39 protein-coding genes and 2 pseudogenes (1 of these 41 running past the window's edge) are annotated in these 57,671 nt (G+C 44.5%); 10 read left to right on the top strand and 31 right to left on the bottom strand.

The features are described from left to right. From rfbA to MUB35_RS27125, 15 genes and pseudogenes are all read right to left on the bottom strand, one after another. Window positions 1-733: pseudogene (gene rfbA, locus MUB35_RS27200) on the bottom strand (glucose-1-phosphate thymidylyltransferase RfbA); it reaches 97 nt to the left of the window's first position. 18 nt (window positions 734-751) lie between these two features. Beyond that, on the bottom strand, window positions 752-3,175 hold the full coding sequence (locus tag MUB35_RS27195) for an oligosaccharide flippase family protein (protein ID WP_244807154.1): 2,424 nt from the start codon (window positions 3,173-3,175) through the stop codon (window positions 752-754). Between the two features lie 3 nt (window positions 3,176-3,178). Next, window positions 3,179-4,294 (bottom strand): polysaccharide pyruvyl transferase family protein, encoded by a 1,116-nt coding sequence (locus tag MUB35_RS27190; protein ID WP_244807153.1) that lies wholly within the window; start codon window positions 4,292-4,294, stop codon window positions 3,179-3,181. Window positions 4,295-4,310: 16 nt separating this feature from the next. After that, the gene (locus MUB35_RS27185; protein WP_244807152.1) at window positions 4,311-5,528 is read right to left on the bottom strand and encodes a hypothetical protein; all 1,218 of its coding nucleotides are present in this window, start codon (window positions 5,526-5,528) and stop codon (window positions 4,311-4,313) included. Window positions 5,529-5,539: 11 nt separating this feature from the next. Continuing rightward, the gene (locus MUB35_RS27180; RefSeq protein WP_244807151.1) at window positions 5,540-6,847 is read right to left on the bottom strand and encodes a hypothetical protein; all 1,308 of its coding nucleotides are present in this window, start codon (window positions 6,845-6,847) and stop codon (window positions 5,540-5,542) included. A gap of 41 nt (window positions 6,848-6,888) precedes the next feature. Beyond that, on the bottom strand, window positions 6,889-7,806 hold the full coding sequence (locus MUB35_RS27175) for a glycosyltransferase family 2 protein (RefSeq protein WP_244807150.1): 918 nt from the start codon (window positions 7,804-7,806) through the stop codon (window positions 6,889-6,891). Between the two features lie 4 nt (window positions 7,807-7,810). Beyond that, entirely contained in the window at window positions 7,811-8,638 is an 828-nt protein-coding gene (locus tag MUB35_RS27170; RefSeq protein WP_244807149.1) for a glycosyltransferase, read from the bottom strand. A gap of 544 nt (window positions 8,639-9,182) precedes the next feature. After that, window positions 9,183-9,962 (bottom strand): CDP-alcohol phosphatidyltransferase family protein, encoded by a 780-nt coding sequence (locus MUB35_RS27165; RefSeq protein WP_244807148.1) that lies wholly within the window; start codon window positions 9,960-9,962, stop codon window positions 9,183-9,185. After that, a complete protein-coding gene (locus tag MUB35_RS30605; protein ID WP_304657711.1) occupies window positions 9,959-11,971 on the bottom strand; it encodes a sugar transferase in 2,013 nt (670 codons plus the stop codon). Before MUB35_RS30605 ends, MUB35_RS27165 begins: the two co-directional genes overlap by 4 nt. A gap of 3 nt (window positions 11,972-11,974) precedes the next feature. Further along, complete coding sequence (locus MUB35_RS27150; RefSeq protein WP_176833742.1) at window positions 11,975-12,433, bottom strand: VanZ family protein; 459 nt, start codon at window positions 12,431-12,433, stop codon at window positions 11,975-11,977. Beyond that, on the bottom strand, window positions 12,411-12,896 hold the full coding sequence (locus MUB35_RS27145; RefSeq protein ID WP_331477668.1) for a pantoate--beta-alanine ligase: 486 nt from the start codon (window positions 12,894-12,896) through the stop codon (window positions 12,411-12,413). Before MUB35_RS27145 ends, MUB35_RS27150 begins: the two co-directional genes overlap by 23 nt. Further along, window positions 12,868-14,136: a DegT/DnrJ/EryC1/StrS family aminotransferase gene (locus tag MUB35_RS27140; RefSeq protein ID WP_176833740.1), complete on the bottom strand. Its 1,269-nt coding sequence runs from the start codon at window positions 14,134-14,136 to the stop codon at window positions 12,868-12,870. Before MUB35_RS27140 ends, MUB35_RS27145 begins: the two co-directional genes overlap by 29 nt. A gap of 368 nt (window positions 14,137-14,504) precedes the next feature. Next, window positions 14,505-14,756, bottom strand: a pseudogene (locus MUB35_RS27135) (DegT/DnrJ/EryC1/StrS family aminotransferase); the annotation flags it as partial. A gap of 1,147 nt (window positions 14,757-15,903) precedes the next feature. Beyond that, complete coding sequence (locus MUB35_RS27130; protein ID WP_442863166.1) at window positions 15,904-17,907, bottom strand: polysaccharide biosynthesis protein; 2,004 nt, start codon at window positions 17,905-17,907, stop codon at window positions 15,904-15,906. Window positions 17,908-18,362: 455 nt separating this feature from the next. Further along, window positions 18,363-19,565: a transposase gene (locus MUB35_RS27125; RefSeq protein WP_244807146.1), complete on the bottom strand. Its 1,203-nt coding sequence runs from the start codon at window positions 19,563-19,565 to the stop codon at window positions 18,363-18,365. 309 nt (window positions 19,566-19,874) lie between these two features. Here MUB35_RS27125 and MUB35_RS27120 point away from each other — a divergent pair, with 309 nt between their 5' ends. Further along, a complete protein-coding gene (locus tag MUB35_RS27120) occupies window positions 19,875-21,011 on the top strand; it encodes a tyrosine-type recombinase/integrase (RefSeq protein ID WP_244807145.1) in 1,137 nt (378 codons plus the stop codon). A 277-nt stretch (window positions 21,012-21,288) separates the two neighbouring features. Here the strand turns inward: MUB35_RS27120 and MUB35_RS27115 are convergent, their stop codons facing one another. The 3 genes from MUB35_RS27115 to MUB35_RS27105 form a co-directional block, all read right to left on the bottom strand. Then, window positions 21,289-22,659: a UDP-N-acetylmuramoyl-tripeptide--D-alanyl-D-alanine ligase gene (locus MUB35_RS27115; RefSeq protein ID WP_244807144.1), complete on the bottom strand. Its 1,371-nt coding sequence runs from the start codon at window positions 22,657-22,659 to the stop codon at window positions 21,289-21,291. 13 nt (window positions 22,660-22,672) lie between these two features. Further along, a complete protein-coding gene (locus tag MUB35_RS27110; RefSeq protein ID WP_118743709.1) occupies window positions 22,673-23,704 on the bottom strand; it encodes a D-alanine--D-alanine ligase family protein in 1,032 nt (343 codons plus the stop codon). 434 nt (window positions 23,705-24,138) lie between these two features. Further along, a complete protein-coding gene (locus MUB35_RS27105; RefSeq protein ID WP_244807143.1) occupies window positions 24,139-25,047 on the bottom strand; it encodes an AraC family transcriptional regulator in 909 nt (302 codons plus the stop codon). Window positions 25,048-25,163: 116 nt separating this feature from the next. Here MUB35_RS27105 and MUB35_RS27100 point away from each other — a divergent pair, with 116 nt between their 5' ends. Further along, on the top strand, window positions 25,164-29,675 hold the full coding sequence (locus MUB35_RS27100) for a family 16 glycosylhydrolase (RefSeq protein ID WP_304657710.1): 4,512 nt from the start codon (window positions 25,164-25,166) through the stop codon (window positions 29,673-29,675). A 112-nt stretch (window positions 29,676-29,787) separates the two neighbouring features. On the opposite strand, the gene MUB35_RS27085 is transcribed toward MUB35_RS27100, so the two are convergent. From MUB35_RS27085 to MUB35_RS27075, 3 genes are all read right to left on the bottom strand, one after another. Further along, window positions 29,788-31,191, bottom strand: coding sequence for a L,D-transpeptidase family protein (locus MUB35_RS27085; protein ID WP_033139810.1), 1,404 nt, complete (start codon window positions 31,189-31,191; stop codon window positions 29,788-29,790). Between the two features lie 321 nt (window positions 31,192-31,512). Next, entirely contained in the window at window positions 31,513-32,793 is a 1,281-nt protein-coding gene (locus tag MUB35_RS27080) for an aminotransferase class I/II-fold pyridoxal phosphate-dependent enzyme (protein WP_244807142.1), read from the bottom strand. A 212-nt stretch (window positions 32,794-33,005) separates the two neighbouring features. Next, a complete protein-coding gene (locus tag MUB35_RS27075) occupies window positions 33,006-35,591 on the bottom strand; it encodes a cation-translocating P-type ATPase (protein WP_244807141.1) in 2,586 nt (861 codons plus the stop codon). Between the two features lie 198 nt (window positions 35,592-35,789). On the opposite strand from MUB35_RS27075, the gene MUB35_RS27070 reads away from it, so the two are divergent. After that, the gene (locus tag MUB35_RS27070; RefSeq protein WP_033139813.1) at window positions 35,790-36,656 is read left to right on the top strand and encodes a class I SAM-dependent methyltransferase; all 867 of its coding nucleotides are present in this window, start codon (window positions 35,790-35,792) and stop codon (window positions 36,654-36,656) included. A 3-nt stretch (window positions 36,657-36,659) separates the two neighbouring features. Here the strand turns inward: MUB35_RS27070 and MUB35_RS27065 are convergent, their stop codons facing one another. After that, complete coding sequence (locus MUB35_RS27065) at window positions 36,660-38,087, bottom strand: hypothetical protein (protein ID WP_033139814.1); 1,428 nt, start codon at window positions 38,085-38,087, stop codon at window positions 36,660-36,662. Between the two features lie 269 nt (window positions 38,088-38,356). Here MUB35_RS27065 and MUB35_RS27060 point away from each other — a divergent pair, with 269 nt between their 5' ends. From MUB35_RS27060 to MUB35_RS27045, 4 genes are read left to right on the top strand one after another with little or no spacing between them, the layout of a single operon-like run. After that, the gene (locus MUB35_RS27060; RefSeq protein ID WP_033139815.1) at window positions 38,357-39,118 is read left to right on the top strand and encodes an SDR family NAD(P)-dependent oxidoreductase; all 762 of its coding nucleotides are present in this window, start codon (window positions 38,357-38,359) and stop codon (window positions 39,116-39,118) included. A 27-nt stretch (window positions 39,119-39,145) separates the two neighbouring features. Then, window positions 39,146-40,411, top strand: coding sequence for an MFS transporter (locus tag MUB35_RS27055; RefSeq protein ID WP_033139816.1), 1,266 nt, complete (start codon window positions 39,146-39,148; stop codon window positions 40,409-40,411). Window positions 40,412-40,440: 29 nt separating this feature from the next. After that, on the top strand, window positions 40,441-40,944 hold the full coding sequence (locus tag MUB35_RS27050) for a nuclear transport factor 2 family protein (RefSeq protein ID WP_033139817.1): 504 nt from the start codon (window positions 40,441-40,443) through the stop codon (window positions 40,942-40,944). A 13-nt stretch (window positions 40,945-40,957) separates the two neighbouring features. Further along, complete coding sequence (locus MUB35_RS27045) at window positions 40,958-42,871, top strand: NAD(P)/FAD-dependent oxidoreductase (RefSeq protein WP_033139818.1); 1,914 nt, start codon at window positions 40,958-40,960, stop codon at window positions 42,869-42,871. 68 nt (window positions 42,872-42,939) lie between these two features. Here MUB35_RS27045 and MUB35_RS27040 read toward each other — a convergent pair whose 3' ends face one another. From MUB35_RS27040 to MUB35_RS27020, 5 genes are all read right to left on the bottom strand, one after another. Beyond that, window positions 42,940-43,725: a PepSY domain-containing protein gene (locus MUB35_RS27040; RefSeq protein ID WP_052098996.1), complete on the bottom strand. Its 786-nt coding sequence runs from the start codon at window positions 43,723-43,725 to the stop codon at window positions 42,940-42,942. A 101-nt stretch (window positions 43,726-43,826) separates the two neighbouring features. Further along, window positions 43,827-45,230 (bottom strand): sensor histidine kinase, encoded by a 1,404-nt coding sequence (locus MUB35_RS27035; RefSeq protein ID WP_033139819.1) that lies wholly within the window; start codon window positions 45,228-45,230, stop codon window positions 43,827-43,829. Then, on the bottom strand, window positions 45,227-45,901 hold the full coding sequence (locus MUB35_RS27030) for a response regulator transcription factor (RefSeq protein ID WP_033139820.1): 675 nt from the start codon (window positions 45,899-45,901) through the stop codon (window positions 45,227-45,229). The genes MUB35_RS27035 and MUB35_RS27030 overlap by 4 nt, the downstream gene beginning before the upstream one ends. 67 nt (window positions 45,902-45,968) lie before the next feature. Beyond that, window positions 45,969-46,241, bottom strand: coding sequence for a DUF1294 domain-containing protein (locus MUB35_RS27025; protein ID WP_244807140.1), 273 nt, complete (start codon window positions 46,239-46,241; stop codon window positions 45,969-45,971). Further along, a complete protein-coding gene (locus tag MUB35_RS27020; protein ID WP_033139822.1) occupies window positions 46,238-47,251 on the bottom strand; it encodes an asparaginase in 1,014 nt (337 codons plus the stop codon). Before MUB35_RS27020 ends, MUB35_RS27025 begins: the two co-directional genes overlap by 4 nt. Before the next feature lie 299 nt (window positions 47,252-47,550). Between MUB35_RS27020 and aroC the strand changes: the two genes are divergently transcribed. The 3 genes from aroC (at window position 47,551) to MUB35_RS27005 (ending at window position 51,775) form a co-directional block, all read left to right on the top strand. Next, window positions 47,551-48,657, top strand: a complete 1,107-nt coding sequence (aroC, locus tag MUB35_RS27015) for a chorismate synthase (RefSeq protein WP_033139823.1) — start codon at window positions 47,551-47,553, stop codon at window positions 48,655-48,657. Window positions 48,658-48,771: 114 nt separating this feature from the next. Continuing rightward, on the top strand, window positions 48,772-49,485 hold the full coding sequence (locus tag MUB35_RS27010) for a response regulator transcription factor (RefSeq protein ID WP_033139824.1): 714 nt from the start codon (window positions 48,772-48,774) through the stop codon (window positions 49,483-49,485). Continuing rightward, window positions 49,457-51,775 (top strand): sensor histidine kinase, encoded by a 2,319-nt coding sequence (locus MUB35_RS27005; protein ID WP_033139825.1) that lies wholly within the window; start codon window positions 49,457-49,459, stop codon window positions 51,773-51,775. The genes MUB35_RS27010 and MUB35_RS27005 overlap by 29 nt, the downstream gene beginning before the upstream one ends. A gap of 54 nt (window positions 51,776-51,829) precedes the next feature. On the opposite strand, the gene MUB35_RS27000 is transcribed toward MUB35_RS27005, so the two are convergent. The 4 genes from MUB35_RS27000 to MUB35_RS26985 all read right to left on the bottom strand — a co-directional run bounded on the left by MUB35_RS27000 (window position 51,830) and on the right by MUB35_RS26985 (window position 57,152). After that, the gene (locus MUB35_RS27000) at window positions 51,830-53,998 is read right to left on the bottom strand and encodes a glycoside hydrolase family 2 protein (RefSeq protein ID WP_033139826.1); all 2,169 of its coding nucleotides are present in this window, start codon (window positions 53,996-53,998) and stop codon (window positions 51,830-51,832) included. A gap of 20 nt (window positions 53,999-54,018) precedes the next feature. Then, entirely contained in the window at window positions 54,019-54,861 is an 843-nt protein-coding gene (locus MUB35_RS26995) for a carbohydrate ABC transporter permease (RefSeq protein ID WP_033139827.1), read from the bottom strand. Further along, window positions 54,858-55,730, bottom strand: a complete 873-nt coding sequence (locus tag MUB35_RS26990) for a carbohydrate ABC transporter permease (protein WP_244807139.1) — start codon at window positions 55,728-55,730, stop codon at window positions 54,858-54,860. The genes MUB35_RS26995 and MUB35_RS26990 overlap by 4 nt, the downstream gene beginning before the upstream one ends. 66 nt (window positions 55,731-55,796) lie before the next feature. After that, entirely contained in the window at window positions 55,797-57,152 is a 1,356-nt protein-coding gene (locus MUB35_RS26985) for an ABC transporter substrate-binding protein (protein ID WP_033139829.1), read from the bottom strand. Window positions 57,153-57,671: the final 519 nt, after the last annotated feature.

Below are 57,671 nucleotides of genomic sequence, written 5' to 3'. Positions count from 1 at the left end.
TTTTCAATCATATGTACAAATTCTGCGGCTTCAAGAAGACTCTCCATTGTACCAGTATCAAGCCAAGCAAATCCCCGACCTAACAGCTGAACATCTAATCTTCCCTCATTCAGATACATCTCGTTTAATGTTGTGATTTCAAGTTCACCTCTTGCGGACGGCTTTACAGCTTTAGCCATTTCACTTACACCTGCTGGATAGAAGTAGAGACCTGTTACAGCATAGTTCGATTTCGGTTCTGATGGTTTCTCTTCATTGCTTGTAGCCTGTCCATTCTCATCGAATGCCACAACACCAAAACGCTCTGGATCCGGAACGTAATATCCGAAGACAGTGGCTCTATTATTCAGTTCTGCATCTTCCACCGCAGCTTTCAAAGTCTTACCAAATCCATTACCGTAGAAAATGTTATCACCAAGTACCATCGCACCGGATTCTCCATCAAGGAATTCTTCTCCTAACAGAAACGCCTGTACTAATCCATCAGGACTTGGCTGAACCTTGTATGATAAGTTCACACCGAACTAATAGCCATCACCGAGAAGTTCTTCAAACCTTGGTGTATCAGTAGGTGTGGAAATTATCAAGATATCTTTGATTCCTGCCAACATTAAAGTTGACATAGGGTAATAGATCATCGGCTTATCTTAAACGGGTAGCAGCTGCTTACTTGTTACCATTGTGAGAGGATATAGTCTTGTACCGGAACACCGGCTAAAATAATACCTTTCATTTAGTTGTTCCTCCTACATCATAACATTCTAACTAATTTCGAATATATATATTTGACAAATCCCATATGTTTTATCACAGCACAATGCAAAGATCTATTTTTTAAATACATAGAAAACTTTTCATGATCTTCATCTTTTGCACGGCAACGATAAAACATTGGATTATTTGCAACAACATGCCCAATATTCACTTCATCTAACAAAAAGCTTTTGCGATTAATTATGGATAAAAGCGATTGTCCTTGAGCATTATTAATGATTAAAACGGATACTCCATTTTTATCATATATTTCACTATTCGGATCAACCCCCCAATAATCACCTATTGTCATCGAAGATCTATGGCCGTTTCCTTTAAAAAGACACTTTGAGCATCCACTTCGAGAATAGTGTCCAAACGCATAGCAAAAGTCAGTTTCTTCCCAAGGATAAACAATCTCCTTGCCATTTTCAAATTTTATGTACACACATGGCTTTGCCCAACCTCTTGCCTTGTGTTTTATAGAAAAGGTCATAATTTTTGATTTATATTTTCGTTCAAATTCCTCTACAAAACTTTGTTGTACTTCAGGTAATGTTGGTCCATGGCAAATTAAATCAATGGTATATAAATTATGAGTATCCAACTTTTTATTTTCACAAAACTTGATAATAGAAGCCACATCACAGCCTAAACCAATAAACAAGACTTTTTTATTCTGTGATAACAAAGATTCTACATTCTCGTATATACTTTCATTTTTCTCGTTTGTTTTTCTACTAGGTATGTATTTCGAACCACGCAACAGAAATAAATCATCTTTATTGTCTACTGCTGTATAATAAGCTGATTTAAAATCAGTACTATATCTTGAACCTATTACAACTCCGCCATTATCGATAAATGCTTCAGCTAATGCATTTGCAGCACCACCACTTGAACACTGGAGCAATGTTTCATTATCAATATATCGTCCTGCATATGCTTTCAAATTAGAAAACTCATGTGCTAAAGAATCTACTTCTTCTTTTGTCACACTAACCCTATCAGCATCGTTGCTCATTTTACTTTTTTTCCCTCGAAATATAATCATTTGAATAATACCTAATATACTTTTTTTTCTTATTAATATTAAAAATACAACTATTAGTCCTGATGCAATATATTCAAATGAATAATCGTTTATAGCAATTACTACTTGCAAAAACAGAAGCACTGCACATCCTATATCGCTCTTTGTGCGGTATTCTAGCTTTAAGATTGTTCTTGAATGAAGTACTCTAACCATCCAAACAATACCATAACTAATCATAGTTGCAATTGCAGCACCCATAGCTGAAAATTTTGGTATCAATAGAAAGTTTAAACAAATATTTGATATTGCCCCCACTAAGGTTGAGTAAAACAACATTTTAGTTTTCATTGCCGAGGTGTAAATCGTACCAAAGAAGTCGCTATATGAATGCAATGCCGAAGCGATTAACAATATGGGGACAAACCTCCATGCAACATAAAATTCTTTCGAATATAGCAATCCAGACAACGGCTTATTTATCAACATCAAAATAGAAGCTGTTATTACAGTGATAGTAATATACATATCAAATACATCACTATAGAATTTTCTCGATTCTTCTGTTCCAAAGCTATCGACCGCAGATATTCTCCATGCTGTCACAAAAATACTTGTTACCATTGTTATGATGGTTGGTATTTTGTATGAAATTGAATAAATACCATTAACAGCAATTCCCGCATACATTATTAAAATATATCTATCTGAAGAGTTACTTATCCACCAACTTGCAGAATTAGGAATCAACGGTAGAGAATAATGTAACATTTTCTTTAACAATGATATATCAACTCTTTTTAAAGAATATCGATATATTTTTGCTGAAAAAAACATAAAAGAGCTGACGGAGATATTTGAAATAATAAAAGAATACAAATAACCTTTAATTCCCATTTTAAATATAAGAAGAAAAAGCAAATTACATCCAATCGAAATAACCGTATTTAAAATACCTGCGATGGCAAATACTGATACTTTTTCAATACCTCTTAAAAAATAGCCAAAATTAGTATAAAGACTATATCCAATATAATAAAGAAGGATCAGTCCCCAATAAGGTTTAATTGTGGACACCAAACAAAACACCGGAGATAGTATAAGCAATATTACTAAACCTGCTACCCATATAAGCATTCCAATTTCAAAAATCATTTCTTCATCGTTTTCTTTTTCTTGTGCAAAGCGCATGGCTGCTTCAGAAATGATACATGTAAAGAACGGGAATAATAAACTTACCGTTGTAGTAATTAAATCAGCAATTCCGTATTCGGCTGTTGATAATACATATGTATAAAAAGGAACAAAGAAAAAGCTGAGCAGTTTTGACGAAAAGCTTCCAATTGTCAACAGCAGTACATTTTTCCCTAATTTTTTATAATTTGACATTCATTAATTCTCGCTTTCTTGACTTAAAGCCTCTTCTAAAAACCTAATACCTTTGCATTTTTGATCAGAAAATCGACTGCGAATATTATCATAATCTATTTCTTGATCAAACCATTGATTGAAAGATTCTGCATTCTTTACAAGTAAATCTTTAGCTTCTAACAAATCAAGTAAATTCAAAATTCTCGTATTTCTTGACTTATGTGGAATTATCATTACTTTTTTTTCAAACAACATCGAAAAGACAGATCCATGAAATGAATTTGTAATAATAAATTCTGCATTTGCAATATATTTTAAGAATTCAAGAGGACCAGCAGTTCTATCCCAAGTATGCTTTTTATTTATGCGTAATTTTCCAGGCGATATGTTTAGTATTGGTAGGCCAGTTCTATTTGTCAAAAACTCGACGGCTTGATCAAGAATTGGATTATCCTCAAGTTTATATACTATTATATATCTATCATTATCACTTTTAATCAAACTAATATAGTCTTCTTTATCGAGTAAGAAAGTGGGATCTGGAACTACATCTATATTTCTCATAACAATGGCCGATAATCGTTCTGCAGTATTCTTCTCTCTACAAGAAATGCGTGTAAAACCTTTGGTAAGCCTAACTAAAGACTCTTTTCTGTTCTCTAATACTGTCTCACCAGTACTAACTGCATAAGCAATCTTCAATCCTTTGTAACCAGTGAAATCAGCGAAATACATTTCATCAAATGTTCCATTTGTAATCATCTCATTCCATATTTGATCGCTTCCACAGATGACTGCATCATATTTTTTTCTGAGTATTTTTTCTGCTTCATCCTTGCTCTTAATGATATCAGTAACATTCAGGTAATTTAGGATGTGTTCAAATTTTCTCTGTTTAACCATTCTTAATGGGAACTTTATATTCGATAATAAGCTTGAAATACGCTTTGTAGATTCGTATGTGGCATTTAAAAAATCTTTGTTTATTATAGAATATCTTTTCACATGATAATCAGGACAATAATTAATTATCTCTACCTCATATCCCATTTTCTCTAATCTTGTCTGTAAAGCCCAACACTGTAATACTGCGCCATAATTCCAAACAAAATGGAAAGTAATTATTCCAATTCGCATACCATTCCTCCAAAAATCATATCATCATATCATTTTCTACATCTAAAAACGTAACATCCATAAACATTAATGTTAAATAGAATGCAACATTCGCAAAGTCATAAACACCAGCAGACGCTACAATTAGCAAAATCACAATTGCGATCCATTTCGCAAATCTCCCATTCTGAAGTACTCGATGACAGCAAATAATAAAATAAAGTATAACACCTAAAAAACCATTTCTAATCAATAGCATAGCTAGCGATGTATAATACACATCCACCATAGGTTCATTCCCTGTTCCTATTCCAAATAATTTATTATTGAAGGCATCACCAAAGAAAAAATCATAACCTTCCGTTCTACCACTAACTGCATTCATATTGCTGCTGCTATCTACAGATAAACGCATAAATACAAGCTGTACAAATTCTTGCTTTGATAAAAATACAACCGCAATTACTAATGCAAATAATATAAACAAAAAGATACCAAATACTTTCCGATTATTAATCTTTCTGCTAAAAACAAACATAAAAATAGTCCACAAAACAACTACACCAAACAATCCTATTCCTGAAGTGGACATAAGAATTGCTAGAGATAGGACTATTGCCTTAATGATAAATTGTTTTTCACTATTCTTATAATATTTGAACAAAACAAAAGCCAATGCAACTAATACAAATTGCCCAAAATGTGCAGGTTCAATGAAAAAAGAAGATGGTCTAAAATAACCACTTGCCGTACCCGTTGTTATTCTTGTAAACGATGAAAAATTATTTTGTATTGAGTCGGTAAAAAAATGTAAGGGAATTAACTGTAAAAAACGTCCACTCAAATAATAAATAGCGTATTGAATGAAAAGCAGTAGGCTAGCTACTATTGATATATTTTCAATCGTTTTTAAAAGAATATCTCCTCTAAAAGACTTATTTCCACAAGCTAAAATGACTATCAACACCTGAATTAAGACATTATATAAAAGTGTCCCATATGATCCAGCATTGTAAAGAAATATGCTAATAAAATAACCCAATATAATATATGCTGTATAATAAAACAGTTTTCTATTTCTTTTTGGAATTTTTCTAGTCAAACAAGGAGTACAAATAGCAAATAATAGCCAAAGGCTTATTGTTCCAAAGGAATACGATAGCCAAGGAAATCTATAATAACGTGTAATTGGAAGAAAAGCTATTAAGACTGCTATGATATTCCATCGAGAAAACGATTTATATTTAATAATCATTTCTACTTTCCTCACATCAACTTATATCTAATTCTATACAATATATTAGCAATAACTGCAGATAGTCGATTTTCTTTCATATTTATTTCTATTTCTTTTGTTTCCTTGCTCATAAGCAAATTCAAATACTCTGTATTATTTTTCAGTGTTTTCGGAGCATTAAAACTGCTTTTTTTGTATTGGTTCAAATTTGTTTTAAAGTTCTTATAATCACTTAACAATTTCAATAAACTTTCTGACGAATAGTCAATCACGATTCCATTCTCTCGGTGCGTTACTTCCGTTGCAATATTCCCACTTAATGAACTTGTTATTACGAAACAATTTGCAGCTATACTCTCAAAATATGTATAACTATATGTCTCAGGCACACAAGAAAATAATACCACAACATCTATGCTATTTTGCCTAATAGCCTTAATCATTGCATCCGGTCCATTTTCTATTACTGAAACAGTCACGTTTTTTATATAGTCACGAGTTTCTTTAGAAAAACCAAAATGGTAAAAATCATACTTCTTTTTTAGATCATCATTACAATTTATCTTATCAACAACATCAAGCCACTCATAATACCCTTTTCTGACAACACCTTTACCAACAAAAGCAACTTTTATTTTTTCATTTGACTTTATCGGAGTGTTATTCTCTTCATATTTACCACATAGAATCTTATGTCCCATAACAAGGATCTTTTTTTCCATTTTAGGAAATGCTTCTTTCCATAAATCTTTAACATAGTTAGACGGTGACACTACCGTAATATCTTCTATTGAATCCAAGAACTCTATTACATTTTTATGCAAATCTAATGCTTGATTATAAAATTTACAATCATGACACTTTTCTTTATATATCTTTGCATTTCCACAGAAATCTGTTCCGTTTTTTAGCAAATTATATTGTGGACAAGCAGTACAAAAATCATGAAGATACAAAAAAACTTTATTCCCCGAGCTCACAATCAAACTAAGCTCTTCTAATTTCATAAAAATAATGCTATGTATCATTATTCCAACACACTGTTTCCTAACATTTAATCTATTAATAAGTTTTAATAAATCATTGAAAGAAACACCATCATAGAATTTTTTTTCATATATTACTCCCCACGCTCGAATAGATAATTCTATTTTCCCAATCCAAATGCTCTTATATATAGGGAAAATTATTACAGATTTAATTTTTTCTGTACTTAACACCTCTATTTGTGAAACTATATAGTTTTCAGATCCTGCGCTATAAAGATAAGGATTTCGATAATGAATTATTAAACTATACTTATCAAATGTCTCCTCAGCTATTTTAAATATATCCATATTCTATCCTCTCTTTTTTCTTTCTAGAACAAAAGCAATAATCATCCACACAGAATCATACCAATTATTTGAGATATACTGTTCGTAATAAATCCATACTTTATATAGCAATATATCCTCTTAAACTTATTATATTTCTGTATATTCCCATAAATGGTTATTAAATTCGATTCAGGTAATTGAAACACTTTTGAAAACTCCTTTGCTTGTTTTTGAGTATTCTTGTATGATTCACGTATATCTTTTAAACATTTAAATTTAGTAACCCAATACTTTACAGTATGATTATTTGCGGCACCAACCGCATTGCTCTCATGCTGTCTATATAAAATAGTTGATTCTTCAATCCTATGTATTTTCCCAAATTCTGTAGCTATTAATCCTGCCCATTTATCATGCATCGCAATATCCTTTTGATTATTGGATTTTATCATCATATCTCTCAATTTGTGATTTATCACCATTGTGCATCCAGTAATTAGATTTCTTACAATCAGATCTTTCGCTTGCAATTTGTTAAATCTAAATCCATAATAATTCCACATTGAAGATGAAATAACATTCAACGAGGAATCTACTAGTGTTAAATCTGTAAATACCATCTCCGGCAACACTGACTTCTTATCGATTAAGTTTATTGATTTTTCAATTTTATTTTGTAGCCATACATCATCCTGGTCACAAAACATATAGCTTGGTGCCTCAATCTCCCGAAGAAGATAATAAAAGTTATTTTTAGCCCCCCCAGTTGGTCCTCCGGTAATCTTTTTAAACTGTTCAGGATATAACTCACAGTATCTATCTATTATTAATTCTGTCTTGTCCGTAGACCCATCATCGTGAATATAAGTAGTCCATTCTTTGTTGGTTTGAGCCAACAATGAATCTAATTGTTCTTCTAAATATTTTTCTCCGTTATAAGTCGCAAGCAAAATTGCTAACCTATCTGTCTTTATCATATTCTTACCGCCTTATCATATACGATAGTTCTCTGAATTTTACACATAAGAATCTTGTAATACAATTATAGTTTCGATAATTTTTGAGATAATAAGATAAACTTTTGCATAAAATGTTACAAGTTTGTTTTTTCTTTATTGAGGTACTAATAGTTTTTCCGTGATTGTGAATTACCTCAGCATTTCCACAAAGCCAACATTCCTTACCAATTCTGGATAATCGTTCCGATAATATTGGTTCCTCATAATACAAAAAAGTCCCCTCATCTAAAAAACCTATTTTTTTCATATCCGTGGCTCGCAAAAGCATAAAGCTTCCTCTTGGAGCGTAAATTTTAGAATCGACTGCATCATCAAATCGAAATCGTTCTTTATGATTTGTGACAATCCCGAAAGTCATATCCCAAAATGATGGTCTTCTAAAATATAATGGCGGGTCCTTCTTTCCATTCTTTGAAACAATTCTAGGTGAAATCGCACCAATCTTGGTATTGGAATTCATCAATTCAATCATTTTTTTTATTCCGTCATATGTATCTAACTCAATATCATTATTTGACACTAAAATATATTCTGCTCCATTCTCAACCGCATATTTTATACCAACGTTATTACCAGCCGCATAACCGCTATTAATATCATTTTTTAATAAAGCAAATCTATGAGAATCATTTGACTCAGTTCTCAAGATATCAGCACTTTCATTTGGTGATGCGTTATCTACAACTACAATATCAACCTTTTCATTGCCTTTAATACGCTCTATATTTTTAATAAGTTTTAACGTCATCTCATATGTTTTGTAATTTAAAATAACAACAACTATTTTCATATTTTTTCCTTTAATATAATTCTTGATTTTTCAACAACGGTTGCATTTTCTGGCATATCAAATGTTATCACTGCATTTAACTACCTTTGCCTTATTTACAATCCCTACTTTTCCAACGATTTTGGCTCTTTAATATATCTCCACATTATCCCCCATGTAAGGTACATGTGTTGCATCTGTAAAATCATTTTCAATAATGACTTGGTGACATATTCTTACATTTTTCCAACATGAGCACCAGAAGCAACGATTATTCAATATAATCCGTGTGGTTATTTGTGTTTTGTTTCAACAATAACCGAACCCTTTCCAATTGTAATTCCAGAACTTGCATTTGTAAATGCACCCATGCGCTTAATCCGAAAAGTGTACCATAAATATTTTAGGGTTATACCTCAGAAAATTCCGAATACATTTCCTCATCTTCTAATATTTTCTGTCATTATAGTGTTGAATCACCGTTATACCTTTAGTAAAAAAAATTCTTATGATTCATGTAACACTCCTTATTCGAAGCATAAATGGTATACTACACTAAACATTTCTACTTCTTCATCTTCCGCTGTGACTCAACCTCAAACCTAGCTGCATTACGGCAGTACAATACACAAATAGCTACAAATGAGAGAACATAGTACGCCGTATAGCAAACCAACATAATATCAAATGTATTGGTAAACAATGCCACGAATAACCAAGGCATGAACAGACCGGCCACCCCGAAGTTTTTATCAATCTGCTCTCTGATATAAGCAAAACTTCTCTTATCTTCTGTATCAGCAAGGGTGATATCATCAAATTCATTTAATATCTTCTTGGCTGCAAAAACGCAGTTTAAATATTTCTGATGTACTAATCTCATATATGTATTAGCTACAGCACCAATAGCACCAACCAAAATCAAATAAATTCTATACTGTTCTGGAACCAAGAATGATGTATGATAGGCTGCCATACCCAAACCAACTGTGGTAAATGAAAATGGGCCATATCCAGCAACCGCATCAAAGAAATCACCCATAAAGGTTTTAACTTTCTTAACTCGTGCAATATTACCATCCACGCAATCCAGTACCAACCAGAAGTTTGTTAGAATAACTCCTGCCAGCATGCATCCGAAGTTATTAATAGAAAGCAAAACTGATGCTATAAAAATTACAAACCAAGAGAATACAGATACCATATTAGCAGACCATCCTGCGTTGATGAAAAGGTATGTTACAGGGAATGATGCTTTTCGAACCCATAACTGTACCCATAGTGAACTACGACTATTCTTTTTCTTAGTAAGAGAGGATGTTATATCATTCATTGTATATTTCATGAATCTGCTCCTTGTTTTAATATTTCATCATAAATATCCCACATTGTTCTTAATGCATTATGTATTTCAAACGGTTCCACTGCTTTCAGGCACTTTTCACGCATATTCTCACGTAGTTCTTTGTCATCTGAAAGTTTCTTTATAGCCTCTGCAAATCCATCTACGTCATCTGAATCACACGCATATCCTGTTTCCCCATCGATAACATAATCCAAAATTCCATGTACATTTGAAGAAACCAATGGAACACCTGCTGCCATCACTTCGATTCCAGCTAAACCTAATCCCTCAATTTTGGATGGAAACGCACTGATATCTGCTGTATTACACAATTCTGGAATGTCTCTTCTAAATCCAAGGAATATGACATTCTTTTCTACCCCTAGTTTCTTTGCCAATTCCATCAATTGCTCTTTCAGCGGTCCTTTTCCGCAGATAACATAATAAATCTTATCATCCTTGAGTTTTCCTAATGCTCGAATAATGACTTCATGATTCTTTCTCTCGATAAGTTCTCCAACCGAAAGAAGCATAATACTATCTTCTGGTATACCTATACTTTTTTTATAAGAAGCCTTATCAACCTTCGTATCCTTAATTCTGCTAATATCAACTCCGACACCGGGAATATATCGAACATTCTTTGCATGAAATGTTTTTGCTCTGTTGAAATCTTCCTTGTTAATTGTCACGATATAATCGCATAGGTGAGAGCACACCTTTTCTACAGGATAGTAAATCATCCAATTTTTCTTAGGTGCGGCATTGTGAAAATGAAATCCGTGGCATGTGTACATGACCGTACTGCCCTTTTTTCTCGCTGCTCTTGCTGCTATTCTTGTAAGCATAGAAGCCGCTGGCGTATGACAATGAATCAAGTCAAAATCATATTTGTTGATGACCGTATCCAATTCTTTATACGCAGAAATATTATCCTTACTTAATGGTGAGCGAGCAAAATGTATATTGTGAAGGATAATTCCTTTTTCTCTAATCCTATCTAAATACAGCTTTGTGCGTTCTTCATCTGTATCTTCCATATAATCAAAATTACAAGCTATGTGAACATCACAGCCTAAATCATCATGCAAGTAATCCACATTTTCTTTATTAAACCATTCAATAAAAGAAACAACGCTAGCAACTATTAAAACTTTTTTTTGAGTTCTATCTCTATTCAAAATACTTCTTGCCTCCGCCTGCTTCTCTTTATATTCTTCCTCAGCCACTTTTTCGGTTCTCAGTAAATAATCTCCGAAGTCTTCAGCTGTTGCCATATCATCCTGTGTAATACCTTCCTGCTTAATAAACGCTTTTTTTATAGTATCAATCACAATTTTGATATCCCCAGTGAAACTAATATTTTCAATATATTTTTGATCCCATTGAAGTTTATCTTCCCAAGATATAGCATTACGTCCATTCACCTGTGCCAAACCACTAAGACCCGGCTTCGCAGTGTGTCTTCTTCTCTGCTCTGGGCTCATAAACACCATATCTCTTACAAGCTGAGGTCTTGGTCCGATGACAGACATTGTTCCGTTTAGAATGTTGAAGGCTTCTGGAAGCTCATCTAGGCTTGTATTTCTAAGCCATTTACCGAACTTAGTAAGTCTTACTTCGTCCGGAAGTAGCTCACTATTTTCGTCTCTTTCATCTGTCATAGTACGAAATTTATACATTTTAAAAACAGTTTCCTTGCCATCAGGTCCTACAAGTCCTGGTCTATCCTGTGTAAAAAGAACAGGAGAACCAAGTTTCACTTTTACTAAAGCCGCCACACCAAGGTAAAGAGGCGAGAACACAACAATGGCTCCTGTAGCACAGACAACATCAACCAATCTCTTCATGTACTTCTCATAAAATCCTATTTTACGAGCCACAATTGGTTTTATATCATATGCTTTATATGTAGTTTTATCTGCATTTTTCTTCATAACATGAGCTGTCACCGCAGTAGTAGCTGCCGCTAATCCGATTATGCAACCAACCGTTTTCGCCTTGTCCATGAACTATGTCTCCCTCTTTTTTAATCTCATATTCATTTTCTTTCCTGCTTTCCATAACAAGCATCCCATTCCAGTACCTATTGCGTTTGCAGTCACAACGTCTATTTCTGCCAAGCCCGTGGCACTTATATACTGTATTATTTCAATACCACAGGATACTATCACTCCGAATAACACTACTTTCTTCCAGTTATCAACAATTCCTCTTAGTAAAAAGCCAAAGGGAATAAACAGCAGGATGTTCTGAAAATACCACACTACTTCTTCCCAGCCTTTGGGATTACCGCAAATAATTTCTTGTAATGCCCAGAAAGGTCTAAGTTCGATTCGCCTTGTTTTCACAAATCGACTAAGCACGGTTAGCCAAATAATAAAGCCAAAATATCCAATGAACAGCGCACATATAATCAACTTGTGCCAACTATTCTCATCAGGCCTTTTACAGTGCTTTTTCTCCATCATTCAATCTATCTCTCAGTATTGTTGAAGAGATTCCGTCCGTGTGGTCAAGATAAACCACTGTACATCCTTCCTCAGCAAACTCTTTTTCATATTGGTTCCACGCATCTGTGCCTTTCCAATCAGAACCAACAAAAACAGCATCTGCGTGGTATTTTTTCACTGCTTCAAATTTATCCATGTTCTCTTGTGGAACAACCTGGTCAACGCAACGAAGTTCGGCAACAATGGCCATACGATCTGCCTCACAGATGATTGGATATTTATTCTTTCTTTTAAAGCACAATTCATCAGTGGTTACTCCCACAATCAAATAATCACACTGCTCTTTGGCTCTCTTAATAACATTCAGGTGTCCAATATGAAACATGTCATATACACCTGTGGTATAGCCTATTTTGTACCTTTTCATTTTGTTTTCTTTTCTCCCCTGTACATCACTCAAAACAGCCTCTAATAACTTCAATAATCCTATCCTGCTGTTCCTCAGTCATTTTATTATCACTTGGCAAACACAGACCTCTATGGAAGATATCCATTCCGACATCCAATGGCAATTCATTAGCTCCCACTGCTCCACCGGAAATGTAGGCATTTGTTTTTGCTCTGCCATTACCTTCTCGTGTCACAAATCCATTCATTCGATAAATTGGCTGCATATGCATCGGTTTCCAGATTGGTCTGCCCTCAGCATTTATACTGGCAATCGCATTCAGAATTTCTGTCGGACAGCTCTTACCATGTTCTCCAACATAAAGTACTTCCTGTTCTCCTCTTACCTGTTTGCACATAGCTTCTGGTTTGATAATCATGCAAGACAACCAATAATTTGGCTCTGAATTCTCTGCATCAAAAGGATTCATACTCACCGGTAAGTCTATTAACCCTTCTTTATATCTCTCATAAATAGCCTTTTTCTGAGCAATATGCTCATTAAGATATGGCAACTGACCTCTTACAACCCCTGCAATTACATTGCTCATGCGATAGTTGTATCCCAGTTCTTCATGCTGGTACCATGGAGCATTTTCTCTTGCCTGCGTTGACCACTTACGAACCTTGTTGGCATCTTCAAGACTGTCTGTCAAGAACATTCCTCCAGAACTCCCGGTCACTATTTTGTTTCCGTTAAACGAAATTGCATTGAAATCTCCGAATACGCCTGTCTGTTTTCCTTTGTATATTGCACCGAAAGATTCAGCTGCATCTTCAATAATCTTAGCTCCATGTGCATCACAAATCTTTTTGATTTCATCAATCTTACCTGGTGTTCCATATAGATGAGCAACAACCACACCCTTGACATCTGGATATAGTTGAAACGCTTTTTCCAGTGCAACCGGATCCATATTCCAGGTGTCATACTCTGTATCGATAAATATCGGGACTCCACCTTCGTATACAATTGGATTCACCGTGGCATCGAACGTCATGTCGCTCGCAAAAATCCGCATTCCAGGAGTAACCCCTGCAAGTTTTACTGCCATATGTAAAGCAGCTGTTCCAGCTGAAAGAGCAACAGAATATTTGCATCCAACTAGATCACAGACCATTGCTTCAACTTCATTAATATTTTTTCCAACTGTTGACATCCAATTGGTCTCGTAAGCTTCTTTGATATACTCCAACTCCGGTCCATGCATAGTCGGGCTGCTCAAATATAACTTATTCTCGAATTTGCTTAATTGTTGATTGAAATCGAACATTTCTTCTTGCTCCTTTTACTCTCGCTCGTAGTATGTATTTATAATTATTCTTGTTTATTTTCTTGTTTTGTGTTATACTCTATTTAACAAAAGAATGCCCACTCAATACTGCAGAATTTTAAATAAAATAGGCGTAGCAAAACACCCACACCTTTCAGTCTGAGCTTTGCCTACGCCTCCTTATAGATTTTTGATTTTGTACTCATCGATTCATTTGGGTTAAATTTTACGAGTACCCAAGAAGCCATCACCGTACTTCCAGGCTCGAAAATCTAACTTTGACCGACTTTTTTCAAAATCCAGCATAAGCAAATCCTCTTAAAACCCTTTATTTACGGGACATTCTTGATATGTCCCCATTATATTGCTATCACTTCATCACCAGGTCCAATTTCCAGAAGTCTTAATGCCATCTCGCCACAGGCGGTCTGACTATTCAGACAAACGCACCTATTCACACCAACCCACTCAGCAATCTCTTTTTCCAGCTTTTTCGTTCTTAGACCTGTTGTGATCCAACCAGAGCGAAGTGCATCTGCTACTTCTACAATTTCTAATTCCGTAATGTCTGGCGGGGGAAAACTAATTACTCTGCTGTTGAAATTCTTATCATTTGACATTTTTATTTCTCCTTTATGGGTTAATACCCTTTTTAACACACTTTAGTTATCGCTTCTCTATTAACCGTTTGCTATCTTCTGAGGAATGAAATTACAACCATTCTCTTTGAAAGGAATATATATGAACGGTAAAGCAATATTACAAATATCAGAACAATATTTCCCAATTCTATATTGTTCTTTTTATTTACTTGTTCATTTTAAAGAACTGTGCTATACTTTTTATGTAATAAATTGAATTGTTCTTGCTTAACGACAATAAGCCTGTCGGATAATCTCTTATCCAGATGCAGGCTTAGTCGATTTTCTCCTTATTAAATTTTTCTCTCTAAATTGGATTAATAGAAATCTAAGAAAGTCACATTTATTTACAAGGTCATGGCTTCTCCTCCCATTTTGAGAAAAAAATATAAAATCGGGACTCGACTAAGCCATCAAACCCCTGTAAATAACGGGTTTTCTCTGGTTGTCCCTATTATATAATTATTGATAAACTTTGCTGAGAAACTGTTTCATCTCAGTTCCTTTGAACATGGTGTTGTTCTCCTTCTAAATTTCTTGTTTCCCGGTCTTCCCCCCGTCTATTTTTTCACACTTTATGTGGTTTTCAGCTTTTTCTCAGTTCCTCGCCAAGCCTTTTTATTCACACACTATCTATGATTTAACACAGACGAGGGAATTCCCCCTTACATAAAGCTCTTATTTTGAATACCATTGTTCCTTTTATACATTTGCTTATTAAAAACTATGATATACCTACCTGATAATAATATTTTCAAAAAGCATTTCTAAGTTTTACGACAGTAAGCCTTCCCGGATAATTCCTCCTCCAGAAGCAGGCTTAGCCGATTATCTCCTTATTCTATTCTTTACTCTGCAAATTGGGTTAACAGAACGGCACCAAAAGGGGCACGCATGTCTACTGAGATTGGCAATCCGCCCCATTTTAAACAAAAAATTATGAAGATGGGACTCGGCTAAGCTACCAACCCCTTATGGATACAGGTTTTTCTCTGGTTGTTCCTATTATATAATTACTGATAGACTTTTTAATTAAATATTGCAAACGCATTACCGTCAATATCAAACAATATAATACATAATTCTACACTTTAGTTAAATAAAACCACTCTAATTTACCAAAAACTCATTGCGAGATAGCCCTATCCTGTTTGTAAGTTGGCACCACGTTTTGCACCAAATCACAAATATCCTCCCGGTTAGAATAACTGGCCTTCGCCAAATTCTTCAAATCCTCCAAAAACTTCTCCAAATCAAACGGAATCGGACTCCCAATATGTATCAACTTATTCGGCGTAGTCTTCATCCCTTCCTCCGCCATAAGTTTCTCCTCATAAAGCTTTTCTCCAGGCCTCAACCCCGTATACACAACCGAAATATCCACATCCGGCTTATACCCCGACAACTTAATCAAGTTCCTTGCCAATGTATCAATCTTCACCGGTGCTCCCATATCCAGCACAAAAATCTCTCCACCCTTCGCATACGTTCCCGCCTGCAGCACGAGACTTACCGCCTCAGGTATCGTCATAAAGTACCGAATAATATCCGGATGCGTAACCGTAACCGGCCCACCAGCCTCAATCTGTTTCTTAAAAAGCGGAATCACAGACCCATTACTTCCTAAAACATTACCAAATCGAACCGCCACAAAATCTGTAGGCTTCCTCTGACCGTCTTCATGTTCCCCAAATTGTTCTCTGGTAGCAGCAACCATATCATAATCTGCACATTCATCATGCCCATTCAAATCCGGCAAAACAATCGGCTTCCCTTGTTTACTCAGCCTGTCCATAGTCTGAATCACCATTTCACACAGCCTTTTGCTCGCCCCCATAATATTCGTAGGATTAACCGCCTTATCTGTACTTATCAGCACAAACTTCTCGCACCCACTCTGCAGTGCCGCGCTGGCAGTCTTATACGTTCCCAGAACATTATTCTTTATCGCCTCACAAGGACTTGTCTCCATCAAAGGCACATGCTTATGTGCTGCCGCATGATAAACCACATCCGGCCTATACTCCGCGAACACACTGTTAATTCGTCTGCTATCCCTCACCGACCCAATCAAAACAACCAAATCAAGTTTCGGATATTTCCTCCTTAACTCCTGTTCAATGTCATAAGCATTATTCTCATAAATATCAAATATAATCAGCCGTTTCGGACCATGCGCTGCGATCTGCCGACACAACTCACTGCCAATAGAACCACCTCCACCGGTAACCAGAATCGTCTTATTCCTCAGCGCATTGAAGATTTCCTCCATGTTTACCTTAATCGGATCTCTCCCCAGCAAATCTTCCACAGCCACACTCTTCATCTTACTGATTGACACTTCCCCATTCACCAACTGGTAAATCCCCGGAAGTATCTTCATTTCACACCCAGTCTCCTTACAGATATTAAGAATATCCCTCTTCTCCTCAGCCGAAGCACTGGGAATCGCCAGTAAAATCTGATCAATCTTATATTTTTCCGCACTCAGCAGAATATCATCCCTGCCGCCAACAATCGGAATACCTTCTATGTAACGCCCCATCTTATTTGGGTTATCATCAATAATACAGCAAACCTTTGCCTTCACTTCACTGGCCCGGTTCAAATCCCTGATTATAATCTGCCCTGCGGCCCCCGCACCAATCAACATCACCCGATGCAGCACGGCATCTTCTTCACTCTGTTTATTCCTACTGCGTTCCAGTAAAATAAATCGATAAGAAAACCTAACAGCAACTGTAAACACAAACTGCAACATTATGCCAAACAGATAATAAGAAATCGGCATTCTCTTAAAAAACAAAGTAATCCCAACGATCTGCACCAACCCGGTAATCACATTCGCCGCCCCAATCCGGAACAGCTCACTGAAACTCGCAAACCGCCAAACGCTCTTATACAGCCTAAGTGCCCAATACACTCCAATACAAACCACCGTATACCAAGGTGCAAACTTCAAAAACGCCCCCAGATAAACATCCGGAATCATAGAATATCTGCAGTCAAACCGAACCCACAGAGCCAGCATAAACGCCGCGTTCACAGCCACAACATCATACAGCATCAGCCAAAGCGCAATTGCCTGCCAATGTTCCATGAATTTTCTTTTCTTACCGGCCTTCCGCATCAGCTCTTCCTGAATCTTATCTCTCTCATCATTGGCCTCTGCTGCCTTCCATTTTCTCTCCTCGTCACCGGTCATACCAGAGCGGTTTCCCCTGCTCCCATCATCTCCCGCATCCTTACCGCCTCGAATAAACGCTTCCTGCTCTTTATCCTCTCTCTTCCTGTCTCCGGAATTGATCTTCGCCAAAGCAAACACCATCACAAACAGAAACAGTACCAGCAGAAGCAGCAGCACAATGATTATCTGCCACATAATATCTCCCCTCGTATTTTCTATTTCTTTTATTCTTTTTATTATTACTTTGAATATTCTCTGCTCCCAAAGAGCAATTCTTCGCCGACACCAAAAGGAGCCGACCGGCGATATTCAACCGGAAACCATGCGTCACTGGCGCACAGCCTCTTGCCGGTTTCCCGGCATCTATATAAGAGTGAATATTCACACTTATTTCAAAATTATTTTCGCTTTCGCTCGAAATCTTTCTGGCATTTCACCCCAAGATTTCTGGCGCTGTTCAGGAAACGGCTTCCCTGATGTCCATTTTCGCATTCAAACATGGCCCCGTTCTTCCTGATCTTCCCTCCGCAGACAAAACATCTGCTGCTCGTCCCTTCCGCGCTGAGCTCCAGAACCACAATCCCGGCATTCCATGCCTTGTATTTCAGAAACTCTCTTATCCGGCTTCCCAAATACAGCGGTGAATATATCCCGGAACGATACTGCACCATCTTTGAAAATTCCTTGTCATAAGACGGAATCACAATGACCCTTGCCTCTTCCCTCACACAGAAATCCACGATTTCCCTGCTCACCTGGTGCGCATAGTGATCAGAAAGATTTTTTAACCGCAAATAATATTTGTGGTTGGGCTGCATCACATTATCTTTGTCCGTATAAACTCTGGACTTCTCAATCTTCTCCAGAAGGACTTTGCATTTGCTCCTGTAAGCATCCCCGCCTCTGCAGGAATACACTGCCTTCTGTTTCCCATCTGCATCCAATACACAGCACATGGCAAAAATGTCTGTGTTCGTAAACTGAACACTGCATACATTCTCCCGGTCCTTCATCCGCTCTTTCGCGTTCCTGGCATCCTCTGTCTGCTGTTTGACGGGCACGTGAAGCCAGAACTCCTTCTCCTTAAAAACAACCGTCGGAGAGAGCATCAGAGCTTCTTCCGGAATCGACTGCCCTTTTAACCTGCAGTCCATCCAATTCCACCTGTTTCCGTCCCATACCTTCAGGGAAATCCTGTTTTCCTTAAAATCCTTATACATCCCCTTAAAGTAGGTAACAGACGCATCAATGGTATCCGGTATGGTGTAGACCAGGTCATCGCCGGAATTTTTATACTTTTCCGTATAACTCTTCAAACTGGCAGAGGCCTTATTAATCGCCGAGCGCCTGAAATAGACAGGAACCCTGCCAAAAGGCAGCGGCCGCTCAGGTATTCTTCCGTCTCTTCCCGCAATCGTCAGGCGCTCTAATGCGCCCTGCATCTGAAGAACGTTCAGTTCCCAGATTTCCTCATGCTCCAGAAGCAGGCGGAAATAAAAATCCAGGACCTGTCTGTAGTATTTCTCAGTCTCTGTCAGCCACTCCGGATGAGAACAGCGAAGTTTGTATTTTATTGTCTTAATGCTGTATCCTGTTTTCATTCGTTTATTCCAATAAATGGGACATATTTTTTTAGAAATGCGACATCTAAAGACAGGAAAAAGTATTAACAAAAATAATATTCCGGTCTTTAGTCAAAACTAAGTTTAACGCTAAAAGTCTTTAAAGTCAATATGCCAAAAAATAATGGCAATTTTTTGGCTATTTTTAGTATATTCTGGACTTCTGGAAAACTTTACCGGATATAAAATGAAAACCACGGTATTTTTCCATTATTAATAGATAATCATTAGTGGTCAAAAAAATGGTCTGAATTCATTTAAGAAATTCTTAATTTTAAGGAGGTCAATATGCCAAGAAGAGGCGAAAATATCAGAAAACGAAAAGACGGCCGATGGGAAGCTCGATATATAAAAGGGCGTGACATAGACGGCAAGATCCATTACGGATATCTGTACGGCAAATCTTACATGGAAGTAAAAGACAAGAAAGCCAAAATCATATCTGAAACTCCTAATTTGCCTATGTACACCAGCCGGTCCTCCGCCCCACCCCAGGATGACCGGATCCGTACAGTGAGTATACAGTGGAAAGCACATATCCGCTATACCGTAAAGGAGAGCACATATTCCAACTACGAAGAGATCCTGGACAACCATATTCTCCCCATTCTGGGCAATATGCAGGTCAGAAAAATCACAAACCACACCATATCAGGCTTTGTACAGAGGGAACTGGAGCAGGGCATGGCATACGGCAGTATCCATGTTATCATAAGTGTGCTCAAAAATATCCTCCGGTATGCCCAGGAGTTCAGCTTTTTCCCGGCTGAACCTCTTAAGTTCCCCCGTATTCCCTCAAGCAGCAGCGATATACAGATCATGAGCAGTGAGGATTACAAAAAGCTGGATACCTTCCTGCAGAGTGATATGGACTCCTTTTCCTTCGGCATCCTGCTGTGTATGTATACCGGCATCCGGGTCGGAGAACTGAGCGGGCTCAAATGGGAAGACATTGACTTCACCCGGTGCAGGCTCCATATCCGCCGCACAGTGACACGCGTCAAAAACCTGAACATGCTCATGACCGACGGAAAAAAAGAATGTTCCCGCACCCATTTAAATATCGGCACACCAAAAACAGCGACCTCCATCCGCGTAATCCCTCTTCCCGACAGGCTTCTGGAACTGGCAGCTCCTCTGAAAAAAGACGGCAGATTTTTTATCCTGACAGGCACGGAAAAATGCATGGAGCCAAGAACCATACAACGACGATACGCAGCCCTGCTGAAAAAATGTGAGATTCCCCACATTAAGATCCACGCGCTGCGCCACCAGTTCTCATGCCGCTGGATCGAACAGGGTTTTGACACAAAGTCCCTCTCCGAAATCCTGGGCCACACTTCCGTAAAGACAACGCTGGACTTATACGTCCACATCCAGCCCGACACCAAGCGCAGATATATGAACCAGCTCACAAATCTGTGAAACCGACTCATTCATGGTCATCAAAGTGGTCAGAAGCCGCGAAACGCGCCTTCTGACCTGTCTTTTCCCTCTTATGTCGCATTTCTAAAATAATGCGGTTCAAAAAAAGGAGCCCGCCTCCGCGCGAACTCCTGCAAATACCAATTACAACGTTACCAAAGTGAAAGCCCTCGCCGACATCTCTGCCGGCAAGGGCTTCCACTTTTTAAGACTATTCTTATTATCAACTTCAGTATCTCATACACCTGAAGTCCTTGTCAATCATTTTTCCTGTATTTTAAAGCTTCTCCAGGCATTCCACCACTTTTTCAAACTCCATGAAATGTGATGCCTTCACCAAAATGGTATCTCCATCCTGAATGATACCCGGCAGGGCCTCCAGAAGAGTTTCCTTTTTGGCAAAATGTACAATGTCTTTGGCAGGCGCCGCCAGCCTGGCTGCCTCAGCCATATCCCCTGACAGTTCACCTACACAGATGATCTTATCAATGTCTCTCGCCGCCGCATATACCCCGACTTCCCGGTGCATCTCCACCTCGTCTTTTCCAAGTTCACCCATGTCTCCCAGTATGGCCACTTTTCTTCCCAGCGCATCCTGCAGCACATCCAGGGAAGCCTTCATGGATACCGGATTGGCATTATAGCAGTCATCTACAATGGTCTTTTTTCCGGTCTCTATAATATGGAAGCGGCCGCTCAAAGACTGCAGACTCTCAATCCCTTTTTTTATCCCCTCCAGGTTCATTCCATAGATAAGACCTACGGCAGTTCCGGCCAATGCATTGTATACCATATGGCGTCCGGGAATAGGTACCAAAACCTGGAAACTCTCATTTCCTGCGTGAATACGGCAGGAAATTCCTTTTAATCCCATGCTCCTGATCTCATCCGCCCAAATCCCCTGATGGTTCATCACGCCGAAGAATACCGGCGCAATTCCGTTAACTTCTTTGACTGTGATCAGCTTATCGTCATCCCCATTCAGGACAACATGACCATCCGGCTCCAGGTAATCGAAGATCTCTGTCTTGGCTTTCAGGATGCCGTCTCTGGATTTCAGAAACTCCAGATGGCACAGGCCGATATTGGTGATCACACAGGTATCCGGCCGCGCGATTTTAGCCAGGCGGTGCATTTCTCCGAAGTCGCTGATTCCCATTTCCAGGACTGCGATCTCATGCTCCGGGCGCAGGCCGAAAACGGTCAGAGGAACTCCCAGTTCATTGTTGAAATTTCCTCTTGTCTTTAACACCTTGTACTTCTGTTCCAGCACAGCGGCAATCATTTCTTTGGTGCTGGTCTTGCCCACACTCCCTGTGATCCCCACCACCGGAATGTCAAGCTGCTTCAGATAGAACTCCGCAATGTCCTTTACAGCCTGAAGAGAAGAATGCACCTTTATATAAGGAAAGCTTTTTTTTCCGATGTCCTTCTCCGTGAGGGTGCACAGGGCTCCATTCGCCATCACACTGTCAATAAAATCATGGGCATCCACACGTGCACCTTTAATAGGAACAAACAGGAATCCCGGCTCTGCTTTTCTGCTGTCCGTTACGATTCCCTGTACTTCCCGATCCTTCATCTCTTCGCTGCCCACATATATGCCGCCGCAGGCTTTGGCTATATTTTCTAATGTCAGATTTTTCATGGCACACCTCTGGTTATTTATATTTTTTCAGGGAAACCTCGATCAGTTTCTCGCACAGTTCCGGATAATCCATTCCCAGTGCCTTTGCCTCCTGGGGAATCAGGCTTGTGGGGGTCATTCCCGGCAGGGTGTTTGCCTCCAGGCAGTACATGTTTCCGTCTTTGTCCATGATGAAATCCAGTCTGCCGTAGGCCTGCAGTCCCAGTGCCTTGTAGCCCTGCTCCGCGTATCTCTGCATTTCCCTGGTCAGTGACTCGGAAATCTCCGCCGGACAGGTCTCAATGGTGGATCCCGCCTCGTATTTGTTCTTATAATCATAAAATCCCTGCAGCGGAGCGATCTCAATGACCGGATAAGCTTTGCCGTCCACGACAGCCACAGAGAACTCGCGCCCCTCGATAAACTGCTCCACAACCGCCTCATTTTCATAGGAAAAGGACTCCTCAAGGGCAGCCTCATATTCCTCCTGATTCTTGGCAATGCAGACACCCACGCTGGAACCTCCGCAGCACGGCTTCACGATCACCGGGAAGTCTATGTCATAGTCTGCCAGCTCGCTGCTGCATTTTCCCTTCTGCAGAGTTACGCCTTTTGGAGTGGGCACTCCCTTTGCCTCAAATACCATTTTCGTGATTCCCTTGTCCATGGCCATTCCGCTGCTCAGCGGACCGGAGCCGGTGTAGGGAATTCCCATGAGGTCGAATACGGACTGTACCTTGCCGTCCTCCCCGTTGGAGCCGTGCAGAGCCAGGAACACCATGTCTGCCGCTTTGCAGATGTCAAGTACGCCGGGACCGAAGAATTCTTTCCTGCTTTTTACGGTCTCCTCCAGTTCCCTGCTCTTTTCCTGCATGTAAACAACTTCCGCATCTATATCATATGTCTGAGGGAATAATTCCTCCCCCCAGCTTTCTTTTCCAAAATAAGCGTCTACCAGTACCGCTTTGTGATTTCTTCTGCGCAGAGCTGTGCAGATGCCCTGTCCGGACACAATGGAGACTTCCCTCTCTGTACTGCTGCCGCCTGCTAAAACAACTATATTCATACTCTTTCTCCCTTATGCAGCCATTCGGTTTCTTTGCTCTTTTTATACTAATCAATTTAAACTTTTTTGTCAATGATGATGCCGTCTAAGGACATGATCTGCAATAAATATGACACGGCATGTGCGTTACTTTTTTACCTGCAGAAATACTTTTTCACATATTCTCTCCAACATTTCTCCATCATTTTATCTATTATATCTATATTTACACCACCGCTTTTATCCATATTTACCAACTTTATTACATATTTTTTCCGTCAAAAGTATATTTTGACATATAAGCAGGATAAAAAGCCATATATTCTATGCATTTTTTACAGTAAACTATATGGTAGTCCAACAAGTCTGATACTGGTTGGGTCATATTCAGAATGGATACTGAAATGTATCGGGGAATATAAGGACATATGCACAAATGTGCTGTTTCCTTCCTGTCATGCATTTTTGATATGCGACAAAACAAGGGTAGCTGAGGAATCCCGGAATGCTCTGGGGCTGGTTCCTATTTTCTGCTTAAACGCTTTGGAAAATACCAGTGCGTCTTTATATCCCACCATTTCCGCGATCTGCTTGATCGGCAGCGCGGTGGTCTGCAGGAGCAGGGAGGCTTTATTCATCCTGACACCCAGCAGGTAGTCATAGGGGGAAACGTGATGAACCTGTTTGAATATCTTTGTCAGGTAGCTGCGCGTAATGCCGATATAGCTGCACATGTCATTGACGCTGATATCTTTATGGTAATTTTGCTCAATATAGGCAGCTGCATAGTCCGCATATTCCTGCCGGTGGTAATCATTGAACTGCTGTCTGGTATTATGTGAAGTCTGATATTCCCGGATCATGCCTGCCAGAAAAAGGGCAAGCTGGCTCTGGCGCACCAGGTCATTGGCATAGGTAAGCTGATGGGCTGCCAGCATGGCATCCACGCAGGCAGTCAGTGCTTCCTCCTGCTCAAAATGACCGACTCTCTGCTCAGCAGAAAAACCGGCATGTTCCAGGCATTCATACGCCCGGATGCCGTCAAATGCTGCCCAGACATAAGACCAGGGTTCTTTGGCATCCGCCCTGTATACAGTAGTCTCCTCCGGCATGATCAGAAACGCATCATGGGCTCCAAGCTCTGTTGTCTTTCCGTCTGCCGTAAAAGTGCCCTTCCCGCTTATAACATAGTGCAGAAGATATTCCTGACGGACAGCCGGTCCGTACGTATGCCCGGCCTCGCAGATTTCCCTGCCGCAGTAAGCCAGATAGAGCTCCACGGAATTCTTTCTGAGAAATTCCAGGCATTGATATTTTGGAGACTCCGTATATTTTACCTCGGTATCCTTATGTCCGCTGTCCATTCTGAATTTCCTCCTTTGCACCTCTGCATTCATAAAATCAGACTATATTTATTATAGCATTATGCATGTCCGGTGAAAAGGGTAATGTAAAGCAGTATTAAGAAAGGAGCGCAAGTATGAAAAGAAACAAGAAAGCCTCTAAAGCCCTGTCGTTCTTCATGGCACTGGCACTGACCGCCGGAAATCTATCACCTGCCGCAGTCAAAGCCGATACCATAACCGTGGATAAAAATATCCTGCAGGGTCTGATTCCCACCACAAATGCTGAGGGAGGCATCACGAATCCCGAAGCTGCCACAGACGGCATCAACTACGACAGTGATGTGGATGCCAACAACACCCGGATCGATGCCGGGGCTGAAATCGGCGGTGATGACAATGGCTATTCCCAGTGGAATCCGGTATACCTTCAGTATGATTTCGGTGATGTATACAGCGTAAAAGCTGTGGATCTGTACCGAAACACTTATCCGGCTGCAACTTCCACCTTCAAGGATGTAAAGGTAGAAGTATCAACCTCTGAGGATTTCTCAGACAGTACCATCCTCTATGGAGATCCTGACGGGGAAGACTTTTTGGAAACCGTTGATACCAAAGGCGAATCTCAGTATCTGGCGCCTGAAACAGAGATTGAAGCCCGCTATCTCCGTGTATGGGGAAAAGGCCACTACATAGAAAACACAAACAGTGCATGGAAAGGCTACAGTAGCGGCGTCCTCTTCACAGAGATCGAAGTCATCGCTTCTGTGGAACAGGAACAGCCTGCCCCTGATCCGGATCCCGGTGATGATGAGGAAATGGTAGACGCCAACATTATGACCGGCCTGATTCCTACCTCCAATACACCTCACCAGATTGTAACCGGAGGTTCTACGGTTCCCCAGGTACAGATCCTGAACCCGGAAGCAGCCACCGACGGTGTGAAATCAGGCAGTGAGGATGATTCCAACAATACCAAGATCATTGCAGGCCAGGAAATCGGCGGTAATGACAACGGCTATTCCGGATGGGACCACGTCTATCTCCAGTATGATTTCGGTAAAGTCCGGGACGTAAAAGAGATCGACCTGTACCATAACACTTATCCCAATGCGGTTTCTACCTTCAAGGATGTAAAAGTAGAGCTCTCCTCCACAGAAGATTTTGCAGAGAGCACCATCGTATCCGATACGGCTGATTATGAGGAAACCACCTCCAACAAGGGACAGCCTCAGGTTATCACACTCCCGGAAATCGTATCTGCACAGTATATCCGTATCTGGCAGAGAGGACATTATATCCAGAATACCAACAGCTCATGGAAAGGCTACAGCAATGGCATTCTCTTTAATGAAATAGAAGTCATTGCCAGCATTCCGAAATCCGAAGTTCCCGCTCCGCCTCCCGAAGAAGAAGCGCAGAACATCGCCCTGGGCAAACTTCCATACGTCCGCGGTCTGACCCCTACTAATATAGAGGCGATCACAGACGGCGCAGTGGATGACAACTATGCAGTTCACAACAGCACCGGTGAACGCTGGCTGCAGTTTGAATACAAAAACGCATATCAGATGAAAGAGATCTGCTTCAAGCTTGAAGAGGGCACCTACCAGTCCGTTAAGGTCTCCGTATCCTCTTCTCCGACAAGCGCAGGCCAGACTGTATTCCAGGAGTATAACTGGACACAGGGTCCTGACATGCAGACCATCACCCTGGACACACCGGTCACGGGAAAATGCGTGCGCTTCACAGTAAACAAAGACAACAACAGCCCCACCAAATATTCCGAAGTGGAAATCTGGGCTACGGGAAAATCCTACGACGAATCCAAACCGGAATACACCGCACCGGATTCCAAATATGATACCCTTGTATGGGCAGATGAGTTTGACGGCGACAGCGTTGATGAATCCAAATGGAATATTATTGACGGCATGGCAAACCATGCAGCCATCTACAACAAAGGCGCAGTCAGCATCGTAAAGGATGGAGACGAAAGCTGCCTGGCTATCAACTCCAAAAACTATGAATCCACAGACGCGCTGATCGACGCTGTAGGCTGGGATCAGTACGGCTCACAGGAACTGGCAGAGAAAGTCACATGGTCATCCGGCCGTCTGGAGTCCAAGAATAAGTTCTCCTTCCAGTTCGGACGCATGGCAGTCCGCGCGAAACCAAACGATTCCAAGGGTATCTGGCCTGCTATCTGGATGCTGTGCCAGGATGAGACAGGACATGACGAGATCGACGTGCTGGAATACCTGGGACAGGATGCATGGTCAGCCTGGACCACCAACCATTTCGGTATTCTGAGCTACAACAAAGGCTCTCACGGTATTGCCACCAACAATTATGAAGCATGGTGCCAGGATTTCCATGTATTTGAAGTAGAATGGGATCCGGAGGCTATCACCTTCTTTATCGACGGCAACCAGGTACACAAAACTACCCAGGCCAGAGATGACGGCAGAGACGGCATGCACACACGCCCCATGTTCCCGATTCTGGAAACACAGGTAGGCGATGGCTGGGTCGGCGATGTGGACTACAGCAAACAGGATACAAAACAGGACAGTGATTTCCTGGTTGACTGGGTACGCGTATACCAGACCGAAGGTCAGGCAGTTGCACGCTTTGACGATCTGACAGATATTTCGGGCGGAACAAATGACGACTACTTTATCAGTGCATCCTCCGCAACAGACGGTCTTATGGCACTCACAAAAGGAGATGCTCCTTATGAGGACAAAGACAACTTCTATTACGGCGGACAGCCAAGATACGAAGACAGCAGAGTTGCCGTAAAAGAGAACGCAGAAGACCAGTCCCTTGTATATAAAATCCCGGGTGTAAAAGACGCGCATCTGACAGCTTACTATCAGACGCTCAGCGACTATGCCGTATGGGACGGAAGCGCATGGACAGACAAAGGCAAATGCATAAGGGAAACACTGCAGAATGGCGCCTCCCTTGATTTCCGGGTATACACTTCTCCGAACGGAAAAGACTGGACGCAGTTTGAAAACGTAACAACTGTAAACAACTTCCCGGAAGCTTATCCGAGCTATGCCCGCATCACATTTGACGCTTACGGACTTCCGGAAGATACTAATTATGTAAAAGTTACCTTCCCGAATTATAAAGGTGTCACATACACTCTGAATTCAGGCGAAGTGAAAGAAGTACAGAACACAGATATCCAGCTTGCAAAGGTAACCTTCCTTCAGGATCAGCAGGAAGCGGCTGATAAATCTGCTCTGGAAGCAGTCATCGCAGAAGCTGAGGCATTAAATGCTGAAGATTATACCACAGAAAGCTGGAACAGCTTATCAGATGCCCTGACTGCGGGAAAAGCACTTATGGACGATGCTTCGGCTTTCGCTGAAGAAATAGAGGATGCTGCCGCAGCGATCCGCAGTGCCATCGACGGCCTGGAAGTTAAGCCGGAAGCAGACAAAACCGCACTGAAAACACTTCTGGACAAGGCGGCAAAATTAAAGAAAAGCGATTATACCGCTGCATCCTGGAAGACCCTTACAAAAGCTGTCGAAAAAGGCAGACAGGTTCTGGATGATAAGAAAGCTTCTGATAAAGACATTGCAGACGCAGCAGCTTCTATCCAGAAAGCTTTGGACAATCTCAAAAAAGTCACCAAGACAAATACTGCATCCTTAAAAGCCGCACTGGACAAGGCTGCAAAACTGAAACAGAGTGACTACACTGCATCTTCCTGGAAGAATCTGACCAAAGCAGTTGATGCAGGCAAAAAAGTATTAAATAACAAAAAAGCTTCTCAGAAAGATATTGACAAAGCTGCCAACAGCATTCAGAAAGCTATCTCTAATCTGAAAAAAGCCGCAAAAGGTGTTTGGAAACAAAATGCCAAAGGCTGGTGGTATGACTACGGCAACGAAAAATGGCCTGCAGGCAAATGGGAATCCATTGACGGCAAATGGTATGCATTTGACGCAGACGGATACATGCGCACAGGCTGGTTCCGCGAAGGAAATACCTGGTACTATCTGACAAATTCAGGCGCTATGGCTACCGGTTGGGTCAAAGTAGGCTGCTGCTGGTATTATCTCCACAATAACGGCGCTATGGCTACCGGATGGGTCAGCGTAAACGGCACCTGGTATTATCTTACAAATTCAGGCGCTATGGCTACCGGATGGATCAAATCAGGCCAAACCTGGTATTACCTTACATCCTCAGGCGCTATGGCTACCGGATGGATCAAACCGGGAAATGACTGGTATTATCTCACATCATCGGGCGCTATGGCTACCGGATGGGCAAAAGTAGACGGAAGCTGGTATTATCTCACAGGCTCAGGTTCTATGGCCACCGGATGGATCAGACTGGGAAATAACTGGTATTACCTCAACGCATCCGGCCGCATGGCTACCGGATGGGTCAAACTCGGCAGCAGCTGGTACTATCTCACATCCTCAGGCGCTATGGCTACCGGCTGGATCAAAGACAGCGGAAAATGGTACTACCTGACATTCTCAGGTGCTATGGCTACCGGATGGATCAAGGTAAACGGAACCTGGTATTACTTAAACGGCTCAGGCGCTATGGCTGAAAACACATGGATTGGCAATTATTATGTCAACTCAAGCGGTGCCTGGACGAAAACCCGATAAATAAATTTTGGCAGCACCACTCACTTTCCCGGGGGAAACGGAATCCACAAAGTTCCCTTCCTCCGGGGAACATGAAAGCAGGCAGGTGAAAATTCACCTGCCTGCCTTTCTATCAGTATACCACAACCGGCACACCTTTTTCTATGTTGTTATAAATCTTCTCCGCATTGGACGGCGGCGTATTGACGCAGCCGTGGGAGCCGTTGTTGATGTATTCCGAACCTCCGAAGCTGTCTCTCCAGTCCGCGTCATGGATTCCCGTGTTGGCATAGAAGGGCATCCAGTATTGAACCGGTGAGGAATAATTCTCGCCTACCAGTGTGGCATTTCTTTCTTTATACATAATGCCGTAGATTCCCGTATGGGTATCCCATCCCTGGTTGTGGTTTCCTGTGACTACATCGGTGCTCACCAGAAGCTGTCCATCCTTGTAGAACCACATGTGCTGTGCCTGAAGGCTGATCTCCACGTATGTATTTCCAATATCATTGGTATCCCTCACATAGCCTCTGTAGGTATACTCAGGCTCCATGGTCTGGGACTGGCCGCTCTTTATAGCCTCAACCAGTTTGGCAGTGGTGTCATTTCTTGCGATGAGCCAGCCGTAATCACCGCCGCTGACTGTGATGGTCTCCCCTGTGGAGGTCACAAACTGACGGGGATAGCCGAAGGTGTCATATTTCTTTGCCATTTCCACCACATACTCTTTTGCTTTCTCCTCATCCAGAACCACATCACCGTTCTCGTCCGTGGTAAGCCAGTTCTTGATCACATCCTTGTTCACTACTTCCTGCCTGTCAGAGAAATCAAAGGTCACGGTAACGCCCAGATATGCATTGCTCTGGTCCCGCTGTTTGATCAGATTCTCGTCCGTGCTGTATACTGTGGGCTTCAGATAGCAGTCCTCAGCCTCCAGATCCAGCTCCGTCTTTCCTCCGTCAATAGCTTTCAGGATCTGTTCTTTTACCTTGTCCTTATCCAGGGCATTTCCCATCACCTCAGGGACAATCTCATATCCCGTATCCGTATCACCCAGGTAAGCATCTGCGGGCTGCGTGATATTCGCCTCCTGGAATGCCTCCAGGGCATCCACTGCCGCGTACAGCATATCTTTGTCATAGGTCGTGGTGGCTGACATATCATAATCGTTCTGATGCGCAAATGACAGGAACCATAGAAACGGATTCTGCTTGTCCTTCAGCTCCTGGATCTTGCCGTCATCCACATACTGCATGTTCATCTGTGACGCCACTATGGATTCTGTCCTGCCGTCCCGCTCCTTTAAATGCAGGGTATAGGATGCGATCTCATCCACAATGCTGTCCTCTACAGCCTCCACGCTCTTGCCGGAGGCATTCATTCCGTTTATCTGGGAACCCAGATAGAAATGTTTGGTAAAGTATACGACACCGGCTATGTATCCAAGCACCATAAGTGCAATATATCCAATCAGTATGCCCAGTACAATTTTCTTTGCCTTCGTGTACTTACCCTTTTTCCCTTTCTTTTTTTTCATAACCTCTACCCCTTATGTTATAACTTTTTCTATCCGTAACGGTTCAGACGTCTGTTCCGCCACGTGTATCCTCCCATTGTAAATTGCTCTGCAACGGGACAAATACCTGTCCTTCGTTTTCTATTCTATTTCATTTTGATTGTCGAAGTAAAGTGTTTTATGCAAAATTCATTAAAATATCACATTTCTGTAAATTATCCGAAATTTACAGATACTTCTGTAACGAAATAGAAATACTGCTTCACACAATAAGGCAGAACCTCTGCTGTTCTGCAAAAGTTCTGCCCTGTTTTATCATACGCTATGTCTGTTCTGCAGGATTTATTCTGCCAGAAGTTTGTCTATGCTGACCAGTTTTACACTGAGTACAAAAATCTCTGTAGCAAGCTGCAGTTCCTCCGGTGTAGGGAAGCTGGGTGCAATACGAATGTTGCTGTCATGAGGGTCAACGCCGTATGGGAAGGTTGCGCCTGCCTCTGTCATCTTCACGCCTGCCTCTGCTGCCTTGGCTACGATATCCTTTGCACAGCCCTCCATGGAGTCAAAGGAGATGAAGTATCCACCCTTGGGTGTGGTCCATGTTCCGATTTCTGCCCCGCCGATCTCTTTTTCCAGTGTGTTCTCCACTGCCTCGAATTTCGGACGCAGAATCTCCGCGTGTTTTCTCATATGCTCGTGCATGCCCTCAATGTCCTTGAAGAAGCGCACATGTCTTAACTGGTTGATCTTGTCATGGCCGATGGTCTGGATCGCCATATGTTTTCTGAAATCAGCCAGGTTTCTCGGAGAAGACGCAACGGCTGCAATACCGGAGCCAGGGAAGCTGACTTTTGAAGTGGAAATGAATTTGTACGCCAGGTCCGGATTGCCTGCTTTCTCACATTCCTCCAGAATCTCCAGAAGGAAATCCTGCTCCTCATATAAATGATGGATGCAGTAAGCGTTATCCCAGAAAATACGGAAATCTTCCGCTGCCGGTTTCAGTCTGGCAAAGCGTTTTACAGTCTCCTCAGAGTAGGTGATACCCTGCGGATTGGAATATTTCGGCACACACCACACACCCTTGATGGCCGGGTCAGCGCTTACCAGTTCCTCTATCATATCCATGTCCGGGCCTGTGGGAGTCATGGGAACTGTGATCATCTCTATGCCGAAATATTCTGTGATCTTAAAATGACGGTCATATCCCGGTGCAGGGCACAGGAATTTTACTTTATCTAACTTGCACCACGGAGTGCTGCCGCATACACCGTGAGTCATGGAACGGGAAACGGTGTCGAACATAACGTTCAGACTGGAATTGCCGAAGATCACGATCTGGTCTGCGGAAACCTCAGTCATGGCTCCCAGCAGTCTTCTTGCTTCCGGAATACCATCCAGCAGACCGTAGTTACGGCAGTCAATCCCTGTTTCACATTTCAGTTTATCGGTGCTCTTTAACTCCTCCAGCATATCCATTGCCAGCTCAAGCTGCTTCTTGGACGGTTTTCCTCTGGACATATCCAGATTCAGTCCTTTTGCTTTTACTTCCTCAAATTGTTTTTCCAAATCGGCTTTCATAGCCTGCAGCTGCTCTCTGCTCAGTTCTTTATACGGCGTCATGGCTCTCCTCCTGGTAATCTTCATAATTTTAATCACTGCCCCGGTAAAGTGTTCCGTGCAGCTCTCCTGCAATTATGCTTCGTTATGTGGTATTGTATGATAGAATATGACTTAATGTCAAGAACTTCTTGCATTTTTGGTAATTTTTTCCCCTTTTTATCGGGTTTATGGTTTTTTATATGCAATTTAACAAATGAAATCCTGCATTTTCCTCACTGTCGCTTTCTTCTGCCGCTGATAAGCCCGGGCAGGAGCAGTATCTCGTGCATAAGAAGCGGAATAGCGGAAATGCCCAGCAGCCACTGCCACTCCCCAAAGGAGAGCTGCACCGTCTGAAATGCCTGCACAAAATACGGTACCTCCGTGACCATGACCTGAAGGGCAAGCCCCAGGAAAAATGCCAGTATCATGAATGGATTATCCAGATGGTTCATTCTGAGTACGGACTTATCCCTGTCACGCATTCCTATGGCGTGGAAGAGCTGGGATACCCCCAGTACGGTAAAGGCATAGGTCTGCCCGCCCCTGTGGAAGGCATAAAGAGTAATGGCGCTGATCAGCATACCGTAAAATACAGTGAACAGCCAGCCCCCATGGGCAAACAACCCTTCATTGGGGTCTCTGGGCTTCTTCCTCATGAGAGACACCGGATCATTTTTATCAACTCCCAGGGCCAGCGCGGGCAGGGAGTCTGTGATCAGGTTCACCCAAAGGATATGACTTGCCTTCAAGGGCGTCTCCAGGGAAAGCAGGACTGCCACAAACATGGTGATGATCTCGCCAAAGTTGGAGGACAAAAGGAACAGAATGGATTTCTTGATGTTCACGTAAATGCCTCTGCCCTCTTCCATGGCCTTCTCAATGGTGGAAAAGTTGTCATCTGTCAGCACCATATCCGCCGCATTTTTCGCCACATCCGTGCCGTTTCTGCCCATGGCGATCCCGATGTCAGCGGCCTGCAGGGACGGCGCGTCGTTGACACCATCCCCGGTCATGGCTACAATCTGTCCGTTTTTCCGGAAACGGCTGACAATCTTCACCTTATGGGCCGGGGTCACGCGGGCAAATACCCGCAGGTCTTTCATTTTTTTAGCAAAGCGCTCCTCGCTCATATTGTCCAGCTCCGCGCCGGTGACGCACTGGTCCATGGAGTCCGCGATACCGATTTTTTTGGCAACCGCCAGGGCTGTGTCTTTGTAATCCCCAGTGATCATCGCCACCTGTACTCCTGCCTTTTTCAGAGTGCGGATGGACTGGGTGACTTCTTTTCTGGGCGGGTCCATCATGCCGGCCATTCCTGCGAACACCAGGCTGCCGGTTAGGGCTGACTCGCTCTTATCTTTTACATGTTCCTTATAAGCAAGAGCCAGCACGCGCAGTCCGTCCTGGGCCATTCCCTCCATTGCCATGCGGATCTTCATGCGCTGCACTTCTGTCATGGGAACCGCTTTGCCCCGGACTGCCACAAACGCGCAGCGTTCCAAAAGATAATCACAGGCCCCCTTCACATAGACCGTCTCGTTGCTGCCGTCTCTGTGTACGGTTGCCATGTATTTTCGTTCAGAGTCAAAGGGGATTTCATAGGTACGTGGATATTGTTCCTTTAATTTCTCCCGGTTATACCCCATTTCCTCACCCATATGGAGAAGGGCAAGCTCTGTGGAGTCACCGATCTCCTGTTTTCCCAGCATACTGTTGTTGCACAGAAGAAAGCCCTCCATCAGGCGGGGAAATTCCCTGCGGCGGACTTGTGACAGGGGAAGCTTGCGGTCATCGCCGTAGATTTCCACTACCTTCATCTTGTTTTCTGTGAGGGTACCTGTTTTGTCGGAACAGATGATGCCCACTGAGCCAAGAGTCTCCACTGCGGGAAGCTTCCTTATAATGGTGTTGACCTTTACCATGCGGGCAACGCCCAGGGCAAGGACAATGGTAACCACAGCGGGAAGGCCCTCCGGTATGGCTGCAACAGCCAGGGAGATGGCTACCAGAAGCATCTGCAGAATGTTCCTGTGCTGGACAACGCCCAGAAGGAAAAGGGCCGCGCAGAGGACAACTGCCACAATGCTGAGGATTTTCCCCAGGTCACCAAGGCGTTTCTGCAGGGGTGTCAGCTCTGTCGGGGTGTCATTGATCATGCCGGCTATCTTGCCAAGCTCTGTCTCCATGCCGGTGGCTACCACAATGCCCTCGGCACTTCCCTTCATAGCTTCGGTTGACATAAATGCGATGTTCTTCCACTCTGCCATGGGGATTCCCTGGGACAACACGGTATCTGTCTTTTGGACCGGCATAGATTCTCCGGTGAGTGCGGACTCGTTTGTGTGGAAACCTTGTACTTTTATGAGACGGATATCTGCCGGTACCTGGTCTCCTGCCTCTATCTTGACCAGGTCTCCGGGGACGACAAAGGATGCGGGAATCTTCTTGTAAATACCGTCACGTTTGACGACTGCGGATGGGGCTGTCATTTTCTTTAAGGCATCCATGGCTTTTTTTGCTCTGCCCTCCTGGATGACGCCTACGGTGGTGTTCAGGGCTATGACTACAAAAATAATAGCTGTATCGCTGAACTGGCGGAGGAGCATGGAGATTGCGGCGGCCATGAACAGGATAAATATCATGGGGTCGTTGAGCTGTTCCATGATCATGTCCAGAATTGTCTGGTCTTTGCCTTTTTTGAGTATGTTTTCTCCGGACTGGCGGAGTCTCTCGTCAGCCTCGGTGGAGGAGAGGCCGGTGGATGAGTGGGTGTGGAAGGTTTCTTCTAATTTGGGGGTTGTAAATGATTCGTACATGGGTTCACCTCCTTGGATAATGTATGCTTGACTTTTTTGGGTTAGACTAGGTATAGTTATATAGATAAGGGAAGGACGGGAGCTTGCGCGCGGGAGGGAGGGAGATGCAAATGACATCCCCCTCCCTCCCGCGCGCAAGCTCCCCGGTTACGATAAACTGGAAGAATAAAGATAAAAGAAGATTGAGAGGATTATAGTATGTGGATTGCTGATGGATGGAAGGATTATGAGATTATTGATACTTCTGATGGGGAGAAGCTGGAGAGATGGGGGGATTATCTGCTGGTGAGGCCGGATCCGCAGGTGATCTGGGATACGCCCAGGAAGAACAGCGGGTGGAAGAAGATGAACGGGCATTATCACCGTAGTAAGAAGGGGGGAGGGGAATGGGAGTTTTTTGATCTGCCGGAACAGTGGTGTATTCGGTATGGGAAGCTTACGTTTAACCTGAAACCTTTCAGTTTTAAGCATACCGGGCTTTTTCCGGAGCAGGCGGTGAACTGGGACTGGTTTTCCAAAAAGATCCGGGAAGCCGGAAGGCCGGTTAAAGTGCTGAATCTCTTTGCCTATACGGGAGGGGCAACTCTGGCTGCCGCTGCTGCCGGGGCTGCGGTCACGCATGTGGATGCCTCTAAGGGGATGGTTTCCTGGGCTAAGGAAAATGCTGTGTCCTCCGGGCTTGGAGATGCGCCGATCCGGTGGCTGGTGGATGACTGTGTGAAATTCGTGGAACGGGAGATACGCAGGGGAAATCATTATGATGCCATTATCATGGACCCGCCGTCTTACGGAAGAGGACCTAAAGGCGAAATCTGGAAGATTGAAGAAGCGATTCATCCGCTGATCAAGCTGTGTGCACAGCTTCTCAGTGACAAACCGCTTTTCTTCCTGGTGAATTCTTATACCACCGGACTTGCGCCGGCAGTGCTGACTTATATGCTGGCTACAGAACTGAAAAAGTTCCATGGCAGGGTGGATTCCCAGGAGATCGGGCTGCCCGTCAGGGAAAGCGGACTGGTGCTGCCCTGCGGCGCTTCCGGTCGCTGGGAATGTGTTGATAAATAAGTGTTATGAGATGAATTTCAGGCCCTGCCTCAGAAAGTCTGTGACTTTTTGACCGCGGAGCAGATACTCATCACCGGCGTTTTCTATATGCCGGTAAAATTCGTTGAACTGATCTATGAGTTTCTTTGAGAAAAAACGGTAGTAGCCGGATATTCCATTCTGGACAGCCATGGCAAATACGGTGTCCCGGCAGAAGTAAATGGTACTCTGCAGGTCGTCGTATCCGATATATGGATTGTTGTTTTCCAGAAGGAAAATCCGGATGCTGCTGTTTTTTTCTAACTCTTCTATGAGGTGGGTGATGTGACGAACACGCCATTCCCGCTCCACTTCCGCCTCTTTCCCGAAAATGTTGATCTTGCCGTCAAAGATATAGTCCATGAGTGTGGACTTATATACCACCGCTGTGACCGGTGCCTGGAAGGAGTTCCTGTTCATGTTGTACTGAAGAAGGGCACTTTCCTGATCCCCGGTGTATTTCCTGCAGAGCTCCCAGAGCATGTCATCGGGCAGATGGATGATATGCATGGAGCGCAGAAGATAGCGGTATTCGTTCTGCATCATATAGTCAAAGATATATTTTTCCTGGTACATTTTATGTACGGAGTATTCTTCCACCAGAGGTTTCCTGGAGATGAGGCAGGCATATGCCGCTTCGTAGTAGGCATTGACCAGAGGGAGGCTTCTTATGACCGTGGTATATTTTTCCCTGGTGAACGGCTCCTGTATCTCAGTGACAAGAAGGCCGTTCTTTATGACCAGCACGGGAATGTCCGCGTGCTCGTGGGGCAGTTCGTAGAAATCATACCGGACGGAATGGATGGCATTCAGGTACATGGCTATACAGCGGCAGTAGGCGTCTGTCTGGTTTTTGAATTTCTCCATGTCTATGAACTGATGGATTCGGACTGTGATGCCTCTTTTCTCAAGCGCCTCCAGCTTTTTAAAAAAGTCATTTTCCTTTGTCACGTACTCCTGGAAGGGGCAGGTCACTATAATGTCCACGTCCCTCTCCGCACGGCTGCAGAGCTCATAGATCATTCCGCCCACGGCACCGGCCACAGTCTCCTGGTCCTGCCAGAGGGAGTCATAGGAAATCCGCTCCTGCACCTTTCTGTGCTCTTCCTTTTGTTCCTTCTGCTTCAGGAGCGACTGAAGAAGGTATTTTTCCAGGGCCTTTTCCAGTCCTGCTCCGTCATATTCCAGTCCCAGAACTTCTTTTATTTCTTTTTGCTGGGCTGCCTCTGTGTTGACGGCAAAGAAATGAGCCATTTTCCCAAACAGCTCCTCTGCATTTCTGGACGAGGGCAGTTTTGCACCGCTCTGCCATTTGCTGATATAGGAGACATCGTATCCCATTCTGTCTGCCAGGACCTGCGGTTTTACATTCGAGATACGGATCAATTTCTGTAGTAGTGCACTGAATTCCATGGCGTTCCTCCTCCTGATACATCAACCGGCTCTTTAATTGGAATTATATCAAATTCGTGTGATAAAAGCAATTTCACCTGTGAAATTATTGACAATTATTGACTTAAATGAAACTTTGACAATTCATTTTCCTCTGCTTTCCTTCATCCTCAGTCCTTTGTATTTCTGCCGTGCCTGGGATATGCTTGGTACATAGGGAAAATAAAGCAAAATATCTTCCCTGACAATGCTGGACTTCAGCAAACATAAAAAATGAGGAGGTAACTATTATGGGTCGTATGGAAAACAAGGTCGCTGTCATTACAGGTGCCGGCGGGGGACTGTGTGAAGGGATCGCCAGAAGCTTTGCCAGAGAAGGGGCAAAGGTCGTATTGGTGGACAAGAAACCCGTTGTTCTGGAAAAAGCTAAGGAAATCTGTGAAGATGGGGGCGAAGCTCTTGGACTGAACCTGGACATATCCGTGGAAGCGAACTGGAAAATCATTCTGGAAGAGGCGCTCAGGAAATTCCAGACCTGCAATGTGCTGGTGAACGGTGCCGCCGAATTCTCACTGACAGGTGATTGGAACAGCGGACATCCCGGATTCCTGGAAAACTGGGATATTGTCTATAAGGCAAATGTTATGGGGCTTGTGTACTCTGTTCAGACCTTTGTGCCGTATTTTATCGAACAGGGAGGCGGAACTGTCATGAACTTCACTTCCTCCACGGGTATCACTTATGTGGGAAGCGGCTGCCAGGCTTACCCGGCTTCCAAAGCTGCCATCAAGATCATCACTCAGGATATGGCTGCACAGCATGCCAAAGACCACGTGCGCTTCAACTGTGTGGCCCCTAATTTCTGCTATACACCGGAAAATGATGAGATCTACACAAAGTTCCACGACTGGTTCCTGAAAGATACCCCTCTGGGATTCCTTGGTTCTGTGGAAGACGTGGCAAACTGCGCCCTTTACCTGTGCTCAGATGAATCCAAATATATCACAGGCGTATGCATTCCCATCGACGGCGGATACACAGCCTGCCATTAGGCGTTCATCACGAGGGAGGATACTTTTATGGCACAGACAAAAACTAAGAATTTCTATGGGTGGAAGATCGTAGTCTGCTGTTTCTTGATTTCCATGTTCGCCATGGGTATCATCAGCAATACCATATCCTTTTATATGAAACCCGTATGTGAGACACTGGGATGCTCTTATGTACAGTTTTCGTTCATCAATGTGGTGAGCTGCATCACCAGTATGCTGGCTGCCATCCTGCTGGCTCCTAAGATCGAAGGCGGAAATGTAAGAATGATCATGCTGGTATCCGCGGCAGCCGCCGGGCTGGGGTTCGGACTGCAGGGCGTGGCTACACATATCTGGCACTTTTATGTATTATTCGGTATCACCAATCTGGGAATCGGGGGACTGACCTCCCTTCCTATCAACTACCTGATCACAAACTGGTTCAAGGACAAAAAGGGACTTGCCACTTCCCTGGCCTTCTCCGGAGCCGGCATCGGCGGAATCTTCTGGTCCCCTGCAGTGTCGGCTATGATTGGGAAACTGGGCTGGCGGAATTCCCTCTTCTTGTCAGGTGCGGCTGTTGTGATCGTCAGTGTCCTGGCATGTCTCTTTATCCGGAAGACGCCGGCTGAAATGGGACAGGAACCTTACACCAACCGTGATTCACAGCCGAAGGAAACACAAAAAGCTGCCAGGGCACCCGCATGGGAAGGCGTTACAAGAAAGACAGCAGTGGCCTCCCCGGCATTCTGGGTCTTTGTCCTCTCCCTGATCTGCATGGGAATGCTGGCCGCAGGCGTCATGACCCAGGTTCCCACCTATTTTTCAGAGATTGGCCTCAGTTATGCGGGAATCATGGCCCTGTTCAGCGGAGTCTCTATACTCGGCAACATACTGGGCGGTATGATCTTTGATAAACTCGGCCTCATGGGGGGCATGGCATTTACCTGTATCTGCAATGTGCTGGCACTTGTATGCCTGCTCATCTCAGGTAAGAACACATTTTTTGCATACCTGTTCGCCGCAGCGATCGGTATGGGCATGGTGATCTCCATGCTGGGGCCGCCGCTTATGACCTCAGGGCTTTTCGGTACAAAAGAATACGCCAGGATCTACAGCATCAGCAACGCTTTTTTCCTGGCCGGCTGCATGATCGGCCCCATGCTCTCCAGCGGACTGCGGACAGCTACCGGCTCTTACACGGCAGCGTGGAGTGTTTACATAGCTATTTCTATTTGTTGCTTCGTATTTGCGTTCATTGCACATGGACTGAGCAGGTCATTTAAAAATAAGGGATATACAGACAACATATAAAACAGTGATTGATTAAGGAGGAAAATATTATGAATATACCGGCTGACGAACAGATCATGAGTTTGGCAAAAGAGGTTCTGGCATTTGCAGGACACGACTACACCCCGGAACAATTAACAGAGATTCCCAAGATTCTGGCTACCAAGAACAAATATTGGTGGTGCGTGGATATGCAGCTCTGGGATATGATGCCTGAGGTTTATGTGGAACCCTTTGAATTTTATTCCAACGGGCATAAGGTTCCCGTCAAAGATATCGCTGACCAGGTAAAACGCGCCAGCACCGTATGCGATGATTCCATGGTCCCCATACATATGGGCCACAATCCCATCGTGCAGTTCACCGGTGAAAAAACAGCCCGCGTACTCACCCGTCTCAATGACTACCACACCTATAAGGATGACGATTCCACTTATGAGGGATGGGCATTTTATGTAGATGATTTTGTAAAATGTGATGACGGCGTATGGCGCATACAGACCCTGCGCCTGACTTACAGAAAGATCCTCGGCGCGCTGAGGACACAGGGATAAAGGAGGAAATCTAATGAAGCTCACACAGCCTGTTTCTATTGGAAACCTGACACTGAAGAACCGCATGGTCATGGCCCCCATGGGGGTTGACCTCGGGAATTATGACGAACGCACCAGGGCTTATTACCTGGCCCGGGCAAAAGGCGGTATCGGCATGATCCTCTGCAACACACTGGCCACACCGGAGATCGAGGGGATGTGCCCCTCTTCCCTTCTCGATGCGGACAGTTATGAAGATTTCCGGGACATGACAGAGAATGCCCATCGTTTTAACTGCCGGGTCTGCGTACAGATCCATCCCGGCAACGGAAGGATCACCACACCGCCGCCGGGAAGAGATAAACCCCTCGGTGCCTCGGCTGTACCCTGGATGGACCCCAGGGTCATCTGCGAGGAGATCACAAGAGATGAGATCCGAATCATTGAAGACGGATTTCGCAGGACTGCCCGCTATGCCAAAAAGGCCGGCGCAGATGCCATTGAAATTCACGCTTACGGCGGATATCTCACTGACCAGTTCCTGACAAAACGCTGGAATGTCCGTACAGATGAGTACGGCGGTGACCTGACCGGAAGAATGCGCTTCCTTACGGATCTGATTGAAATTGTAAAGACCGATCTGGGAGAAGATTTCCCGTTGATCGTAAAATTTACGCCATGTCATTATCTGCCGGCAGAAGCAGGTTACAGGGATATGGACGAGGGTCTTGAGATTGCAAGACGGCTGGAAGCCCTTGGTGTACATGCGCTCCATGTGGATGCCGGATGCCATGACAACTGGTTCATGGCTATGCCGCCTGTATACCAGCAGGAACAGGTACTGCAGCTTCGCAGTGCGCACGCTGTCCGAAATGCAGTGGGCATACCGGTTATCTCCCATGGCCGCCTGAACAATATCTCCAAGGCAGAATATGCTCTGGAACATGGAGATCTGGATATCGTAGCCATTGGCCGCGGACTGTTAGCTGACCCGGAACTCCCCAATAAACTGACAGCCCATGAAACGGATAAGATTCGTCCCTGCATCTCCTGCAATGAAGGATGTATTGCCAGGGTCTGCGCAGGACAGAGCGTCCAGTGCGCGGTCAATCCCAATGCCGGGCTGGAAGGCGTTAATGATCTGAAGCCTGCCGAGGCACCAAAGAAAGTCCTCGTTGTAGGTGCCGGCCCCGCAGGCTGTACGGCGGCAATCACGGCGGCTCGGGCCGGTCATCAGGTAGAACTCTGGGAAAAGAGGGAGCGTATCGGCGGAAATGTACTTGCCGCATCCCGTCCTTCTTTTAAAGCAGATATGGCAAACCTGCTCTCCTATTACCAGAACGAGCTGACAAGACTGCAGGTTCCGGTGAAATTCTGTATGGAAGCTGACAAGGCTGCTGTGGATACCTTGAAACCCGATGTGGTCATCTGGGCAGCCGGAGGCAGACCAATCGCTCCCGGCTCCATCGAAGGCATTCACGGAGACAACGTGTGCACAGCCATTGACGCCCTGCTCAATAATGCGCTTCTGGGCGAAAATATAGCCGTTATCGGCGGAGGCCTTGTAGGACTGGAGACAGCAGTTGACCTGACCCAGAGAGGCAAGAAGGTGACTGTAGTGGAAATGGCACCCAAACTTTTGCCGGAACCGGTATTTATGCAGAACATGATGATGATCATGGGACTGGTGAAAAAATATCAGATACCTTCACAGGTCAATACAAGGCTGCTGAAAATAGAACCTGACGGTATTGTTGTCCAAAAGGAAAACGGCGAGGAGAAAATCCCCTGTGATACCGTAGTCCTTGCCATGGGCTTCCGGCCGGATGACTCTGTATATGAGGAAATTGCCGGAGACTACAAGACTGTGAAAGTGGGAGACTGCGTATCCGCAAGAAAGGTTTATAATGCGGTACATGAAGCTTATGACGCAGTGAGAGAACTGTAATAATTGACACTTTACATACGACAGGGGAGGACTCCCGTATATGGAGATCCTCCCCTGTTTTTTGTTGTTTAATTCCGCTCCTCGCTCCATTCCAGGAAGTCACCGGTGGCGGCGTCAATCTCGAACTCATATTCCGTACCGTTGTAGTAGATATCACCTTCGTAAATCATCTTTCCGTCATCATCATCCAGCTTTATGCGCAGATCCTTCTCACTGGCTCCCTGCACCTTTGCAAGAGCCGCCGCGGATGCCTCCTCCTGGCTTACTGCCGGGTTCAGGTCTGATGCGCTGTCCTTGTTAAAATCATTTTCAATCTCAAAATCAGAGCTTAATATTTCGCCTGTAGAAGCGTCGATCTCATAATCATATTCCTTATTATCGGAATAAAATTCCACATCGTAGACCTGACGTCCGTCATCATGGTCTTTTTTCACGCGGATTCCCGTGATCTGTTCCTCCGTCACACCGGCATCGGAGAGAGCTGTCTTCCTGGCCTCATCCTCGGTGACTGCAGAGGCTGTGCCGCTCTGGGAACCCCTGCCGGCTGCCTGGCCTGCTCCATTCTGGGAATCACTGCCGGCTGCCTGACCTGCTCCATTCTGGGAATCACTGTCGGCTGCCTGGCCTGCTCCATTCTGGGAATCACTGCTGTTTCCTGACTCCTGGCCTGTTTTCTTCCGGGAACTGCTGCTGTTCCCAGACTCCTGGTCCGTTCCATTCTGGGAACCACTGCTTTCAGACGTCTGGTCTGTGCCCTGCATGGCATTCTGGTTGGTTCCCGTACCGCCGCAGGCTGTCAAAAGCGCTGCGGAAATGACTGCTGCCATTATTAATGTAATATATTTTTTTCTCATACGATAAACTCCTTTCATACTTTGTATATCCAGCGGACACATCCGCTATTCTTTGTATATGGTAAGTTTATCAGAGAAAGATTAAAAACAGATTAAAATCCTTAACTTTTTTTCTCTTTCGGAATCCGGAAAGTAAATCTGCTTCCCCTGCCCGGCTCACTTACAGCCTGTATTGTCCCCTTATGCACACTTATGATCCACTGCACCATGGAGAGCCCCAGCCCTGAGCTGCTGTTATTGTCCTGCGAGCTGTCGTTATTGTTCTGTGAACTCCCGTTATTACTCCGCGAGCTGTCGGCCCGGTAAAAACGTTCCCAGATGTGGGGCAGATCCCGGGCACTGATCCCAATTCCGTCATCTTCCACATATCCGGTAACCGTATCCTCATCTTCCCAAAGCCCCATATGGATGCAGCCTCCCTCTTTCCCATATGTGACCGCATTCTGAAGAAGGTTGAGCCAAAGGCGGATCAGCAGGGTTTCATCTCCGCGCACCATGATATCGGGGCTGATTGCCGTTTCCAGCCGTATCCCTTTTGCCGCCGCGATACCTTCCATCTCCGCTGCTGCCATCTGGGAAAGCCCGGTAAAGTCCAGTATCTCCATTGTCACCTTCTCACGGCCCTGGTCTGCTCTGGACAGGAGAAGAAGCTGGGAGATCATCCGTGACAGGCTGTCTGCTTTTCTCTGGATAACCGTGATTTCCTCCCGCACCTCCCCGGAAAGCCCGTCACGGGCAAGAAGGGCATCACACTGCATCAGAATAACGGAAAGAGGGGTGCGCAGCTCATGGGAAACATCCGAAGTGAACTGTTTCTCACGTTTCATACTGTCTTCAATCTGCCCAAGCAGACTGTCAAAAGTGGAGGCAAGGCGGTATATTTCATCCCTTCCCTCCCCCAGTCCGATCCTTCTGGACAGATCCTCCTCCTCCCGGATGGCACGGACTGTCTCCGTTATATGGGCCACCGGACGAAGTGTTCTTCTTGTCATAAAGTACCCCAATACGGCAGTGAGCACCACCAGAAGCGGAAGACAGATAAGCGCCAGGCGCAGGGTAATCCGGAAACTCTCCTCCGCATCTGTTATGGAAATGATTCCTCTCACCATCAGATTCACATTCTCTTCCGGCGCATAGGACATATCAAGGACATAATATTCCACACTCCCGGCCTTCTGTCTCCGCACCTGACCGTCCCGAAAATCCATGGACTGGTCAAATCCGTAAGGAATCTTGCCGTACAGCAGTGCTCCATCCATATCATACACAGAGAGATACACGCCGTTTTCCAGCTCCAGGATATCCGAGTCAAAATCCAGCCCTCCATCTTCCCAGTCAATGTCATCAAAAGCTCCGGTCACACTTTCCCGCAGCCGGTTCTGGACAGAACTTAGTATCTCCCTGTTGCTGAGAGAAAACAGGACCGCCAGTACTGCACAGATATTCACGGTCATCAGAACTGTATAGAGAATCGTCAGTTTTTGTTTCAAAGACAGATTTTTCATATGGGTTCCCTCAGAACATACCCGGCACCCCGTACCGTATGGATGAGTTTTGGCTCAAATCCCTCGTCAATCTTCTTCCGCAGATACCGGATATAGACATCAATTACATTGGATCCCCCCGCGTAATCATAATTCCAGATATGCTGTTCCAGCTTCTCCCTGGACAGAACAATGCCCGCGTTCTGTATCAGATATCTGAGCACGGCAAATTCTCTGGACGAAAGGGTAATCTCCTTCTCTCCTCTGAAAACACGGCGGGTATCCAGATGCACATGCAGGTCCGCCACAGAGCACACGCTGCTCTTTTCCTTCTCAGGCTTCCGCAGCATGACGCGTATCCTGGCGGAAAGCTCCTCAAAGGCAAAGGGTTTTACCAGATAATCATCCGCCCCCAGATCCAGCCCTCTCACCCGGTCCTCCACGCTGTCCCTTGCGGTGAGAAGCAGCACCGGCGTGGTGTCCTTTTTCCTCCGCATGGTTTTCAGAACCTCCAGCCCATCCATCTTCGGCATCATAATATCCAGGATCACCGCGTCATAACGGGCACAGGCCAGACAGTCCAGTGCCTCCTCCCCGTTGTTGCAGGCGTCCACGCTGTAGCTCTCAGCGGTCAGCTTTTTCACCAGCAGGCGGTTCAGATCACGTTCATCCTCAGCGATCAATATACGCATCCTGTCACCTCTACTTTCCTATGATGTACCCTGCCGCTGCCCGGAGAACTTTCCTTTCATCTCCGTGTCATCTGCTGTACCACATCCATCCCGCCGCAAGCAGGACCTGGACAGCCAGGATAAGGGGCAGTCCCAGCCTGAATTTTTTATGCAGGGTCTTATGCCGGAAGAAATCCATGCCGCAGACAGCTCCCGCAGAACCGCCAAGTACGGCCAAAAGCAGGAGCGTGGACTCGGGTATCCGGTACTTTTTATGTTTTGCCTTCCACTTGTCCATACCAAACATGGCAAAAGACACCACGTTTATGACAAGCAGCCAGGCGGCTATGAATTTTATCATTCCATCTCTTTCTCAGGTATTTTGATCTCACCTGCCAGATTTTTATAGAACATCTCCTCGATTTTCTTTCTTTCCCAGTGTTTGCCCAGTATCCACATAACCTTGGTGACAATGGCCTCTGTGCTCATATCATATCCCTGGAAAGCACCGGCCTTGAGAGCCGCTTTGCCGGTCTCATATACGGAAAGGTTGCTGCCCTCATAAGGACACTGGCTTTTCACTACAACAATCATTCCCTTGTCGATCACCAGGCGCAGCTCGTCCAGCACCTCGGAGGACAGAGTGGGAATCCCTCCCATTCCAAATGCCTCTATGATCAGTCCCCGGTACCCCTGTTCATACAGAAACTGAAAAATCTTACCGTCAAATCCGGGTACCAGCTTGATGAGAAAGACCTTCTTCTCCAGCCTCCGCTCCAGAACGCAGGGGCCTGACGGGGCCGGAATGATATTTTTATAGATTTCCAATCCCCTGGAATCCACCTCACCCACATAGGGATAATTGATACTCTCAAAAGCGTGGAAACTTCTCGTGCGTATCTTGCTGGCCCTGGTCCCCAGCATGATCTTTCTGTCAAATGCCAAAAATACGCCGGGCATGCCGCTGCCTGCCATATGGATAGCACATCTGCAGTTCTCCACCGCATCCGCCAGAGGATTTGTAATGGAGAGCTGGCTTCCGGTGATAACTACCGGAATAGGGATATTCAGCAGCATAAAGGACAGCACAGAGGAGGTGTAAGCCATAGTGTCCGTGCCGTGGAAGATGACGATCCCGTCGTATTCCTTATATTTTTCATAGACAGCCTCTGCCATGGCCTGCCAATTCTCCGGCTGGATGTTGGCGCTGTCAAGCTGGAACAGTTCGTAGAAATCCACCTCATAAAGGCTTGTGATATCAGAGATATAGGACAGGATATCTTTGCTGTTCAATCCGGGCAGCAGGCCGTTTTCGCTGCTGACACAGGCCAGAGTTCCGCCTGTTGTTATTATCAGTATTTTCTTTTTCATTCGTCTTTTCCTCTTATTTTTTACTGTCCCCCCGGCCACGGGGATATATACATCCCAAAGCAGGATGGAAACTCGGCGGCCAAGGGGAATACTGCCTCAGGAATTTCATGTCTTCGGCCTGAAAACACCCCGCGGGGCAGTGGTGTGGATAGCGGTCAATATATTTTAGTGTAACGTAACAACAAGCAGTTTTCAATGGATTTTATATAAAAACCATGCTAATATAGGAAAATAAAGATAAACTTATTATATTCACAACAGGAAATATCAGAAAGAATTCAGAAAACGAGGTGTATAGTATGTATGGTTCCACATTCGGAAATATATTGAAAATATCGACCTGGGGAGAATCCCATGGTGCGGGGATCGGCGTTGTCATTGACGGCTGTCCCGCAGGACTTCTGCTCTCCGCGGAAGACATTCAGGCTTACCTGGACCGCAGAAAACCGGGCCAGTCACGTTTTACCACCCAGAGAAAGGAAGCGGACGAGGTAGAAATCCTCTCCGGCATTTTTGAGGGGAAGACCACAGGCACCCCCATCTCTCTCATGGTCCGCAACACAGATCAGCGCTCCCACGATTACAGTGAGATCGCCAACTATTACCGCCCCGGACATGCGGACAGAAATTATGATATCAAATACGGATTCCGGGACTACCGGGGCGGCGGACGCTCCTCCGGGCGTGAGACCATCGGACGTGTGGCGGCAGGTGCCGTGGCCGCCAAAATACTTGCAGAGCTGGGCGTGGAGATCACCGCCTACACCCTCTCCATCGGCCCTGTCACCATTGACAAGAGCAGATTCGACAAGGAGGAGATGGGACGCAATGCCCTCTATATGCCGGACGCAGAAGCCGCGAAGAAAGCCCAGGCATATCTGGAAGGCTGTATGAAGGAAAAAAATTCCTCCGGCGGTATGGTGGAATGTGTCATTAAAGGTGTCCCCGCAGGTATCGGAGAGCCTGCCTTTGAAAAGCTGGACGCCAATCTGGCGAAAGCCGTCTTTTCCATCGGTGCGGTAAAATCTTTTGAAGTGGGCGCCGGCATCGCTGCCGCCTCCTCAGATGGTTTACATAATAACGATGCATACCGCATGGACGAAGAGGGAAATGTAAAGAAAAAGACTAATCATTCCGGCGGTATCACCGGAGGGATCAGTGACGGCGCGCCAATCCTTATACGCGCTGCCTTCAAGCCCACCCCTTCCGTGGCTGCGGTCCAGGAGACTGTGAACCGCCAGGGGGAGAATATTGAAATCTCCATCAAGGGCCGCCATGATCCCATTATTGTACCGAGGGCTGTTGTAGTGGTGGAATCCATGGCTGCCCTTGTGGTGCTGGATGCCATGCTGGGCAGTATGACCACACGCATGGATGCGGTCAAAGGTTTCTTTAAAAATCTTTAGAATTTTTTTCGATTTATACCACGTCACTTTTTAATTTTGATTCCTATACTCAGTATAGTAACAGCAGGAGGACCGCAGCGTAAGCGGCCTTCTGAACACAGGAGAAGAGATACCATGGAAATGAATCACATTTTAATCGTAGAAGACGACAAGGACATCCGGGAGGCAGTTGCCATTTATCTGAAAAGCCAGGGATATGAAGTATTTCAGGCAGGCGACGGCGTAGAAGGGCTGGAGATGCTGGAGCGGGAAGAGATCCATCTCGCAATTGTGGATATCATGATGCCCCGCATGGACGGTATCACCATGACCATGAAACTCAGGGAAAAACACGATTTCCCGGTTATCATGCTCTCAGCCAAATCCGAGGAGGTGGATAAGGTTATGGGGCTGAACATCGGCGCCGATGACTATGTCACCAAACCATTTACCCCAATGGAGCTTATGGCAAGGGTGAACTCTCAAATGCGTCGATACAAAAGATTCATGGAAAAACTGCAGCAGAAAGAACAGGAAAACACAGATACCATTTACACCATGGGCGGGCTCGAGCTGAACGAGAGTACCTTCGAGGTGCGGGTAGACGGAGCCCCTGTAAAAATGACCCCCATGGAATTCAAAATTCTCCTTCTGTTAATCAAAAATCCTGGAAGGGTATTCTCCGCGGATGAAATTTATGAACGTGTGTGGAATGAGCGTGCTGTGAACACAGAGACGGTCATGGTACATGTCCGCAACATCCGTGAAAAGATTGAGATCAACCCTAAGGAGCCAAAATATTTAAAGGTGGTGTGGGGAGTTGGATATAAAATTGAAAAATTCTCGTAAACTTGCAGTCGTGCTGGTGATCCTTGTCATATTGCTGCCTTCACTGGCTATGATGATCATCCGCCCGCACTATATCAAAGGCCAGGGTAATTCTGAGCCGAATTTCAACACTTCCAGCTTCATGAGCACACTTGTGCAATCCAATTATGTGCTCTATGCGGAAGAAAAACAGAGGGAAAACCAGGCGGCCATGATTCCGTTTGACATCTTTTTCCCATCTGCAATAAATGACAAACAGACAAAAGAAAACGAAGAGGACAAAAATTCAGGTTCCAAGTCCAATACTTCCTCCCAGGAAATTTCAAGGCAATCCCTGGACGAAGAGAATTTCCCCTCTTCCAAATACAAGAACAGCTACGGAGATGAATACGGAGGATACTCTTCAGAGGAAGCCATCATCGCATCAGCCAATGAGATTTCCAATTACTTCTCCAGATGGGAGAATAACTTCTCCACCCTGCGCTCTTATCTCCAGTATGAAGTGAGGGATGAGAACGGAAAAGTGATAGACTCCAACGCAACAGAGGAACTGGATCCGCTTCTCTCCCAGACAAAACCCGAGGCGCTGGATAAGAAATACGCTTTCGGCGCTATTGTCAAATATGATGAGAGCGGAAATGTATCGCAGGCAGAGTTTTTCTACGGAAAACCCGGCAACGCCACACAACTTCTCAACGAACAGGTCCGTCAGAACCCATGTTCCAGCTTTGACGACCAATACGGCATGGATGCGCCTTTCCAGAAACCACAGGGCCGCACCTATATCTATCTGATGACAGCAGAAAATCTGGCATCCTTTATGGAAAGCTCAAACGGATATATGGAATACCTGGGCGTTGACACTTACCGCTCAACCGCCGATCTGTCCATTGTCTTCATTACTCTGCTGGGTCTGGTAGCCGCTGCAGCACTGCTTCTGCCGTTTATCAAACCGCTGCAGCTGGGAGACGAGAAAATATTCCAGGTACCTTTTGAACTGGTCTTCATAACAGCCAGCTTTGTTCTGGGATTTTCCCTTTCCATGTCCGTGAACGGCAATACCATGAGCAATGAACCGATTTACAATGTACTGCACAGCATCGGTGTACCCAAAGGGCTGGCCTCTGTGCTTCAGTATTTCTGGGGATTCATCGGATGGGCATTTATCTTTGCAGTGTGTTACTGGGCGGCAGGATGTATCAGAACCGTCTTTGTCATAGGACCGAAACGATACATCCAGGAACGGGTGATCATTTACCGCATCTGGCCCTGGGCAAAAGGCACGGTCAAAAACATTTACAACAGTATGCTCCATATCAATCTGAAAGATGATACCACAAAAGTTCTGATCAAAGTGGTACTGATCAACTTTATCATACTGGGATTTATCAGTCTGATGTGGGTCTGGGGCATCGGAGCACTGATCATTTACTCCCTTGCACTGTTCTTCCTTCTGAGGAAATACTGCAATGACCTGCAGAAACAGTATCACAGGCTGCTGGACGCAACCAACCAGCTTGCCGAGGGCAACTTGAACGGTACGATTCCCGAGGAACTGGGCGTATTTGAACCGTTCCGCGGCGAGATCACCAAGATACAGAGCGGCTTCAAGAAGGCTGTGGACGAAGAGGTAAAAAGCCAGAAAATGAAAACGGACCTGATCACCAACGTATCGCATGACCTGAAGACGCCTTTGACAGCCATCATCACTTATGTGGACCTTCTGAAGGATGAGAATCTGCCGGCCGAGGAGAGACGTCATTATATTGACGTTCTGGAACAAAAATCCACACGGCTGAAGCTGCTGATCGAGGATCTCTTTGAGATCAGCAAAGCGACCAGCAGAAATGTAACACTGAACATTATGGATGTGGACATTGTAAGTCTGATGCAGCAGGCAAAACTGGAGCTTCATGATAAGATTGAGGCATCCAACCTGTACTTCCGCTGGCGTCTGCCCGAGGATAAAGTAGTCCTTCCTCTTGACAGCCAGAAGACCTACCGTGTATTCGAGAACCTGCTGGTGAACATCACCAAGTACGCCATGCCGCGGACCCGGGTGTATGTGGATATGGAGAATGACGAAAAACGGGTACGCATCTCCATGAAGAATATCTCAGCCTCAGAGCTGACCTTCAACCCGTCGGAGATCACCGAACGGTTTGTCCGGGGTGATGCCTCCAGAAATACGGAGGGAAGCGGGCTGGGCCTGGCGATCGCCAAGAGCTTTGTGGAACTTCAGGGCGGAAGCCTGCAGATTATGGTGGACGCGGATCTGTTTACTGTGGAGATCGTGTTCCCGAAACCTTGATACAAATTACCCCGGTACTGCTCATAGACTGCAGTACCGGGGTTTCTTTTTTCCTTATGCCCAATAGATTCTCATTCCTGTCTCATGGCTCATGCGCTCCGGATGCCCTTTGACCCTGGAGGATAATGCAAAGATATCTCTGTAGGAATTCTGCGCAATACAGTTTCCTTCATGATCCGTCATGCTGACATACAGATTCCACCTCTGCCCTTCCCCATATCCTTCCGGAAAATGGATGATTTCTCTAACGGAATCCGGCTCCATATGGATTTTTCCGTTATTGTGCTCCACCACATTCCCGCTTTCCGTCTCTGTTATCACCCAGAAAACTTCACAGTCCTCGTATTTTTTATCTGTATCATTTACAGCATAGAGTCCATCCAGTACATCTCTGTATTTAGCAAAAACCCCCACCGGGCTGTTGCTTTCCAGCATGGCCTGAAGTCCTTTTTTCGGAATCCCCCACCAGTCGTACAGGCCATAAAAGCTTTGGGGACACAAATCAATGAACATGAACTGCACATACCCGGAACACGGCGCATATTTCTGGATTCTGTAGTGTTCTGTATAGTATTTCAGCAGTTTATACTGATAATCCTGGATGGCAGGGATCTCCTTTTCGATACCTGCGAGACGTCTGTATACAGCCGGGACTTTTTTCAGGCTTTCTGCACAGGCAGGCGCATCAAATCCATACTCTGTATTCAGCTTCTCCGTTGTCCCATAGATTTCCCTGTACTCGCCCCCGCTGAGTGATCCCAGATAATTGTGGCTGTCCCCGCTGAAAATGTCCTCATCGCAGAAAGAACCCTTGATGATGGGACGGTCAGGGTCCATCTCCTGCAGTTCCCGGTAAAGCCTCGGCCCCGGATTTTCCTCCATGAATCTTCTCCTGGTGTCCCCATCCGGGTCCACACAGCCGGGTTCATTCATGCCGATCCAGCAGATAATGGAGGGATGGCGCATCAGCATCCTGACATTTTCCTTGTAAATGCCGATGAACTTCTCTGACCACTCATCTGTAGATGGGTGCGTCCAGTTATACTCTGAATCCTGGATGACCGCAATACCCATTTTGTCGCACAGGTCATAAAACATATCCTGTTCCACATGGACATGAACCCTCACAAGATTAAAGCCTGCTGCCCTAATGTTAAGCAGGTCCCGGTAATACCGCTCCTCTGTCATGGCAGAAATATAGCAGTCAGGAAAATAAGAGGTTCCACGGACAAAAAAATCCCTGCCGTTCAGACGGAAACGTGTGATCTCTTTCGTTCGCACGATCACTGTTTTCCGGAATGCAAAAACAGACTCTTTTCCGCATACCCTGCTGCCGTCTCTCTCAATCCAAACTTCCGCGGTATACATCCACGGCTGGCCGTGATCCCAGGTGTTCCAGAGAAGAATATCCTCCATATTGACGGAACACGTCCTCTCCTCCTCACCGGCCTCCGCTGTAAAATCCAAAACCGCTTCACTCTTACAGATTCCGGATCTCTCATCCCTTATCTTCAGTACCATCCTGTACTTGGCACCGGGTGTAAGTCCTGCAAGTGCCGCCTTTGCCTTTACCCGTGCGCTGTCCATGTCTTCGGAAAGCTCATAGTATATCTCCGGCCGATGCTCCATGAACTCCTGTTCGGTCATTATGAGTTCCACCCTGCCGTAAATCCCCACAGGGTTCACATCGCGCTGTATGAATGTATCTGAATGCTCATAGGTTCCCTTCACCATTCTGCGCTTCACAAGAATGGTCCTGGAATCCTCTCTCTTCTTCTCCACTTCATCGTCCCAGGGAGAACTCACCTTAACGATGAGAAGATTCTTCTCTCCCGGTTTTACAATGTCTGTGATATCAAAGGAAAACGGCGCGGAATATCCCTCATGTTCCCCTGCAAACTGTCCGTTCACCCACACTTTGCAGTAGTAATCCACGTTGGTAAACCTCAGCCGAATCCTCTGCTGATCTCCTTTTGGTAAGTCAAATTCATGCCGGTACCACCAGGGAGCCTGGTTAAAATATCTGAGTTCCCTTCCGAAATAAGGCTGGCCGGCAAACAAAAGCTGCAGATGTTTTAACCCGCTTAGTTTTTCCCATTCCGAGATCTGGGGGCCCATCTCCGTAAAAGCTTCTCTGTCTGTATACAGGCCCAGCTCTTCCCCTGTATCATGTACATCCTGGAGAATATACCAGCCACCCTCCAGATTCTTTACTGTCTCCATATCCTGCATCCTCCTTTGTATCAGCTCTTCACTGCGCCTGCAGCCATACCCTCTATGATATTTTTATTCAATATAAAATAAACAATCAGTGTCGGAAGAATAGAAATGACAATGGCTGCAAATGTGCTGCCCCAGTCCACTCGTCCGAACTGCCCCACAAAATCGTTCAAACCGATGGGAAGTGTCTTCATCTCCGACGAAGATATGAATGTATTGGCATATGTAAATTCATTCCACACAAAAACAAAATTGTAAGTGAGCACCGTCATGGTGGTATTCTTCGCCATGGGAACTACGATCTTCCAGAAAACAGTACCCATCCCTGCGCCGTCGATCACTGCTGCCTCCAGCAGGGAATCCGGCAGGAACTTAAAAAATCCCGTGTAGAGATAAATACACATAGGAAGCCCAAATCCCACCTGCGGCAGTACCAATGCCCAGTATGTATTCCTCAGCCCCAGCGCATTGTAGATTTGGAACATGGGGATCAGACAGGCGAATATGGGAATCATCATTCCAAAAAGGAAAAATCCCATCAGCGCATCCGCATGTTTTATTTTCACCTTGCTGATCACAAAGGCCACAGGACAGCCCAGGACTACAATACCCAGCAGGGTCAGTACAGCAACGACGGTGCTGTTTAAAAAGTATCTTGGGATTGCGGAGATTGTCAGAGCGCTTATATAGTTCCCCAGATAGAAGCTTGATGGGAGGGCGTATTGAGCGGTGTATGTCATCTCCTCCGATGTTTTCAGGCTGGAACAGATCACCCAGAAAATAGGATATATCTGTATCATTACTATGATAAGCACTATAAAATAAAAAACACCTCTTACAGCCTTGCTTTTCCCTGCATGTGTCATTCTGATTCCTCCCCCTTCGCAGTCCCCAGCAGTCTCTGGATAACGAATACCGCCGCCAGACATTCCACCACAAGAAATACCGCCAGGGTACTGCCATATCCAAAGTCAGCAGAGTTAAACGCTGTTTTGTACATATAGGTCGCTACCATTTCCGTCGATTTTGATTTATTATCCAGTATATAGAAGACATCAAAGGTCTTCAAACATCCATTGATCAACATCACCACTACAATACTGAAAATATTCTTTATCAAAGGCAGTTTGATATATCTGTACTGCTGGATGAGACTGCACCCGTCCATAATGGATGCTTCCAGTACATCCTTGGAAATGGATACAAAGGCAGAATAAAATATGATCATATACAAACCGCAGTATTTGTACCCGTCAATCAGTGTTATAGTGACAAGGGCAGTCTTTGAATTTGCCAGAAGGGCAATGGGGTCCATTCCCATTTTCTCCATCAGATAACAGACCAGGCCCTGTGGCTGTACGGAAAGCATCTTGGAAAATATCTGACAGATTGCCATGGACGATATGATACAGGGTATAAAATAAATGACACGCAGCACATTGGACCCCTTGATGATATGGGATAACAAAATTGCCAGGAACAGACCCGCAAGAAGCTGGAACGAACTTCCCAATAGTACAAATTTCAGGTTATTCACTACAGCCGATTTAAACGTCCCATCAGAAAACATCCTTACATAATTGGCAAGACCTACAAATTCCATATCTTTAATGCCGTTCCAGGAAAAAAAACTATAACCCACAGACCACAGAATAGGAATGATCACCGTAAGAAAATATACGAAAAAAGCCGGAAGTACAAAAAGCGCAGGCTGTATTTTATTTCTGGGTTTCATCTATACTCCTCTCCTTCCTGAGTGATAAGGGTCCGGTCTCCCCTACAGGTTCCGGACCCTCCCTTTTTATTCCACATCAAAATAGTCCGGCGCATACTGCGCTACCGCTTCATCCATTCTCTGACAAAATTCTTCCGGAGTGGATTCGCCCATACCCAGATTAGCCAGTTCTTTTCTGTAAACTTCGTTTGTGGATGGGTCCAGACGGACATCCCAGCACTGAGCAAAGGTGCCGCAGTTTTCCAGATCCTTCAGAATCTGCTGTGTCAGTTCCGGAAGTTTATCCGGGTCACTAGGCATCATGGACGGCAGCATATCAAATTCATACATAGCCATATCCGCGAAATTGTCCCATACAAATTTAATGAAATCCTTCATAGCCGGAGTCATGGAATCTTTCAATACCGCAGTTCCGATGCCGCAGTTGGCATAATAGTCATTCTCTGTTGTCGCATCTTTATCACTGTCTATTGGAAGCTTGAATGTAGAAATATCATCTTTTAATTCTTTATTCTCATCCACAAGATCCGGAGTATCCCACGTCCCTGTGTATAACATGGCAGCACCTTTATTCAAAAACAGGTCCATCTGTGCTGTGGCATCCGAATTTGTCCAGCCTTCGCTGAAATACTGCGAGATCTGCTGTGTATATTCTGCTGTGGCGATACCCACCTCTGAATCAAACTTTTCTTTACCCATTCTGGCATTATCAATAAATTCATTCCCTGCCATACGGAATGCCTTAAATGCCGGATATCGCATGATCATATCATAGTTGCCGGCTGAGATTGGTGTGTACCCGGCTACTTTCAGCTTTTCACATGCTTCAAGCAGTTCTGTCAGGGTCTTGGGCGTCTCTGTGATTCCGGCATCCTCGAACATTTTGGTATGATACCAGAAATACTCCACATTTCCCTGCCAGGTCATCAGATAATTACTTCCGTCGCTCAGTTTCGGATAATCCAGTGCAATGTCAAAGAACTTATCCTTTAATCCCAGTTCGTCATATAGGTCATCTATGCTGTAGATAATTCCCTTTTTGCAGATACCTTCAAAAAAGGCCTCCGGGTCCGCATCAAACCAATCCGGCAGTTCGTTGCTGGATGCCAGAATTTTTATTTTCTGGAGATAGGTTGCCCTGTCCGCTATGGATTCTACATTAAATTCAAAACCGGGATGATCCTCCTTATACATCTCCGCAATCTTCTTCAGTGTCTTAAGAGCTGCATCTGTCTCACCTCTTGCACTGACGTAATTGATCACCAGATCTTCTGAGTCAGTATTATCACCGGATTCCTTTTCCTGCGTCTTCTGTGTATTTTCTTCCTTTTTATCACCGGTTCCCCCATTGCCTCCGCATCCGACTGCCGTTACACACATGACTGCAGCTAAACCTGCAGCTGCCAGCTTCTTCAGTTTCATCCTTTTTTCCTCCTTTAAATTTGCCTTATCATCATGACGTCCTGAGATTCGGTTTTTTCTGTTTTTTGTTTGTAGATTCATTATAGAAAATTTTTTCGACAAAATATATGGAAAATTTTAAGTACACTTGGAATATTTTCCTATAGTTCTCAGATTGCTTGTGACATAAATCCGATTATTGTATAATAACTTGTAGCCATACGGCAATTCTACGCATCTAATGTGCTGGCTGTAAGAAAAGATTCTGAAGCCAGGTAGAAATCCTATTGCCAAAGTGGCTGTGAAAATATTCATATGAAACCAATGGAGAAAAAAAGGAGCTTTCTATGAACAGGATAAAACACTCTGTATTCTACATTTTTTCAACTTTTCCTATTAAACACCGGCTGCTGATCACCTACCTACTATTATATAAAGTCATAGTCTTTCTTTACCTTTTCTACAGGTTTGACTATGCTATTTTAAGATACTGTGGATTGGTTATCACCTCCTACCACTTGATGGTTTAAAAAAGGCTCC

This window comes from Blautia sp. NSJ-175, from assembly GCF_022867815.1.
Classification (GTDB): domain Bacteria; phylum Bacillota; class Clostridia; order Lachnospirales; family Lachnospiraceae; genus Blautia; species Blautia celeris.
Note: the sequence above shows the minus strand (reverse complement) of the source record. Positions and strands in the feature narration are given on the sequence as shown.

Bases quoted from the DNA above. Each gene is read 5' to 3' on its own strand.
- MUB35_RS27195 (WP_244807154.1), bottom strand. From the start codon at position 3,175: ATGTCAAATTATAAAAAATTAGGGAAAAATGTACTGCTGTTGACAATT.
- MUB35_RS27190 (WP_244807153.1), bottom strand. From the start codon at position 4,294: ATGCGAATTGGAATAATTACTTTCCATTTTGTTTGGAATTATGGCGCA.
- MUB35_RS27185 (WP_244807152.1), bottom strand. From the start codon at position 5,528: ATGATTATTAAATATAAATCGTTTTCTCGATGGAATATCATAGCAGTC.
- MUB35_RS27180 (WP_244807151.1), bottom strand. From the start codon at position 6,847: ATGGATATATTTAAAATAGCTGAGGAGACATTTGATAAGTATAGTTTA.
- MUB35_RS27175 (WP_244807150.1), bottom strand. From the start codon at position 7,806: ATGATAAAGACAGATAGGTTAGCAATTTTGCTTGCGACTTATAACGGA.
- MUB35_RS27170 (WP_244807149.1), bottom strand. From the start codon at position 8,638: ATGAAAATAGTTGTTGTTATTTTAAATTACAAAACATATGAGATGACG.
- MUB35_RS27165 (WP_244807148.1), bottom strand. From the start codon at position 9,962: ATGAAATATACAATGAATGATATAACATCCTCTCTTACTAAGAAAAAG.
- MUB35_RS30605 (WP_304657711.1), bottom strand. From the start codon at position 11,971: ATGGACAAGGCGAAAACGGTTGGTTGCATAATCGGATTAGCGGCAGCT.
- MUB35_RS27150 (WP_176833742.1), bottom strand. From the start codon at position 12,433: ATGATGGAGAAAAAGCACTGTAAAAGGCCTGATGAGAATAGTTGGCAC.
- MUB35_RS27140 (WP_176833740.1), bottom strand. From the start codon at position 14,136: ATGTTCGATTTCAATCAACAATTAAGCAAATTCGAGAATAAGTTATAT.
- MUB35_RS27130 (WP_442863166.1), bottom strand. From the start codon at position 17,907: ATGCGGAAGGCCGGTAAGAAAAGAAAATTCATGGAACATTGGCAGGCA.
- MUB35_RS27125 (WP_244807146.1), bottom strand. From the start codon at position 19,565: ATGAAAACAGGATACAGCATTAAGACAATAAAATACAAACTTCGCTGT.
- MUB35_RS27120 (WP_244807145.1), top strand. From the start codon at position 19,875: ATGCCAAGAAGAGGCGAAAATATCAGAAAACGAAAAGACGGCCGATGG.
- MUB35_RS27115 (WP_244807144.1), bottom strand. From the start codon at position 22,659: ATGAAAAATCTGACATTAGAAAATATAGCCAAAGCCTGCGGCGGCATA.
- MUB35_RS27110 (WP_118743709.1), bottom strand. From the start codon at position 23,704: ATGAATATAGTTGTTTTAGCAGGCGGCAGCAGTACAGAGAGGGAAGTC.
- MUB35_RS27105 (WP_244807143.1), bottom strand. From the start codon at position 25,047: ATGGACAGCGGACATAAGGATACCGAGGTAAAATATACGGAGTCTCCA.
- MUB35_RS27100 (WP_304657710.1), top strand. From the start codon at position 25,164: ATGAAAAGAAACAAGAAAGCCTCTAAAGCCCTGTCGTTCTTCATGGCA.
- MUB35_RS27085 (WP_033139810.1), bottom strand. From the start codon at position 31,191: ATGAAAAAAAAGAAAGGGAAAAAGGGTAAGTACACGAAGGCAAAGAAA.
- MUB35_RS27080 (WP_244807142.1), bottom strand. From the start codon at position 32,793: ATGACGCCGTATAAAGAACTGAGCAGAGAGCAGCTGCAGGCTATGAAA.
- MUB35_RS27075 (WP_244807141.1), bottom strand. From the start codon at position 35,591: ATGTACGAATCATTTACAACCCCCAAATTAGAAGAAACCTTCCACACC.
- MUB35_RS27070 (WP_033139813.1), top strand. From the start codon at position 35,790: ATGTGGATTGCTGATGGATGGAAGGATTATGAGATTATTGATACTTCT.
- MUB35_RS27065 (WP_033139814.1), bottom strand. From the start codon at position 38,087: ATGGAATTCAGTGCACTACTACAGAAATTGATCCGTATCTCGAATGTA.
- MUB35_RS27060 (WP_033139815.1), top strand. From the start codon at position 38,357: ATGGGTCGTATGGAAAACAAGGTCGCTGTCATTACAGGTGCCGGCGGG.
- MUB35_RS27055 (WP_033139816.1), top strand. From the start codon at position 39,146: ATGGCACAGACAAAAACTAAGAATTTCTATGGGTGGAAGATCGTAGTC.
- MUB35_RS27050 (WP_033139817.1), top strand. From the start codon at position 40,441: ATGAATATACCGGCTGACGAACAGATCATGAGTTTGGCAAAAGAGGTT.
- MUB35_RS27045 (WP_033139818.1), top strand. From the start codon at position 40,958: ATGAAGCTCACACAGCCTGTTTCTATTGGAAACCTGACACTGAAGAAC.
- MUB35_RS27040 (WP_052098996.1), bottom strand. From the start codon at position 43,725: ATGAGAAAAAAATATATTACATTAATAATGGCAGCAGTCATTTCCGCA.
- MUB35_RS27035 (WP_033139819.1), bottom strand. From the start codon at position 45,230: ATGAAAAATCTGTCTTTGAAACAAAAACTGACGATTCTCTATACAGTT.
- MUB35_RS27030 (WP_033139820.1), bottom strand. From the start codon at position 45,901: ATGCGTATATTGATCGCTGAGGATGAACGTGATCTGAACCGCCTGCTG.
- MUB35_RS27025 (WP_244807140.1), bottom strand. From the start codon at position 46,241: ATGATAAAATTCATAGCCGCCTGGCTGCTTGTCATAAACGTGGTGTCT.
- MUB35_RS27020 (WP_033139822.1), bottom strand. From the start codon at position 47,251: ATGAAAAAGAAAATACTGATAATAACAACAGGCGGAACTCTGGCCTGT.
- aroC (WP_033139823.1), top strand. From the start codon at position 47,551: ATGTATGGTTCCACATTCGGAAATATATTGAAAATATCGACCTGGGGA.
- MUB35_RS27010 (WP_033139824.1), top strand. From the start codon at position 48,772: ATGGAAATGAATCACATTTTAATCGTAGAAGACGACAAGGACATCCGG.
- MUB35_RS27000 (WP_033139826.1), bottom strand. From the start codon at position 53,998: ATGGAGACAGTAAAGAATCTGGAGGGTGGCTGGTATATTCTCCAGGAT.
- MUB35_RS26995 (WP_033139827.1), bottom strand. From the start codon at position 54,861: ATGACACATGCAGGGAAAAGCAAGGCTGTAAGAGGTGTTTTTTATTTT.
- MUB35_RS26990 (WP_244807139.1), bottom strand. From the start codon at position 55,730: ATGAAACCCAGAAATAAAATACAGCCTGCGCTTTTTGTACTTCCGGCT.
- MUB35_RS26985 (WP_033139829.1), bottom strand. From the start codon at position 57,152: ATGAAACTGAAGAAGCTGGCAGCTGCAGGTTTAGCTGCAGTCATGTGT.